The sequence below is a fragment of the Mesorhizobium sp. M0030 genome, assembly GCF_040323695.1.
Lineage (GTDB): Bacteria > Pseudomonadota > Alphaproteobacteria > Rhizobiales > Rhizobiaceae > Mesorhizobium.
Genome location: NZ_JAMYVE010000009.1, coordinates 1 through 54,260, shown reverse-complemented (window position 1 = coordinate 54,260; position 54,260 = coordinate 1). Strand labels below are relative to the sequence as shown.

General features: G+C 62.9%; 61 protein-coding genes and 2 pseudogenes (1 of these 63 running past the window's edge). 35 read left to right on the top strand and 28 right to left on the bottom strand.

All coding sequences use genetic code 11. The features are described from left to right. Positions 1-414, top strand: the 3' portion of a protein-coding gene (locus tag NKJ80_RS18660; RefSeq protein WP_352498112.1) for an MFS transporter. It extends 825 nt beyond the left edge of the window; only the last 414 of its 1,239 coding nucleotides appear in the window; the start codon falls outside the window, past its left edge; it ends in the stop codon at positions 412-414. Positions 415-446: 32 nt separating this feature from the next. Beyond that, positions 447-710, top strand: coding sequence for an ArsR/SmtB family transcription factor (locus tag NKJ80_RS18655; RefSeq protein ID WP_023670147.1), 264 nt, complete (start codon positions 447-449; stop codon positions 708-710). A gap of 29 nt (positions 711-739) precedes the next feature. Here the strand turns inward: NKJ80_RS18655 and NKJ80_RS18650 are convergent, their stop codons facing one another. The 5 genes from NKJ80_RS18650 to NKJ80_RS18630 form a co-directional block, all read right to left on the bottom strand. Further along, entirely contained in the window at positions 740-1,204 is a 465-nt protein-coding gene (locus NKJ80_RS18650; protein WP_023715031.1) for an SRPBCC family protein, read from the bottom strand. A 15-nt stretch (positions 1,205-1,219) separates the two neighbouring features. Continuing rightward, the gene (locus NKJ80_RS18645; protein WP_352498111.1) at positions 1,220-1,594 is read right to left on the bottom strand and encodes a nuclear transport factor 2 family protein; all 375 of its coding nucleotides are present in this window, start codon (positions 1,592-1,594) and stop codon (positions 1,220-1,222) included. A gap of 23 nt (positions 1,595-1,617) precedes the next feature. Further along, positions 1,618-1,944: an ArsR/SmtB family transcription factor gene (locus NKJ80_RS18640; RefSeq protein WP_031198036.1), complete on the bottom strand. Its 327-nt coding sequence runs from the start codon at positions 1,942-1,944 to the stop codon at positions 1,618-1,620. 5 nt (positions 1,945-1,949) lie between these two features. Then, the gene (locus NKJ80_RS18635; RefSeq protein WP_023742788.1) at positions 1,950-2,606 is read right to left on the bottom strand and encodes a glutathione S-transferase family protein; all 657 of its coding nucleotides are present in this window, start codon (positions 2,604-2,606) and stop codon (positions 1,950-1,952) included. A gap of 116 nt (positions 2,607-2,722) precedes the next feature. Then, the gene (locus tag NKJ80_RS18630) at positions 2,723-3,556 is read right to left on the bottom strand and encodes an alpha/beta fold hydrolase (RefSeq protein WP_352498110.1); all 834 of its coding nucleotides are present in this window, start codon (positions 3,554-3,556) and stop codon (positions 2,723-2,725) included. A 101-nt stretch (positions 3,557-3,657) separates the two neighbouring features. Here NKJ80_RS18630 and NKJ80_RS18625 point away from each other — a divergent pair, with 101 nt between their 5' ends. The 3 genes from NKJ80_RS18625 (at position 3,658) to NKJ80_RS18615 (ending at position 5,106) form a co-directional block, all read left to right on the top strand. Then, positions 3,658-4,185 (top strand): winged helix-turn-helix transcriptional regulator, encoded by a 528-nt coding sequence (locus tag NKJ80_RS18625; RefSeq protein ID WP_023754138.1) that lies wholly within the window; start codon positions 3,658-3,660, stop codon positions 4,183-4,185. Positions 4,186-4,264: 79 nt separating this feature from the next. Then, complete coding sequence (locus NKJ80_RS18620; protein WP_023684002.1) at positions 4,265-4,498, top strand: hypothetical protein; 234 nt, start codon at positions 4,265-4,267, stop codon at positions 4,496-4,498. A gap of 176 nt (positions 4,499-4,674) precedes the next feature. Beyond that, positions 4,675-5,106, top strand: coding sequence for a GlcG/HbpS family heme-binding protein (locus NKJ80_RS18615; protein WP_023690074.1), 432 nt, complete (start codon positions 4,675-4,677; stop codon positions 5,104-5,106). Positions 5,107-5,353: 247 nt separating this feature from the next. Here NKJ80_RS18615 and NKJ80_RS18610 read toward each other — a convergent pair whose 3' ends face one another. From NKJ80_RS18610 to NKJ80_RS18595, 4 genes are all read right to left on the bottom strand, one after another. Beyond that, a complete protein-coding gene (locus NKJ80_RS18610) occupies positions 5,354-5,755 on the bottom strand; it encodes a hypothetical protein (RefSeq protein WP_023670154.1) in 402 nt (133 codons plus the stop codon). A gap of 193 nt (positions 5,756-5,948) precedes the next feature. Continuing rightward, the gene (locus NKJ80_RS18605) at positions 5,949-6,896 is read right to left on the bottom strand and encodes an agmatinase (protein ID WP_352498109.1); all 948 of its coding nucleotides are present in this window, start codon (positions 6,894-6,896) and stop codon (positions 5,949-5,951) included. A 197-nt stretch (positions 6,897-7,093) separates the two neighbouring features. After that, positions 7,094-7,276 (bottom strand): 50S ribosomal protein L32, encoded by a 183-nt coding sequence (gene rpmF / locus NKJ80_RS18600; RefSeq protein ID WP_008834724.1) that lies wholly within the window; start codon positions 7,274-7,276, stop codon positions 7,094-7,096. Positions 7,277-7,429: 153 nt separating this feature from the next. Then, positions 7,430-8,137 (bottom strand): transglycosylase domain-containing protein, encoded by a 708-nt coding sequence (locus tag NKJ80_RS18595; protein WP_050588540.1) that lies wholly within the window; start codon positions 8,135-8,137, stop codon positions 7,430-7,432. Between the two features lie 131 nt (positions 8,138-8,268). Here NKJ80_RS18595 and NKJ80_RS18590 point away from each other — a divergent pair, with 131 nt between their 5' ends. Beyond that, a complete protein-coding gene (locus NKJ80_RS18590; protein WP_352498108.1) occupies positions 8,269-9,186 on the top strand; it encodes a polyprenyl synthetase family protein in 918 nt (305 codons plus the stop codon). Positions 9,187-9,282: 96 nt separating this feature from the next. On the opposite strand, the gene NKJ80_RS18585 is transcribed toward NKJ80_RS18590, so the two are convergent. Together NKJ80_RS18585 and NKJ80_RS18580 are read right to left on the bottom strand one after the other, a co-directional pair. Beyond that, positions 9,283-10,284, bottom strand: coding sequence for an NADP-dependent oxidoreductase (locus tag NKJ80_RS18585; RefSeq protein WP_352498107.1), 1,002 nt, complete (start codon positions 10,282-10,284; stop codon positions 9,283-9,285). A 67-nt stretch (positions 10,285-10,351) separates the two neighbouring features. After that, a complete protein-coding gene (locus NKJ80_RS18580) occupies positions 10,352-11,167 on the bottom strand; it encodes an oxidoreductase (RefSeq protein ID WP_352498106.1) in 816 nt (271 codons plus the stop codon). 105 nt (positions 11,168-11,272) lie between these two features. Between NKJ80_RS18580 and NKJ80_RS18575 the strand changes: the two genes are divergently transcribed. Continuing rightward, positions 11,273-11,857 carry a TetR/AcrR family transcriptional regulator gene (locus NKJ80_RS18575; protein WP_352498105.1) on the top strand — a complete coding sequence of 195 codons (585 nt, stop codon included), beginning with the start codon at positions 11,273-11,275 and terminating at the stop codon, positions 11,855-11,857. A 113-nt stretch (positions 11,858-11,970) separates the two neighbouring features. Here NKJ80_RS18575 and NKJ80_RS18570 read toward each other — a convergent pair. From NKJ80_RS18570 to NKJ80_RS18545, 6 genes and pseudogenes are all read right to left on the bottom strand, one after another. Then, a pseudogene (locus tag NKJ80_RS18570) lies at positions 11,971-12,828 on the bottom strand (sigma-70 family RNA polymerase sigma factor). Continuing rightward, complete coding sequence (locus NKJ80_RS18565) at positions 12,828-13,301, bottom strand: carboxymuconolactone decarboxylase family protein (RefSeq protein ID WP_023736998.1); 474 nt, start codon at positions 13,299-13,301, stop codon at positions 12,828-12,830. The pseudogene NKJ80_RS18570 and the gene NKJ80_RS18565 overlap by 1 nt, the downstream one beginning before the upstream one ends. Before the next feature lie 98 nt (positions 13,302-13,399). Beyond that, the gene (locus NKJ80_RS18560; protein ID WP_023698487.1) at positions 13,400-14,500 is read right to left on the bottom strand and encodes an ABC transporter ATP-binding protein; all 1,101 of its coding nucleotides are present in this window, start codon (positions 14,498-14,500) and stop codon (positions 13,400-13,402) included. Between the two features lie 14 nt (positions 14,501-14,514). Further along, complete coding sequence (locus NKJ80_RS18555; protein ID WP_023698486.1) at positions 14,515-16,719, bottom strand: ABC transporter permease; 2,205 nt, start codon at positions 16,717-16,719, stop codon at positions 14,515-14,517. A 91-nt stretch (positions 16,720-16,810) separates the two neighbouring features. Continuing rightward, positions 16,811-17,836: an ABC transporter substrate-binding protein gene (locus NKJ80_RS18550; protein ID WP_023706271.1), complete on the bottom strand. Its 1,026-nt coding sequence runs from the start codon at positions 17,834-17,836 to the stop codon at positions 16,811-16,813. A 61-nt stretch (positions 17,837-17,897) separates the two neighbouring features. Then, positions 17,898-18,731 carry an inositol monophosphatase family protein gene (locus tag NKJ80_RS18545; RefSeq protein WP_050587730.1) on the bottom strand — a complete coding sequence of 278 codons (834 nt, stop codon included), beginning with the start codon at positions 18,729-18,731 and terminating at the stop codon, positions 17,898-17,900. A 218-nt stretch (positions 18,732-18,949) separates the two neighbouring features. On the opposite strand from NKJ80_RS18545, the gene NKJ80_RS18540 reads away from it, so the two are divergent. The 3 genes from NKJ80_RS18540 to NKJ80_RS18530 all read left to right on the top strand — a co-directional run bounded on the left by NKJ80_RS18540 (position 18,950) and on the right by NKJ80_RS18530 (position 22,620). Beyond that, complete coding sequence (locus tag NKJ80_RS18540; protein WP_031195645.1) at positions 18,950-19,969, top strand: LacI family DNA-binding transcriptional regulator; 1,020 nt, start codon at positions 18,950-18,952, stop codon at positions 19,967-19,969. Between the two features lie 37 nt (positions 19,970-20,006). Continuing rightward, entirely contained in the window at positions 20,007-20,192 is a 186-nt protein-coding gene (locus tag NKJ80_RS18535) for a hypothetical protein (RefSeq protein ID WP_023684018.1), read from the top strand. 85 nt (positions 20,193-20,277) lie between these two features. After that, on the top strand, positions 20,278-22,620 hold the full coding sequence (locus NKJ80_RS18530; protein ID WP_352498104.1) for a response regulator: 2,343 nt from the start codon (positions 20,278-20,280) through the stop codon (positions 22,618-22,620). Here the strand turns inward: NKJ80_RS18530 and NKJ80_RS18525 are convergent, their stop codons facing one another. The 6 genes from NKJ80_RS18525 to NKJ80_RS18500 form a co-directional block, all read right to left on the bottom strand. Beyond that, complete coding sequence (locus NKJ80_RS18525) at positions 22,621-23,373, bottom strand: Stf0 family sulfotransferase (protein ID WP_023733035.1); 753 nt, start codon at positions 23,371-23,373, stop codon at positions 22,621-22,623. 79 nt (positions 23,374-23,452) lie between these two features. Next, entirely contained in the window at positions 23,453-24,583 is a 1,131-nt protein-coding gene (locus NKJ80_RS18520; RefSeq protein ID WP_023733034.1) for a sterol desaturase family protein, read from the bottom strand. A gap of 176 nt (positions 24,584-24,759) precedes the next feature. Beyond that, positions 24,760-25,311: a chloramphenicol phosphotransferase CPT family protein gene (locus NKJ80_RS18515; protein ID WP_023690061.1), complete on the bottom strand. Its 552-nt coding sequence runs from the start codon at positions 25,309-25,311 to the stop codon at positions 24,760-24,762. Between the two features lie 8 nt (positions 25,312-25,319). Further along, positions 25,320-26,177 carry a lytic transglycosylase domain-containing protein gene (locus tag NKJ80_RS18510; protein ID WP_023826714.1) on the bottom strand — a complete coding sequence of 286 codons (858 nt, stop codon included), beginning with the start codon at positions 26,175-26,177 and terminating at the stop codon, positions 25,320-25,322. Positions 26,178-26,181: 4 nt separating this feature from the next. Then, the gene (ispG, locus tag NKJ80_RS18505) at positions 26,182-27,435 is read right to left on the bottom strand and encodes a flavodoxin-dependent (E)-4-hydroxy-3-methylbut-2-enyl-diphosphate synthase (RefSeq protein WP_023684023.1); all 1,254 of its coding nucleotides are present in this window, start codon (positions 27,433-27,435) and stop codon (positions 26,182-26,184) included. 288 nt (positions 27,436-27,723) lie between these two features. Continuing rightward, a complete protein-coding gene (locus NKJ80_RS18500) occupies positions 27,724-27,903 on the bottom strand; it encodes a YdcH family protein (RefSeq protein ID WP_023684024.1) in 180 nt (59 codons plus the stop codon). A 239-nt stretch (positions 27,904-28,142) separates the two neighbouring features. On the opposite strand from NKJ80_RS18500, the gene NKJ80_RS18495 reads away from it, so the two are divergent. Then, positions 28,143-28,346 (top strand): YdcH family protein, encoded by a 204-nt coding sequence (locus NKJ80_RS18495; protein ID WP_023673103.1) that lies wholly within the window; start codon positions 28,143-28,145, stop codon positions 28,344-28,346. A 24-nt stretch (positions 28,347-28,370) separates the two neighbouring features. On the opposite strand, the gene NKJ80_RS18490 is transcribed toward NKJ80_RS18495, so the two are convergent. Then, on the bottom strand, positions 28,371-29,186 hold the full coding sequence (locus NKJ80_RS18490) for an IclR family transcriptional regulator (protein ID WP_023752881.1): 816 nt from the start codon (positions 29,184-29,186) through the stop codon (positions 28,371-28,373). Positions 29,187-29,342: 156 nt separating this feature from the next. Here NKJ80_RS18490 and NKJ80_RS18485 point away from each other — a divergent pair, with 156 nt between their 5' ends. The 8 genes from NKJ80_RS18485 (at position 29,343) to NKJ80_RS18450 (ending at position 35,809) form a co-directional block, all read left to right on the top strand. Next, positions 29,343-30,173: a transporter substrate-binding protein gene (locus NKJ80_RS18485; protein ID WP_352498165.1), complete on the top strand. Its 831-nt coding sequence runs from the start codon at positions 29,343-29,345 to the stop codon at positions 30,171-30,173. 69 nt (positions 30,174-30,242) lie between these two features. Then, a complete protein-coding gene (locus tag NKJ80_RS18480) occupies positions 30,243-30,908 on the top strand; it encodes an amino acid ABC transporter permease (RefSeq protein ID WP_023673106.1) in 666 nt (221 codons plus the stop codon). A gap of 1 nt (position 30,909) precedes the next feature. Beyond that, a complete protein-coding gene (locus NKJ80_RS18475; RefSeq protein ID WP_023673107.1) occupies positions 30,910-31,560 on the top strand; it encodes an amino acid ABC transporter permease in 651 nt (216 codons plus the stop codon). 4 nt (positions 31,561-31,564) lie between these two features. Next, positions 31,565-32,359 carry an amino acid ABC transporter ATP-binding protein gene (locus tag NKJ80_RS18470; protein WP_023673108.1) on the top strand — a complete coding sequence of 265 codons (795 nt, stop codon included), beginning with the start codon at positions 31,565-31,567 and terminating at the stop codon, positions 32,357-32,359. A gap of 117 nt (positions 32,360-32,476) precedes the next feature. After that, on the top strand, positions 32,477-32,938 hold the full coding sequence (locus NKJ80_RS18465; RefSeq protein WP_023673109.1) for a RidA family protein: 462 nt from the start codon (positions 32,477-32,479) through the stop codon (positions 32,936-32,938). A gap of 20 nt (positions 32,939-32,958) precedes the next feature. Then, positions 32,959-34,164, top strand: coding sequence for an aminotransferase class V-fold PLP-dependent enzyme (locus NKJ80_RS18460; RefSeq protein WP_352498103.1), 1,206 nt, complete (start codon positions 32,959-32,961; stop codon positions 34,162-34,164). Between the two features lie 74 nt (positions 34,165-34,238). Next, complete coding sequence (purE, locus tag NKJ80_RS18455) at positions 34,239-34,736, top strand: 5-(carboxyamino)imidazole ribonucleotide mutase (RefSeq protein WP_023708578.1); 498 nt, start codon at positions 34,239-34,241, stop codon at positions 34,734-34,736. Next, on the top strand, positions 34,733-35,809 hold the full coding sequence (locus NKJ80_RS18450) for a 5-(carboxyamino)imidazole ribonucleotide synthase (protein ID WP_023702776.1): 1,077 nt from the start codon (positions 34,733-34,735) through the stop codon (positions 35,807-35,809). Before purE ends, NKJ80_RS18450 begins: the two co-directional genes overlap by 4 nt. Positions 35,810-35,847: 38 nt before the next feature. Here NKJ80_RS18450 and NKJ80_RS18445 read toward each other — a convergent pair whose 3' ends face one another. Continuing rightward, positions 35,848-36,276 (bottom strand): lysozyme inhibitor LprI family protein, encoded by a 429-nt coding sequence (locus NKJ80_RS18445; protein WP_031251619.1) that lies wholly within the window; start codon positions 36,274-36,276, stop codon positions 35,848-35,850. A gap of 241 nt (positions 36,277-36,517) precedes the next feature. Here NKJ80_RS18445 and ykgO point away from each other — a divergent pair, with 241 nt between their 5' ends. The 4 genes and pseudogenes from ykgO (at position 36,518) to NKJ80_RS18425 (ending at position 39,149) form a co-directional block, all read left to right on the top strand. After that, complete coding sequence (ykgO, locus tag NKJ80_RS18440) at positions 36,518-36,643, top strand: type B 50S ribosomal protein L36 (RefSeq protein ID WP_006327841.1); 126 nt, start codon at positions 36,518-36,520, stop codon at positions 36,641-36,643. 113 nt (positions 36,644-36,756) lie between these two features. Continuing rightward, the gene (locus tag NKJ80_RS18435; RefSeq protein ID WP_023684032.1) at positions 36,757-37,338 is read left to right on the top strand and encodes a tetratricopeptide repeat protein; all 582 of its coding nucleotides are present in this window, start codon (positions 36,757-36,759) and stop codon (positions 37,336-37,338) included. 235 nt (positions 37,339-37,573) lie between these two features. Beyond that, a complete protein-coding gene (locus NKJ80_RS18430; RefSeq protein ID WP_023673115.1) occupies positions 37,574-38,638 on the top strand; it encodes an alpha/beta fold hydrolase in 1,065 nt (354 codons plus the stop codon). 5 nt (positions 38,639-38,643) lie between these two features. Further along, positions 38,644-39,149 (top strand): annotated as a pseudogene (locus NKJ80_RS18425) (hypothetical protein). Here the strand turns inward: NKJ80_RS18425 and pyk are convergent. After that, positions 39,107-40,552 carry a pyruvate kinase gene (pyk, locus tag NKJ80_RS18420; protein ID WP_023690053.1) on the bottom strand — a complete coding sequence of 482 codons (1,446 nt, stop codon included), beginning with the start codon at positions 40,550-40,552 and terminating at the stop codon, positions 39,107-39,109. The pseudogene NKJ80_RS18425 and the gene pyk sit on opposite strands and share 43 nt — an antisense overlap. Beyond that, complete coding sequence (locus NKJ80_RS18415; RefSeq protein ID WP_023673118.1) at positions 40,549-41,037, bottom strand: DUF1036 domain-containing protein; 489 nt, start codon at positions 41,035-41,037, stop codon at positions 40,549-40,551. Before NKJ80_RS18415 ends, pyk begins: the two co-directional genes overlap by 4 nt. Before the next feature lie 246 nt (positions 41,038-41,283). Between NKJ80_RS18415 and NKJ80_RS18410 the strand changes: the two genes are divergently transcribed. From NKJ80_RS18410 to NKJ80_RS18400, 3 genes are all read left to right on the top strand, one after another. Then, positions 41,284-42,081, top strand: coding sequence for an N-formylglutamate amidohydrolase (locus tag NKJ80_RS18410; protein WP_352498102.1), 798 nt, complete (start codon positions 41,284-41,286; stop codon positions 42,079-42,081). A 12-nt stretch (positions 42,082-42,093) separates the two neighbouring features. After that, positions 42,094-42,402: a DUF1244 domain-containing protein gene (locus tag NKJ80_RS18405; protein WP_023690051.1), complete on the top strand. Its 309-nt coding sequence runs from the start codon at positions 42,094-42,096 to the stop codon at positions 42,400-42,402. Positions 42,403-42,577: 175 nt separating this feature from the next. Beyond that, the gene (locus NKJ80_RS18400) at positions 42,578-43,753 is read left to right on the top strand and encodes an MFS transporter (RefSeq protein WP_352498101.1); all 1,176 of its coding nucleotides are present in this window, start codon (positions 42,578-42,580) and stop codon (positions 43,751-43,753) included. Here the strand turns inward: NKJ80_RS18400 and NKJ80_RS18395 are convergent. Then, a complete protein-coding gene (locus NKJ80_RS18395; RefSeq protein ID WP_352498100.1) occupies positions 43,717-44,625 on the bottom strand; it encodes a LysR family transcriptional regulator in 909 nt (302 codons plus the stop codon). The genes NKJ80_RS18400 and NKJ80_RS18395 overlap by 37 nt on opposite strands. A gap of 95 nt (positions 44,626-44,720) precedes the next feature. Between NKJ80_RS18395 and NKJ80_RS18390 the strand changes: the two genes are divergently transcribed. From NKJ80_RS18390 to NKJ80_RS18350, 9 genes are all read left to right on the top strand, one after another. Beyond that, the gene (locus NKJ80_RS18390) at positions 44,721-45,677 is read left to right on the top strand and encodes an SDR family oxidoreductase (protein ID WP_023684037.1); all 957 of its coding nucleotides are present in this window, start codon (positions 44,721-44,723) and stop codon (positions 45,675-45,677) included. Between the two features lie 178 nt (positions 45,678-45,855). Then, positions 45,856-46,716, top strand: a complete 861-nt coding sequence (locus NKJ80_RS18385) for an FAD binding domain-containing protein (RefSeq protein ID WP_023693632.1) — start codon at positions 45,856-45,858, stop codon at positions 46,714-46,716. Next, positions 46,716-47,198 carry a (2Fe-2S)-binding protein gene (locus tag NKJ80_RS18380; RefSeq protein WP_023684040.1) on the top strand — a complete coding sequence of 161 codons (483 nt, stop codon included), beginning with the start codon at positions 46,716-46,718 and terminating at the stop codon, positions 47,196-47,198. Before NKJ80_RS18385 ends, NKJ80_RS18380 begins: the two co-directional genes overlap by 1 nt. Continuing rightward, a complete protein-coding gene (locus NKJ80_RS18375) occupies positions 47,195-49,459 on the top strand; it encodes a xanthine dehydrogenase family protein molybdopterin-binding subunit (RefSeq protein ID WP_352498099.1) in 2,265 nt (754 codons plus the stop codon). The genes NKJ80_RS18380 and NKJ80_RS18375 overlap by 4 nt, the downstream gene beginning before the upstream one ends. Before the next feature lie 24 nt (positions 49,460-49,483). After that, a complete protein-coding gene (locus NKJ80_RS18370) occupies positions 49,484-49,729 on the top strand; it encodes a MoaD/ThiS family protein (protein ID WP_352498098.1) in 246 nt (81 codons plus the stop codon). A gap of 320 nt (positions 49,730-50,049) precedes the next feature. Further along, positions 50,050-50,250, top strand: a complete 201-nt coding sequence (locus tag NKJ80_RS18365) for a hypothetical protein (RefSeq protein WP_352498097.1) — start codon at positions 50,050-50,052, stop codon at positions 50,248-50,250. 655 nt (positions 50,251-50,905) lie between these two features. Beyond that, positions 50,906-53,257: a hypothetical protein gene (locus tag NKJ80_RS18360; RefSeq protein ID WP_352498096.1), complete on the top strand. Its 2,352-nt coding sequence runs from the start codon at positions 50,906-50,908 to the stop codon at positions 53,255-53,257. A 20-nt stretch (positions 53,258-53,277) separates the two neighbouring features. Next, complete coding sequence (locus NKJ80_RS18355; protein WP_352498095.1) at positions 53,278-53,898, top strand: glycoside hydrolase family 19 protein; 621 nt, start codon at positions 53,278-53,280, stop codon at positions 53,896-53,898. A 120-nt stretch (positions 53,899-54,018) separates the two neighbouring features. After that, on the top strand, positions 54,019-54,260 hold a 242-nt coding region (locus tag NKJ80_RS18350; protein WP_352498094.1), incomplete at its 3' end, for a helix-turn-helix domain-containing protein.

Genomic DNA, 54,260 nt, shown 5'->3' with positions numbered 1-54,260 from the left:
TTCGCCATCCTGATCTTCCTGTTCGAACCGCGTTCCGCCGTCCTCGTCATTGTCTTCGCCGCCGCCTACGGCGCCTTTGCCTACACGCTCTATTCGATCGCCGTGGCGCATGCCAACGACCACGCCCGATCGGAGGATTTCGTCAAGGTCTCGGGCGGCCTGCTGCTTCTGTATGGCTTCGGAACCATGATCGGGCCCTTGCTGGCTGCCGCCCTGATGGGCTGGCTCCGCCCCGAAGGCCTGTTCCTGGCCACCGCGCTGTCGCATCTCAGCCTCGCCGCCTACACGCTGCTGCGCATCAGCCGCCGCGCGCCGGTGCCTATCGAAGACCGCGACGCCTTCAAGACCCAGCCGGCCGATCGCTCGGTCACCCCTGAAGCACTGCGGCTCAGAAAAGCGGAAGCCGACGGTTGAGATTTGAAAAGCTTTGCCCCACAAGTATAGGCATGATCTTTTCTGACGCCTTCATGGCGATTGCCGACCCCAACCGGCGCTATCTTCTGGAAGAGCTCCGGCGTGGCCCGAAAACCGTCAACGAACTGGCTTCGGGCCTGCCAGTCTCCCGCCCGGCCGTGTCCCAGCATTTGAAAGTGTTGCTGGACGCCGGTCTGGTTCAAGCCAAGGCCGAGGGCACGAGGCGGGTCTATACAGTCAGCAGTGGCGGCTTCCTCAAGCTCAATATTTGGCTTGATCAGTTCTGGGAAGCATAGGCCGCGATTCCAGCTCGCCTCCCTGGCTTTCAAGTGTCCGTTGCCAGCGCCTTGCCCAGCGCATCGAGCAGGAATCCGGTACCATGCTCGCGCGATGACGGTGTGTCGTGCCCATCAAGAAACGCGCCCTGCTCGGTCAGCACCAGACGCGTGCCCGTGCCTTCCGGGCGAAGCTCAATTGTCGCCAGCGAAACCGAGATTCTGACATCACCGAACAGCATGTCGTAGCTGTAGACGATGCGCTGGTTGGGCACGATGTCCTGATAGGTGGCGGTATAGGTGTGGATCGGCCCGTCCTTCGGCCCGCCGGCATTGACCTCCTGGCCGCCAACGCGAAAATCCATTTCGTGCCTGTGGGTCATCGGGTTGTCGGGGTCGGCGAACCAGCGCCGCTTGGCGGCCGGATCGCTGAGCGCGAAATAGACTTTCGCCGGTGCAACTGGATAGAGGCGCTCGAGGACGAAGGTGGAGTGGACGACGGAACGTTCGGCCATGTCAGGTCCTCTTGGTCAGCTTGATGGTTTCTGCGCGACGAAGACGCCGTTGCGATAGGACGCGCCGAAATAGACTTCGACGGCGCGCAACTTGTCGTCATGGAACAGATGCAGTTCGGTGTTGCGGAAGGTCTTTCCGTCCGCCGTCTCGCAGCGATAGAGGACAAAGGCGGCGTCCTCGTCCTCGCATATCCGCTCGATGACGATCGAGCTGAAGGCCGGGCTGTCCGGCCAGCAGCGCTCGAAATAGGTCGCACGGTCGATGGCGTCGTCATAGGGGCTGGTGAAGGTGAAATCGTCGGCGAGCACCGCCGCGACGGCAGCCTTGTTATTCGCCTGGTAGGCGGAAAAATAGCCGCGGATCAACTCCGCTCTGCTTTTGCCGGGCATGGTCATTTCTCCTCTGCTTCAGGTCATTCGGTCTCGGCGAGAAAATCGCCGAGCCGGTCGAGCCGACGCTCCCATGTCAGCCGCCGTTCGTTGATCCAGTGTTCTGCACTGCGCAGCGCCTGCGGCGCGATCTGGCAGGTGCGCACGCGGCCGAGCTTTTCCGAGCGCACCAGCCCGCTTGCTTCGAGCACGTTGAGATGCTGGACGACGGCCGACAGCGACATCGCCAGCGGTTCGGCCAACTGGCTGACCGAGGCCGGCCCACGCGACAGCCGCTCGACCATGCTGCGCCTGGCCGGGTCCGCGAGCGCCTGGAACATCAGGTCGAGCTGGGCGGGATCGTGCAGCATCGCGATCAGCCGTTATTGTAGGGAAAGAACTTGAAGTAGGGCTGCGCCTCCTCGATCACCCGGGCGAAAGACGGCCGCTTGAGCAGGCGGTCGTGGTAGCGTTTCACGGCCGGATAGCTGTCGCCGAACGGCTCGACCTTGTTGGCGTAGAACAGCGCCGGCGAGGCCGCGCAGTCGGCCATGGTGAAGGTGGGGCCGGCCGCCCAGAGTTTCGAACGCATCTCCTCCCCGATGATCGCATAGGCGTTGCGCAATTGCGCGCGCGCCTCGTCGACCCCGAACGGATCGGTCTTGTCCTGCGGGCGCAACCTGTCGCCGACGATCTTCTGCATCGGCGCCTGCACGTAGAAATCGTAGAAACGGTCGGCCTGGCGGACCTGGAGAGCAAGGTCGGCCTCGGCCGGGATGAGCTCGACCGGCCCGGGATAATGCGCGGCCAGATATTCGATGACGATGGTCGATTCCAGCACCGTGCGGTTGCGTGCATCGTCACGCAGCGCCGGCATCTTGCCGGTCGGCGACACCTTCAGGAACGCTGCCCGCGACTGCTCATCGCCGAGGTCGACGATAACCGGCGTGAAGGGCGTATCGTTCTCGTAAAACGCTATCAGCGGTTTCCAGCAGAACGATGCCAGCGGATGGAAATGGAACGTCAGGGACATTTTTTGCTCGTCTGTTTGCGGTTCGTCGATGCTGGAGCGGTGCCAGCCAGCGCCAACACTGAAGCATTTACTTAACTATTTCCGTGAGGCGAATGTGTCAAGGTTCCAGACTGCCTTCAGGGTTTGGTATGCGTGACGATGGCGGCGACGATCGTGCCCCAGTCGTCGGGATGCAGTTCGTGGCCACCGCCTTCGATGCGGACAAGCCGCCCGCCGGCAACAGCGTCGGCAAGGGCTGCGCCATGCTCGACCGGAAAGATCGGATCCGATGTCCCGTGAATGACGAGCAGCGGAACCTTGATCTCGCGCAGGCGTCCTTTCAGATCCTCGCCGCCCTTCAGCATGAAATGGTTGGTCGCGCTCAGGAAGCCGCCGGATCGGTCGTAGTCCCGTTCGACGAACGCCCGCATCGCCTTCTCGTCGAACGGATGCGCGGTGCTGGCGATCGCACGCGCGTCCTTGACGACGAAGCCGATCACCTGGTCGCGGTTCGACCAGTCGACCTTGGCGCCACCGGCCGAGTGCTCCATATAGGCTTCGGTCGCCCCCGGCAGCTGCGATGTGTCCATCCCCACCGGTGAACTGCTGATCACCGTCAGCGAGGTGACACGCGAGGGATGTCTCAACGCCAGTCGTTGCGCGATCATGCCGCCCATCGACATCCCGACCACATGCGCCTTTCCTATGCCATAGCTGTCGAGGGCGCGCACCGCATCGTCCGCCATGTCGTCGACCGTATACGGCGGCTCGCCCGGCGCATATCTGGTCGAGAGGCCGGTATCGCGGTTGTCGTAGCGGATCACGAAACGGCCTTCGCCGGCGAGTTTTTTGCAGAGCGCCTCCGGCCACCACAGCATCGAGGCCATGGCGCCCATGATCAGCAGAACGGCTGGATCGCCGGGATCGCCGAACGTCTGGGAGACGATTTCGGGTGCTTCGGCGTTTGTCATGGAACTCTCCTCGCTCCGGCCATCAAACTGATTGCGTTTTGCAATCGGTTGCACGATAATAAAACTGATACGATAATGCAACTGGTTTTGAGGAGAGTCGGATGAAAACCGAACACCGCTCGGGATGCCCTATCAATCTGTCGCTGGAAGTGTTCGGCGATCGCTGGAGCCTGATCATCCTGCGCGACATGATTTTTGGCGGCAAACGCCACTTTCGCGAACTGCTCAACGGCTCGATCGAGGGCATCGCTTCCAATATCCTGGCCGACCGGCTGAAGCGGCTGATGGAACTCGGCATGCTGACCAAGGCCGACGACCCCTCGCACAAGCAGAAGGCGATCTACAGCCTGACCGAGATGGCCATCACGCTGGTGCCGATCATGGCGCATCTCGGCGCTTGGGGCCGCGTCTGGCTGCCGGTGAGCGAGGAGCTTTCGATCCGGGCCGAGCTGCTGGAGAAAGGCGGACCGCCAATGTGGGAGCAGTTCATGGACGAGTTGCGCCACGACCATCTGGGCACGCCTGTCGCCACACCCGCGCGGCCTTCCGTCCGCGCTACATTGCAGGCCGGATATGAGGCGGTGGTCGCTCGCAAGGCGTCGAGCGGCATCGAGGCCCCCGCCGCTTGACCAACTTATTTCCCCATTATCAGGCCGGCTCTGCTATCAAGGGACTGAAAAACATAATTTACGGGATTGGATAACGCTCTTGGTCGAGAACTCTAAGGATACTGCCCGCGCCCGGGCGGATATGCGTTTCAAGAAGCAGGAAGAGGCCGCGACGGTGCGGCAAAAGGCGATGGCGGAGTATGTCGCCGAGGCCGACGCCCGCCAGGCCAAGACCAACAAGCTCCGGGCATTGCGCCTTGCCAAGGAAGCGGAAGACCTCGCCAACGCCCCTGCCGTTCCGGTCAAGAAAGCGCCCCGAGCCAAGAAAAAATAGCGCGGCCTTCTTCATCGACGCCCGATCTGGATGCCGGCGGATCGTATCCGCCATGTGCCACGATCAGCAATGCCCGCCATTTCCGCTTTCCCACGCGAAGCAATTTCAACCGCAACCGGGATTTCGCATCCCGCATGTCAGGTCGATGATTGACGCGTTTTGATCAGGAGACAGCCATGACCGCACTGACCCTCGAAAAAGCCAAGCACATCATCGACGCCGCCTTCGCCAAGGGCGCCGAGCTGAAGCTCAAGCCGCTCGGCGTTTCCGTGCTGGACGCCGGCGCGCATCTCGTCGCCTTCCAGCGTCAGGACGGAGCCTCGTTCCTGCGCCCGCAAATGTCGGCCGGCAAGGCCTATGGCGCGCTCGCCATCGGCATGGGCTCGCGCCGTGTCGAGGCTTTCGCCAAGGAGCGGCCGCATCTCGTCGCCGGCATTTCGGACGTTTCGGGTGGACGCGTGTTGCCGGTCGTCGGCGGCGTGCTGATCCGCGACAAGGCAGGCGCCGTCATCGGCGCCGTCGGAATTTCGGGCGATACGTCGGACAATGACGAGGCCGCCGCCATCGCCGGCATCGAAGCGGCGGGCTTCACCGCCGATCCGGGCTGAGGGGGAGCTTCGTCATCCCAGGGCGAAGCAGGAACGAAACTCCGTCGCGAAGACCCCGGGATCCATGCCGCGACCTTTGCCGCAAGTGTAAGCGGAGCAGAATTCTAACCGTTGCAACGCCTTAGCTTCACGGAATGGATCCCAGGGTCTGCGCCGCGTCGCTTCGCTCCTTGCTTCGCCCCAGGATGACGACCAGAAAGAGCAGCCACGCCATTCGCGAACGGATGCGACCATCCAACGAAGGCGGCTAGTTCAAATTTATGTCTCTACTCGCCGACCGCATCGACACCGAAAACCCGGCCAGCACATCGAACAGGGCGATCACCATCAGCGTGAAGAAGACCGAGTGCGCCGCGCCCTTCACCAGCAGGAATTCGACCAGGAACGCCACGAAGACCAGCGTCGACAACAGATGGTCCATGATCGAGGCGTTCGTGGTGCGCACCGACTTCACCATTTCGAGGAACAGGAAGATCAGCCCGATCACCACCATCAGGTCGCCGAGCGTCATCGAGAACACCCCGCCCGACATCATGCTGAACGAGAAGATCTCGGTCGCCCACGGATCGTCGCCGCTGCCGAATATTCCGAGGAGTCCGAGATTGTAGGCCACGAAGGGCACGATCAGCAGCGGGATGGCACCGAACATCAGGCGTCTCCTCTAGCAATTCCAGGAAAGCGGTTTCCCAAGGAATTGCCTAAACAATGGGGGCACCTTCTGTAGAATGCCCCGCAGGCACGCCGTCAAGATTTTTCGCTAGCGCCCGCAAACACGGAAAAAGACCGCGCGAAACAACCCTGTCAGCCACAGTTGCCCCGGCTGACCACCGACACGCCGGGATTCAGCGCTTGAACTGGCCTGTCCGCACGGCGGCGCCGATAGCGTTGAGGATGAAAAGGCCGGCGGTGATCGAGGTGATCTCGTTGACGTCGCGCGCCGGCGCGATCTCGACGATGTCGATGCCGACGACACGTCCCTTGGCGAACAGCCCCTTGATCAGTTCGATCGTCTGCCGGTAGCTGATGCCGCCAGGCGCCGGCCCTTCGACCGCCGGCATGACAGCGGGATCGAGACCGTCGGCATCGATGGTCAGGTAATAGCGGCCACGGTCCGGGATGCGCTTGAGCAGCGCCGCCGTACCGATATCCTGCCATTCATTGGCGGTGACGATGTTGGAGCCGTAGGCGCGGGCCGCCTCGACCTCCTCGAGCCGGGCGCTGCCCTGGCCGCGGATGCCGAGCTGGAAAATCCCGGCTATATGCGCCATCTCCGAAGCGCGGCGGATGGGGCTGGAATAGCCTTCCCTGACCCCGTTGACATTGTCGCGCCAGTCGAGATGGGCATCGATCTGAACCAGGGTGATCGGCCCTTCGCCGTCAAGCGCCCGCAGGATCGGGATTGGAATGCCGTGATCGCCGCCAATGGTGATCGGCAAGGCGCCGGAGACGCGGATCTTGCGGATCGCCGTTTCGGCCAACCTGTAGTGGCTGCCGGCGGCATCGCCGGGGACATCGCCGACATCGACCACCTTGACGTCCTCCCCGTCGAACAGGGTTCCGCCAATGTCGAAATCATAGCGGTCGAGCCCGAGGCTGATGCGCTGCGAGGCGCGCCGCACCGCGGTCGGCGCGTTGGTCTGGTCGTTGACCAGCTCGTCGATCGTGTAGGGACTGCCGTAAGGCATGCCGATGATGGCGACATCCGCCTTCAGCGCATCGAGGTCCTCGACCAGCGGGAAGTTCATGAAGGTCTGGAAGATATCGCGGGGTGCTGTGGTGAGCTTGGTCATGCGGTCCCTCTGAAGCCGGTCGATCATCGCGCGGAAGCGCCGCGACAAGGCATGCGGACTCAATACAGCACCGCCGCCGCAGCTTGTATCGCCACGGACGCCCGGTCTTTGGCATAGTTGGTGGCGCGGCGCACCAAACGCAAAAAAACCGGCCAATGGCCGGTTCTTTTGGTATTCAAACCCTTCGAAAGCTGGTCTCAGCTTTCCTTGGGCGTCAGCACCTGGCGACCGCGATACATGCCGGTCTTCAGGTCGATATGGTGCGGGCGGCGCATTTCGCCGGAATTCTTGTCCTCGACATAGGTCGGGGCCTTTAGAGCGTCGGCCGAGCGGCGCATGCCGCGCTTGGACGGAGAGGTTTTTCGTTTCGGAACGGCCATGGATATGCTCCACTACATGGTCAAAATGCCCCGATAGCCCTCGTGAAAGGGCCGCGTCAGGGCCATAATCTGAGAAAGTCGGGTGCCTATACACGCCCTGCGCCGTTTTGGCCAGCACCGTGGCGATTTTTTTTGTACTGGCAGCGGTTCTACCTAATCAAGACAACCGACATACGCGCCCGAACGGCCGGCGCGGCGTTCGATCAGCGACGCCAGCCGCCGCAGACCCGGACCGGGCTTGGCCGGATTGCGGGCGATCGGATTGGGCAGCGAGACGGCCAGCAATGCCGCCTGCCGCCGCGACAGCTGCTTGGCCGAAACGCCGAAATGATGCTGGGCCGCCGCCTCGATGCCGTAAACGCCCGGCCCCCATTCGGCGATGTTGAGGTAGATCTCCATGATCCGCCGTTTCGACATCACCGCGTCGAAATAGACGGCCAGCGGCAGTTCGACCACCTTGCGCACCGAGCCCAGCGGCCGCGACCACAGGAAAAGGTTCTTCACCGTCTGCATGGTGATGGTCGAGGCGCCGCGCGTCGCCTCGCCGGCCAGCGCATCGTCGACGACGCCGCGCAATTCGCCGAGATCGATGCCGCGATGGAAGCAGAACTGACCGTCCTCCGACATGATCACCGAATTGGCCAGCACCGGCGACACATCGTCGATCGACACCCAGCGCCGGTCGTAGCCGGAGAAGGTCGCGAGGTCTTTGACCATCAAGGTCGATATCGGATGCACGAAGGACGGCAGATAGAGGAAGGTCAGCCCAACGGGTATCGCCGCCAGCACGGCGGCGACGACCAGGCAACGCCGGGCGAGGCGCTTCAGACCGGCGCGGTTCACGCGCCTCGGTCGCGCCATCTCAAACCCCTCGGTTTCATGATCGACGATCGGTTCCGTCAAGCCGCCCCACCCGCGCCATTCTCCCGCCTCCGGCATAATGGCGCGGGGCTTCTTGCGCAACGTCTGAGTGTCGGCTACCGCTCCCGGCCATGACGAAAGACGAGCAATTGGCCTTTGAGGCCGCACTTCTGGGGCGGGCGGCGGCTATCGAGGCCGGGCTCAGGCTGCTGCTGGACGGCCGCACGCTTGCCGGCGAGATCGCCCGACCGGAGCGTCTGATGGCGGCCATGCGCCATGGCGTGCTGAACGGCGGCAAGCGGCTGCGCCCCTTCCTGGTCATGGAAAGTGCCGCCCTTTTCGGCGCCGATGGCGAGGCGTCGCTTCGCGTGGCGACAGCGCTCGAATGCGTGCATTGCTATTCACTGATCCATGACGATCTGCCTGCCATGGACGACGACGATCTGCGCCGCGGCCAGCCGACCGTGCACAAGGCCTTCGATGAAGCCACCGCCATCCTTGCCGGCGATGCGCTTCTGACGCTTGCCTTCGATGTCCTCGCCGATGAGGCGACGGCGCTGCCGGCGGAGCGCAGGGCGGCACTGGTGCTGGCGCTGGCGCGCGCGGCCGGCACTGGGGGCATGGTCGGCGGGCAGACGCTCGATCTCGAAGCCGAGCGCAGCAGGCCGGACGAAGCCGGCATTATCCGGCTGCAGGCGATGAAAACCGGCGCGCTGATCCGCTACGCCTGCGAAGCCGGCGCGATCATTGCCGGCGCTGCACCGCAGGACCGCGACCGGCTGGCCGAATTCGGCTCGGCGGTCGGGCTTGCCTTCCAGCTTGCCGACGACCTGCTCGACCTGACCGCCGATGCCAGCCAGATGGGCAAGGCGACCGGCAAGGACGCAGCCGCCGGCAAGGCGACGCTGGTCGCGCTGCATGGCGCGAACTGGGCGCGCAGCCAGCTCCATGGGCTGGTCAAGCAGGCCCATGAATTGCTTGAGCCTTACGGTGAACAGGCAGCCTTGCTGAAGGCAGCGGCAAGCTTCGTGGCAATCCGCAACAACTGAGGTTTGGGCAATCGGATGCCGAACCGTTTTCGGAATTTGTCGGCCTTGCGCTGCCTTGCTTGGTGTCTCTCAAATGCCCCAAAGCAACTGGGCGCGCTATCTGACCTTGACGACGACCTTGCCCTTGGCGCGTCCTGTTTCGACGTAAGCCAGCGCCTCATTGGTCGCTTCAAAAGGAAAGACCCTGTCGACGACCGGGCGAATCGCCCCATCTTCGATGAGGGACGTGATTTTGCTCAGTTGCTCACCTTGCGCCGACATGAACAGGAACGAAAATCCCACGCCCCGGCGCTTGGCTTTGGTCCTGATACCACGGCTCAGCAGCCGCAGCAGCAGCCTTAGCACCACGTTCAGTCCCTGTTTCCTGGCAAATTCGGGATCCGGAGGACCGGAAATCGAGATGAGCTTCCCACCCGGTTTCAGCACAGTCAGGGATTTCTCAAGCGTCTTGGCGTCCTGGCTGTTCAGGACGACGTCGTAGCCCGACAGGATTTTCTCGAAGTCGTCCTTCCTGTAGTCGACGACGACATCGGAGCCGAGATCCCTGACCAGATCGGCGCTTGCCGCGCCCGCTGTTGTCGCAACGATCGCGCCGAGATGCTTTGCCAACTGGATGGCGAATGTCCCCACGCCGCCGGAGCCAGCCTGGATGAAGATCTTCTGGCCTGTCTTCAGACCCGCCCTCTCGATGAGAGCCTGCCAGGCGGTCAGACCGACCAGCGGGATCGAGGCCGCCTCTTCCATGCTGAGGTTCGCCGGCTTCAGCGCCACGTCGGCTTCACCGATTGCGATGAATTCGGCGAATGTCCCGATCCGGCCGTCGCGCGGCCGCGCATAGACGGCGTCGCCGGGTTTGAATTTGCGGACTTTCGAGCCCACCCTGACAACCCTTCCAGCCACGTCGTGACCGAGAATGAAGGGCCGGCGATAGGGAAGGATGAGTTTGAATTCACCGGTTCTGATTTTGGAATCCAGCAGGTTCACTCCTGCGGCATGGACCTCGACCAGGACGTCATTGTCCAGCAGTTCCGGCTCCGGCATCTCGGCGAGCCGCAAAATGCCTTTCTTGTTATATTTGTCGACAACGAATGCCTTCATGGCAGTGACTTTCTGAAGTGCCTGTTGGTGTGCCGTTTGTGCGTGAAATTCTCCGTCCCGCCGTTGTTCAGACCGGCAAGCGGAACTGCTTGCGCAAGGTCTTGTCGAACATCTCCGCGGGAGCGAAGCGGCGCAGCAGGCTGACCTGGCGCGCTGCCTTCCCTGCGGTATAGCGCCGTCGCGGACGGGCGTCGGTCGCTGCCTTGACGACCACATCCGCCACCACTTCCGGCCGATCGGCTTTGGGCATCACATCGGCAAGCAGCGCCTTGAGACCGGCGCGCGCCTGATCGTAGTCCTTCAACAGGGAATCCGGCTCGATGCCGTTCTGGTCGAAGACGGTGCGCACGAATGCCGGCTCGATGACCAAGACGCGAATGTTGAAGGCGCGAACCTCATGATCGAGCGATTCCGAATAGCCCTCCAGCGCGTGCTTGACCGCCGAGTAGTGCGCTGAGTATGGCGCGGGCACCAATCCTAGAATCGAGCCGATGTTGACGATGCGCCCTTGGCCGCGGCGCCGCATCGACGGCAACACCGCATTGGTCATGCGCATGACGCCGAACAGATTGACGTCGAACAGAACCTGCACCTGTGCGACCGAAGATTCCTCGGCGCCGCCAAGCAGGCCGACACCGGCATTGTTGACCAAGAGGTCGATGCGGCCGGTCTGGGCCAGCACGGTTGCAACGAGGGCGCTGACGGACTCCCCGTCGGTCACGTCGCAGGTCAGCATGGACACCTTAGCCGGGCCGTTGCCGGCCTTGCTGCGGCTTGTCCCGAAGACGGTATACCCCGCCCGCGCCAAGGCCTCGGCACTGGCGCGGCCGATGCCCGAAGAGGCTCCGGTCACGACTGCGGTCTTTCCAGAGTTCGCATTCATTTTTTATGCTCCAAAGCCACTGGGGCTAGCTTTCGTTCGCTGGTTGAATTATGATCATAATATCAAATTACGACCGTAATGCAATAGCAGAAAGGAATAGCAGCCATGCGCTACGAAAAGGGCCGAAAGGACGCCTCCCGCGATCGCATCGTGGAGGTCGCAGCCCAGCGTTTTCGCGGTGACGGCATCGCCGCGTCCGGACTGGCAGCCATTATGGGCGACGCCGGACTGACGAACGGAGCCTTCTATCCGCATTTCCAGTCCAAGGCGGAGCTCGTGCGTGAAAGCCTTGTAGCGGCACTGGAGAGCCAGGTGCAGCAACTGCAGGAGGTATTGGCCGCCGGTGGTCCGGAGATGGGCATAGCGGCGTATCTGTCAGCTGCGCACCGGGACAATCCGGGAGCCGGCTGCGCGTCGGCCGCCCTGTTGCCGGAACTCGCGCGTCAGCCGCCCGAAACGCGCCAAGTCTATACCGAACGCTTGCTGGTTCTGGTGCGCCAGTTGTCTGCAGTACTTCCGCAGACCAAGGACCCGGAAGCCGCCGCCCTGGGCGTTTTTGCGACCCTCATAGGCACGCTTCAGCTGGCCCGCGCGGCAGCGGGGACGGAATTGTCGGATCGCATCCTTGCGGCAGGAGCAGACGCCGCGCGCAGGCTGATCCAGCCACGTGACGGCGAGAAGGCATCCTAGAGGCCGGTGGCGGCAGCGGCAAAGGGCCCTGACATCGTCCTGCGGGTCGCACACAGGAAGGGCCGGCTTTTGGAGGCGGGCCGAACCGGTATTTCGCTCCGATTCAATCGGGTCTAACGCAGATGCCTGAGCTTGTCGGGATTGCGCATGACATAGACGGCCGCGATCTTCCCGTCCTCGATGTCAAGCGCGGTCGTCTGCAGTTCGCCATCGGCCTCCTGGGTGACGAACCCCGGCAGTCCATTGACGAAGCCGATGCGCACCAGCGTCGAGCGATTGTCGCGCAGCCAGGCCGCGACTTGCGCGTATTGCTTCATGACGGCGTCGAAGCCCAGCACCGGCGCCAAAGCCGCCGGACGCTTGCCGCCGCCATCGGCATGAGCGCTGACATCTGCCGTCAGCAGCGCGCCGAGCGCCTGCATGTCGCCGCTGCGCGATGCCGCGAAAAAGGCTTCGGCGATCTCCAGGCCACGCTGCTTCTCCACCTTGAAGCGGGGCCGCGCCTCGCGGACATGGCCCCGTGCGCGAGCGGCAAGCTGGCGGCAGGCGGCTGAATCGCGCTCGATGGCGGTCGCGACCTCCTCGAATTCCAGCCCGAACACATCGTGCAGCAGAAAGGCCGCCCGCTCGAGCGGCGAAAGCCGCTCCAGCGCCAACATCAGCGGCAAGGTGACATCTTCAAGATCGTCCTCTTCGACGATCGGCTCGGGCAGCCAAGGGCCGATATAAGTCTCGCGCTGGCGCCGCGTGGATTTGAGCTGGTCGAGGCAAAGCCGCGTCACCGTGCGGCGCAGGAACGCTTCTGGCTCGCGAACCTGCTAGCGGTCGGTCCCCATCCAGCGGATGAAGGCATCCTGCACGACATCCTCGGCGTCGCTCACCGAGCCCAGCATGCGATAGGCGACCCGCATCAGCTTCGGACCCAGCGGGCCGAAGCCCGCTGCCGCGTCGTCGGGTGCCGTCGCCGTCATCAGGCCGCCTTGGCGCTGGCGCGTATCGTTGCTGCGTCGGTGTAGAGCCCGAAGCCAACGGCGATGCGGTTCCAGCCATTGATGATGTTGATCAAAACGGTGAGCTTCACCTGCTCCTCCTCGGTGAAATGCGCCTTAAGATCATCATAGGCGCTTTCGCGGTCCTGTCCTTCCGAGAGGCGCGTCAGCGCATCGGTCCAGCCGAGCGCGGCACGCTCGCGGTCGCTGTAGCAGGGCGCTTCGCGCCAGGCCGGCAGCAGATAGATGCGCTGCTCGGTCTCGCCATTCTCGCGCGCTTCGGTGGCATGCAGGTTGATGCACTTGGCGCAGCCATTGATCTGCGACGCCCGAAGCTTCACCAGCTCGTTGAGGCTGTGCTCGAGCCCGGCGGCGACGGAGAGTTCGGTCGATGCGCGCTGCCACTGCTTGATCAGCGCAGGGGCGGCGGCGAAGAGGTCGATTTTGGCGGTCATGATTGCAGTCCTTGTGTTGGGTACGCCATCATGACGAGGCAGGTCCGGCCGGTGTGACATTCAGGCTGGATTTTTTCGAAGGTGCTTTCCCGGCGCGTTCAATCGTCTTTGATCAGCACGATCTTCGCCGGATCGAAATCGATCCCGACCATCGTCCCTTCCGCCACAGCGGGTGTGACATCAGGCGATGTCGCGAACAGTTCGACCGCCGGATCGCTGATCGCGATCCGGTATTCCATGTGGTCGCCGAGATACGAGCTCTTGACCACCTGGCCCTTCATGGTGCCCGCTGGCTGGCCGGGCAAGATGCGCACGGCATTCGGGCGCACAGCGAGGATCGCCGGCCCCGGAGCGTTACCGCGACCCGGCATGTCGAGCAGCAAGGGTCCGACCTTGACCCTTGCACTGGTCGCATTGCTGGAAAGCACCTCGACGTCGAGCAGATTGGCGTCGCCCATGAAGTCGGCGATGAAGCGGTTGGTCGGCTCGTTGTAGAGGTCGCGCGGCGTGCCGTCCTGGGCGACGCGAGCGGCGTTCATGACGATGATGCGGTCGGAGACGGCGAGCGCCTCTTCCTGGTCATGCGTGACATAGACCATGGTCAGCGCCAGATCTTGCTGGAGACCCCGGATTTCGTCGCGCACGCGCCGGCGCAGCTTGGCGTCGAGGTTGGACAGCGGCTCGTCGAACAGCAGCACCTTCGGCTCCAGTACGATGGCTCGCGCCACCGCGACGCGCTGCTGCTGGCCGCCGGACAATTCGCTCGGCTGGCGCTTCTCGTAGCCGGACAGGCCGACAAGCGACAGCTTTTCGGCGGCGCGCTCGGCTGCCTGCGCCTTGCCAAGCCCCATAGCCCGCAAGCCGTAGCTGACATTCTCCATCACGTTCATGTGCGGGAACAGCGCATAGGACTGGAACACCATGGAGACATCTCGCTCGGCGGCGGACAGCAAGGTGACGTCCTTGTCGTCGATCAGGATGCGCCCGGTGCTGGTCTGTTCCAGCCCGGCGATCAGCCTGAGCGTCGTCGTCTTGCCGCAACCCGAGGGCCCGAGCAGCGTCACCAGGCTGGCCGGCGCGATGTCGAAGCTGACATTGTCGACGGCGATCACCGCGCCGTATTTCTTGGTGACGCCCTCGAACCGCACGGCCGGCCTGTCCGTGACAACCGGGACAGCATTCTTCGCCGTCTGATCCACGCCGCTTCTCCCCATCAGATTGCTGCCACCACGGCTTCCGCCCCAGGCCGGCGCCGGCCGAGCCGGCGTTCGCCGACCAGCAGCTGGATGCCGATGAGGATGACCATCATGACAACGATCATCACCGCCGAATAGACAATCGCGATGCCGTATTCGCCGACATCTGCGCGCCCGACAATGTAGACCGTGGCGAGATTGAACCGGCCGCTCGCCAGGAAGATGACGGCGCTGACCGCCGTCACCGCGCGCACGAAACTGTAGATCATCGCGGTCACGATCGCCGGCTTCAGGATCGGCAGGATCACCCGCAGCAAGGTAGCAAAAGACCGCGCCCCAAGCGTCAGCGATGCCTCGTCCAGGCTCTTGTCGATCTGGCCCAGATTGGCGAGCCCGGCACGGATCGCCACCGGCATGTTGCGGAAGATGAAGGAGATGACGATGATCAGCCCGGTGCCGGTCAATTGCACCGGCGGCACGTTGAAGGCAAGGATATAGCTGACGCCGATCACCGTGCCGGGAATGGCAAAGCTCATCATGGCCAGGAATTCGAACATGGTGCGCCCGGCGAAACGCTGCCGGTCGAGCAGATAGGCCGTCAGGATGCCGAGCGCCGCGGTGAACGGCATGGCCACCAGCGCCAGGCCGATGGTCATCAGCAGCGACGGCCAGGCCGAGCCGCTGAAAAACCAGCCATTGACGCCTTTCTCGATCGAAAAGGCGGTGAGGAAATATTCGAGCGTCGGCGTGTTGTCGCGCCCGATCGATTGCACGAAACCGCCGCCCAGGATGATGCCGTAGACCACGATGGTCAGAACCAGCCACGGAACGACGGCGGCGTAGCAGCCGATCCGCAAGGCCTTGGGCAGCGTCGCCGGTACGCCGCCATCGCCCTTGCCTGCGACGGTGACGTAGCTGCGGCTGCCGATCCAGCGACGCTGGATGACGAAGGCTGCCAGCGTGAACATCAACAGCACGATCGCCAGCACCGCCGCGCGGCCCTGGTCGTGCGCCGCACCGACCACTGCAAAGAAGATGTCGGTCGACAGCACGTTGAAGTTTCCGCCCAGCACCAGCGGATTGGCGAAATCGGCCATGCTCTCGATAAACGAAATCAGGAAGGCGCTGGCCAGCCCCGGCCGGATCAACGGCCAGGTGACGGTGCGAAACGTGCGCCAGCGGCTGGCGCGCAGGGTTTGTGATGCTTCCTCCATGCTTGGGCTGACCCCTTGCAGCACGCCGACCAGAACCAGGAACGCGATCGGCGTGAAGGCCAGCACCTGCGCGATGGTGATGCCGGCCATGCCATAGATCCAGCGGCTGCGCGGAATGCCGAGATGCACCGACATGAGGTTGGTGACGATGCCGGCGCGGCCGAACAGCAGGATCAGCGCCAGGCCGATGACGAAGGGCGGCGTGATGATCGGCAGGATGGACAGGCCGCGCAGCAGCCATTTGGCCGGCAGCTTGGTGCGAAGCGCAATCAGCGCCAGAGCCAGCCCAAGCGCCGTGCAGAAAAAGCCGACGAGGACTGCGATCGCCACCGTGTTCCACGCCACGCCGCAGGAGCCCTCGCCATAGAGGCAGCGCAGGCTCCATATGTTGGCGCTGAAGATCTTTTCGACGAACAGCGCCGGCACGACATTGCCGTCATTGTCCTTGATGGCCGAGGTGAGGATCGACAGCAGCGGATAGGCGACGAACAGGATCAGCGAAGCAATCACGATTGAGAGCGAGCCGACGACGAAACGGTCGCCCTTGCACCATCCCCGCGCGGCGAGCGCCTCGGCGATGAACATCAGCATCGCCACGGCATAGAGCGCCGCGCCCCAGCCAAGCCCCGGCTGCATCGGTCCCGGCGTGCCGGCGATCCGGGTAAGCAAGCCAAATCCCCAGCCCGAATGGATGATGGAAAAGCCTTCGATGGCCAGCCACAGCAGGCCCGCCGCGCCTGCAACCGCAAGGCTCTTGGGGTTATTGCGCGCCACCAGCCTGCTCGCCAGCAGAAGCGGCAGGACAAGCGGCAACAGCCAGGGCCGGCCACCGAGCGCCAGGATGATGGCCGGTGTCGCATCCGCCGGCTGTGCCAGCCAGTCGAACGACAGGAAGCCGCCTTCGACCTTGTACCAAGGCAAGAGCACGAAGCTCGCCCACGCGGCCATTACCCAGGCGAGCGCGCTGCGTCCAGGAGCGGAACTGACCATGGAACCGGCCGCGGCCATTCAATGTCTTTCTGTTGCCAACGGAGGGTGCGCCGGCGGCCGCGAAGGGCAGCCGGCGATCAGATGCTAGAGTGAGCGCAAAAGAACGCGCTCAGCCGCCATTGCGGACCTCGTCGGTGAACTTCTTCAACAGTCGCTTGCGTTCGGCCGACGAGCCGTATTTGGCGAAGTCGTAGTCGATCAGCTTGATCTTCGAGAGGTCCGGCGCCTCGGGCGGCACCGGCGTGGCGGTGTTCGACGGGATCTGGAAGCTGCCGTTCGGCGCCGCGAGCTTCTGCGCATCCGGGCTCAGCGCCCAGTCGTAGAATTTCTGCGCCTCTTCGACATGCTTGGCGCCCGTCACGATGCTCATCGAGCCGATCTCGAAGCCGGTGCCCTCGCAAGGCGAAACCACCTTCACCGCCGGGTTCTGCTTGGCCGCGTTGATGACGTCGTGCTGGAAGGAGATGCCGATCAGCGTCTCGCCCTTGCCGACGGCGAGTGCCGGCGCGGCCCCTGCCTTGGTGTATTCGGCGATGTTCTTGTTGAGCTGCTTGAGATAGTCGAATGCCTTGTCCTCGCCCATCAGCTGGACGATCGTGGCAAGCATGGTCCAGGCCGTGCCCGATGAATTCGGGTCGGCCATCTCGATCTCGCCCTGGAATTCCGGCTTGACCAGATCGGCCCAGCACGCCGGCGCGGTCAGCCCGCGCTGCTTCAGATCTTCCTCATTATAGCCGTAACCGAGCGCACCGAGATAAATGCCGACCGTGCGGTTCTTCGACCTGTCGGCCTGCTTCAGCGCCCAGTCGCGCAGGTTTGCCAGTTGCGGCGACTTGTATTCCTGGGTGAGGCCCTCTTCCGCCGCCTGCAGATGCGGGTCGCCGGTGCCGCCCCACCAGATATCGGCTTGCGGATTGTCCTTCTCGGCCCGGAGGCGGGCGTAGATTTCGCCGGCGCTCATGCGGGTCATGTCGACGCTGACGCCCGTCTCCTTCTGGTAGGTGGTCGCCATCGCCCGGCACCAGGCCTCGTCGACGGCGCAATACATTGTGAGGCTGCGGTCGGCCGCCTGGGCGGCACTCGCCAATCCGAACATGGCCAGCGCCGCGCCAAGGCCAAGCCAGGCGGCGCGCAAGCCTTGCTTACTGTCAAATGTCTTCATCGATATTCCTCCCTGTCTTCTCACTGGAAACGATCTACCCGTCGTCGAGCGGCACTCCGATCACCTGGGACAATGTCGCCGCAACGCCGGGTGCTGCCGCTAGCACGGGATTGCCCTTCGCCATGCCGTCGCCGTCGAGGAACCGGTTCACACGGCCGCCGGCCTCCTCCACCAGCAGCAATCCGGCCAGGCAGTCCCACGAATTGATGTGCAGCTCGGCATAGGCATCCGAGCGGCCGTCGGCCACATAGGCCAGCCCAAGCGCTCCGGAGCCGGAGCGCCGCACATTGGCGCCGAGTGCCCAGACAAGGCTCACCTTGTCCAGATAGTCGCGATTGGGAATCCTGGGCGACCAGCCGAACTCGACAAAGGCGCGGTCGAACGCTTGCGTCGGCGACACATGGATCGGCGCGCCATTGCGCGTCGCGCCCTGCCCGCGACGGGCAAAGTACGTTTCGCCGATGGCCGGATTGGCAATGCCGCCGATCTCGCTGCGGCCGTTCTCGACGAAAGCTATCGAAATGCAGAAATGCGGAATACCGCGCATGAAATTGGCGGTGCCGTCGATGGGGTCGACGACCCACATGCGGGCAGAGCCCATGCCACCGCCTTCCTCGCCCAAAAACCCGTCCTGCGGAAAAGCCTCTGCCAGCGTCGCGCGGATGTGCTCCTCGACCTTGCCGTCGGTTTCAGTGAGAAAATCCTGCGGGCCTTTCATCGCCACCGGCTGGACGGCGCCCTGCCGGGCATAGCCTTCCATCGCCAGTTGCCCGGCCGTGACAAGCAGTTTCCGGCAGACCTCGGCACGCCTGTCCATCTCGGCCTTGGACAGCCGGTCCGCCTTCGGATGCGCCGCCGCCCTGCTCATGCAGCCGGTCCGGACAATCGCGCCCTCAAAGCCGTCTTCGGCGAAATGGACAGGGTATTCCTCCGATGCCACTCTTGAGCCGGCTTGTATTGCACGGCTGTGCAAAGCTGTTGCATTCGGCCATGCCTGTCAAGTGCGGTGGGTGGCAATGGCAGGAGAGTTGCATTACATTGCACTGGCGTGCAAAGAATCACGAAAACAGCAGCGAGAGCGTTCGCTTGACGGTTCCGAGAATCCGCACCGGTTTTTCCAGCGCCCAGCAGGTTGCCGACCTCGCCGGGGTTTCACGCTCGGCCGTGTCACGTACCTTCACGCCCGGCGCTTCCGTTTCCGGGGAAACCCGCGAGCGGGTGATGCTGGCGGCCGAGCAACTCGGCTATCACGTCAACCATCTGGCTCGCGGCCTGATGCGGGCTTCGACCGGCATCGTCTGCCTCATCGTTGCCGATGGCGACACGCCCTATCATGCCCGCCTGCAGAAGGCGCTGACCCAACATCTGCGGGACGCCGGCAAAATGGCCATGGTGTTCAACACCTCCGGCCCCAGCCACCATGTCGACCAGGCGCTGCGCAACACGCTGAACTATCGCGCCGATGCGAGCATCGTTCTGTCCGGCTCGCCGCCGCAGTTGCTGATCCGCACCTGTCTTGAGAACGGCCAGCGGCTGGTGCTGATCAATCGCGATGACCGCTTCGACGGCCCGCACAATATCGGTGTCGACAACGCTGCAGCCGCAGAGGCAGCGCTGCATGCCTTCATCCGGGCCGGCTGTACCCGCCCCGCTTTGGTGACCTCGGCTGCCGGCACGCCCAGCCTGCTCTCCCGCGAAACCGCCTTCCTTACCGCCGCGCAGAAGGAAGGGCTGGAGGTGACCGTGTGGCGCGAGGGCCGCACCGGCTATGCCACCGGAGCCGATGGCGCTAGGCGACTCTTTTCCGGCCGGCAGCGGCCGGATGCGGCGTTCTGCGTGACCGACCTGATTGCGTGCGGCTTTCTCGATGCGGCCCGCCACGAGTTCGGCATCAACGTACCCCGCGATCTCTGCGTCATCGGCTTTGACGACATTGAACAGGCCGACTGGGCCTCTTACCGGCTGACGACGTTCTCGCCGCCGATCGAGGAGATCGCCAGGCGCGCCGTGCGGCTCGCGACCGGCGCGCGGGAGGAGGCTGGCAGCCGCCTGATCTGCCATGCGCCCATGGTCTGGCGCAGCACGGTGAGGCCGGGCCAGGGCTGATGCGAAACATGTGTCGGTCAAAACGGGAAACGTACTGATGTCCAAGAAAAAGGCCAGGAAGACCCGCCAGGCGGCAAGACCGGTGGAGATAGCTGTAGGCCCCGAAATCCGGAGCATGATGCGCAAGTTCGGCCTGACCGAGGAAGAAGCACTGCGCATGATGCGCGAATGCGATGCCACCCTCTATGGCGCCAACTCCGGGCACGTGCAGCCAGGATCTTGACGGCCCGCCAGGCGCGAACGGAATTTTAATGTAAATCAAGCGTAATCCCGACCGTTAAAATGATGCGTATGTGTTGGGGTTGCGCATGCCGGAATATTCTTTCTTCATCCGCTCGATCCGGATCCGCTACATCTCGGGATTGCTCATCTTTGCGCTGGCTTCCACCGCGGTGATGTTTGCGCTCAATCGCGTCAATTCCTTCCGCCACGACATCGACGCGCTGAGCAGCAATCTCGTCGTCTTCACCCGCGACCTGCGCAACGCCTCCAGCTTTGCCGAAACCGCCAGCACGACCTGGCGCACCGAAACCCGTGACGGCCTTGCCGCCGCCGCGCGCGGCCATTCGCAACGCCTGACCAGCGAGATCGAAACACTGTCCGCGGAGTTGGCCGCGATCAAGCCGAGCCTATCGGCCAAAACGCTGGACGAACTCTCGTCGGCCGCCGTCAACGGCGACCTGTTCTGGTCGTCGCGCGACATCGTGCGCAACTTCAACCTGATGTCGGCGGCGCAACAGACCGACGAATGGAGTTCGCGCGAAATCCTCAACCAGAACGACCTGTTCGTCCAGCCGATGCTGGTGCGTGTGCGTACCGCCATGGATGGCGAACGCCATCTGGCCGACGCCTCCAGCGACAGGCTGCTGTTGTGGGCAAGCGGCCTTCTGTTCGCGGTTCTTGCCATCGTCGCCCTCTGGATCTTCCGGCCGATGGAAAAGGCAATCCGCCGCGCCTTCACCGAATCCGCCGCATCCTTGTTCAAGGCCGAAGCGGCCGACCGCGCCAAATCGGAATTCCTGGCCAATATGAGCCATGAGATCCGCACGCCGATGAATGGCGTGCTGGGCATGGCCGAACTGCTTGCCAAGACCGAGCTTAACGCACGCCAGAAGACCTTCACCGAAGTGATCGTCAAGTCCGGCAATGCGCTGCTCACCATCATCAACGACATCCTCGATTTCTCCAAGATCAATGCCGGTCAGCTGACGCTCGATCCTGCACCCTTCCGGCTTGCCGAAGCGGTCGAGGACGTGGCCACACTGGTGTCGGCGCGCGTCGCCGAAAAGAACCTCGAGCTGATCGTGCGCGTCGACCCGCGCCTGCCTGCCCATGTCGTCGGCGATGCCGGACGGTTCCGTCAGATCGTCACCAATCTGCTCGGCAATGCGGTGAAGTTCACCGAGAAGGGCCATGTGCTGATCGATGTCGGCGGCGAGGTGGTCGACGGCATGGTCCAGCTCAAGGTCCGCGTCGAGGACACAGGCATCGGCATTCCTGCCGAGAAGCTCGAGAACGTGTTCGAGAAATTCGCGCAGGTCGACGGCTCGTCGACGCGCCGCCATGAAGGCACCGGCCTCGGCCTTGCCATCGCCGCCCGCCTCATCGATCTGATGGGCGGCAAGATCGGCGTCGAAAGCGAGATCGGCCGCGGCTCGGTGTTCTGGTTCGCCGTGCCGCTGCCGGCGCATCAGCAGGACACGCGCAACGAGATCGTGCCGGTCGACGTCACCGGCGCCCGCGTGCTGGTCATCGACGACAACCCGGTCAACCGCGAGATCTTGCTGGAGCAGCTCAGAAGCTGGAGCTTCGACTGCGCGGCCGCCGAAAGCGGCGCCGTCGGCCTCGCCTTCCTAGACCGGGCCAGCCAACTCGCTGCTGCGGTCGACTGCATCATCCTCGACTACCAAATGCCCGGCATGAACGGCGCCGATGTCGCCAAGGCGATTTCCGCCGACAGCCGTCTCTCCGCTATCCCGGTGGTGCTGCTGACCTCCGTCGACCAGGTCGATTTCGGCAAGATGGTCATCGATTTCGGCATCGCCGCGCATCTCACCAAGCCGGCGCGCTCGGCCGTCCTGCTCGGCACCGTCATCTCGGCAATCCAGAAAGCGCGGGCCCAGATCGGCAAGGCCCAGTTCGTTCGCGAGCCTGTTGTTCCGCAGGCGGCACCTGTGGCGCCACCCGCCTTCACCGTCATTCGCGGCCCGGCAATTCCGGCGGCCACAGTGCCTGAATCGATCGCCACGCCAAACGGCCCGATCGATATTCTGATCGCCGAGGACAATGACGTGAACCAGCTGGTGTTCGGCCAGATCCTCAATGGGCTTGGCCTCAGCTACCGCATCGCCAGCAATGGCCGCACGGCCGTCGAGATGTACCGGGCGCTGCGACCGAAGCTGATCCTCATGGACGTCTCCATGCCGGAGATGAACGGCTACGAGGCGACCCGCGCCATCCGGGCGGCGGAGGCAGCGAGTGGCAATCACACACCAATCATCGGCGTCACCGCGCACGCACTGAAGGGCGACCGCGACAAATGTATCGAGTCCGGCATGGACGACTATCTACCCAAGCCGGTGTCGCCCGACCGTCTCGGCAGCAAGATCGGCACATGGCTCAGCGAAACGGTGGCGGTAAAGAGGGCTTGATCAAATCGCCGCGTCCAGACGATAGCGGCGCATCCAGTCCAGACTAATCTCGTCCGAGAGCTTGGCGACGCCCGGCTTTACGTCGGCGGCATTCGGCGCCGGAACGCCCAAGGCCTCGCAGATGGATGCCAATGCCGCTGCCGGATCGGCTGACAGGCGCTCATAGCCGATACGCAGCGGGACGATCCCCTGCTCAGCGAACCAGACGTTCCAGGCCGCGTCAAAGGCTTCGAGTTCGGCAAGCTCGCGCTGGATCCGCTTGAAGTCGTAGCGGGGTTCCTGCGGCGGTGCGGCCCGTTCGATCTCCGTTCCGTCGGGCGCGATGTGCCAAAGCCCGGTCTGCTCGGCCTTGATCAGCGACACCGCCTGCGCCAGCTTGTTTTCGCGCGAAAGATGGATGTAGAGGACCCGCCCGAAGGCCTTTTCAAAGCGTGCTTTGTCCGATGGCAGGTCTGGGTAGATCCGGTCGAGGATGGCCGAGAGTTCACCCAGGTTCTCCCGCATCAGGCGCAAGCCGAAGACGGCTGTTCCGCCCTTTCCCGCGCTGATTGCCGCCTTGAGGTAGGCGACATCGAAGTCATGCGCGCTCATCGTATCGGGATGCGGCAATTTCCACTCTTCTGCCCATTCCGCCTTGTCCTGCCGCCGGCAGAACGAGTGCGGATCGCCGGCTGTTTTCGTCGAGGCCAGAAGGCCGCACAGCAAGGTGCTTCCGGTTCTCGGCGTGCCGCAGATTATGTAGCCGTCACGCATCTCGGGGCTCTGTCGCTTGTCATGGATTGGGCTAACCTCGCCAGGCGCGGTGACACGCGCGCTTCGGAAGGACTCCAGTCTAGCCGCGCCGGAAGGGATAGAGGAATTGCTGCCAATATCCGTTCGGAACGGGATGTCCGTGAATGCCGTAGCCGTTCGGCCAGCGCCCTTCGGGCATATGGTGGGTACCGAACAGCCGGTCGAGCAGCGGGAAATGGATGGCGAAATTTACGTCGATCGCTTCTTTCTCGAGGCCGTGATGCCAGTGGTGGTAACGCGGCGACACCAGCATCTTTTCGACTGGACCGAAACTGGTCCCGATGTTGGAATGGATGAAAGACGAATAGACGTAGACGATCAAAATATACGTCTGGATAGCCGATTCATCGAACCCCAGCACGAACATCGGGGTTGCCGTCAGGCTGCGCAGCATGATGATTTCCAGGAAATGCATGCGCGCACCGGCAATCCAGTCCATCGACTTGGCGGAATGGTGCACGGCATGGAACTTCCACAGCCAGGGAATGCGATGAAAGGCCCGATGCACCCAATACTGGGCAAAGTCGGTCAGGAACATTACCGCCAGCAGTTGCACCAGCCACGGCAAGCCGTGGACCCAGGCGCGCACCGAACCAAGGGCGCCCTGTGCATTGACGAAGTTGGACGGCGCCAAGGTCAGGTAGGTCAAAATCTGCACCAGCAGCGACGAGACCAGATAGTAGAACAGGTCCTCGCGCCATTCGTCGCGGAACACGGTCTGATCCTTGTTGCGCGCGAAAAGACGTTCGAGCGGGACGAACAGCACACCCATGAACAAGGCGTTCAGGATGAAGAAATCGAGCCCGAAGAACACCCCGTCGATGTGCAGTTGATGGCGCACCGGAAGCATGCCGACCAGCGACGCCAGCAGCACAGTGAACATCGCTGCCGCGCCGAGCGTCTTTTGCCTGCGCAGCGTCATGCTGAGGATCGCCAGGATATAGCCGGAGATGAGGACGAAATAGAGCACCGGCTTGAAGAACAGCATCTGGTGGATGGGGGCCAGATCCGGCATCGATGTAAGCGACGGGTAGCGCAGCACGATGACCATCAGCAGGGCGGTGACCCCGGCAAGCAAGCCAATCGAGCCGGACAGCCAGCCAGAACCGAACGGCCGTTTGGCGCGCGGCGTTTCAAGTTCACTTACAACGCGTCTAAGGAAATTTGCCACCGCCCCCTATGCCCGGCCTTTTTGACGATCGCAAAAAAGCTCTCGTCGGAGATATCGACCTCTTTTGCTACAGCAGGGCTCATTAATATTTAATCGCCACGACCCTGCACATGACGGGTGACTATCGCTTTTGGGCGATTGGAAGAGCCATGATTGCAACAAAAGAACACCGGCCACTATAGTCGGAATCTTTCCTGGATGCGACGGGCGCATTCAAGCGGCGTCAGCCGGCTGGTGTCGACTTCGAGGTCGTAGTCCATGCCCTTGTGGACGCGTCCATATTGCCAGCGCGCCAGGCCAGGCAGCCTGTCGGCGCGCGCGGCCTCGCGCGCTTCCAGCACCTCCAGCGGCGCCATGACGCCGACCAGATGCAGGTCAAAGCTCGACAGCAACTTGCGGTGCTCCGCTATCTCGTCATTGAAGATCACGTCGTCGACAATGAGATTGTTGCCTTGCCCGGCCATGGCGGCGATGGCATGGCGCATGCCGCGCATGGCTCGCGCGCCGACCGGCCCGCTCCTGATCACCACCGACGGCTTGCCGTCTTCCAGCACGGTCTCAAAGGAAAACCCGTCGGCATGATCCTGCAGCGCCGGCGGCAGCATGTCGATGAAAGCATCCATCTGGACATGCAGGAAGGGCTCGGTGGCGATTGTTTGCAGCGCCCTGGCGATCGAGCTTTTGCCGGCGCTGCCGACGCCATTAAGCAGGACGATTTTGGCCGTCATGTCGCCCCCTATCGGTTGCGCACGACGATACAGGCGCCGCCGACGCTTTGCAGTTTCTGGCAGATGACGTTGGCGGCGGCACGGTCGTCGACGCCGATCCTGACGGCGTAGATGCCGCGTCGGCCGATCGGCGTGCGCACCCGGCTGACCACCGGGTCACGACCGGAAAGCAGCGCCGGAAACCGGCTCCTGACCCGCAGCCACTGATTGATCGCCGCGCCCCTGCGGAAATTGCCGGCCACCTGGACGCCCCATGGCTTCACATTGATCGACGCCATGGCCACGGTTCTCGACATGATCACCGGCAGCTTGCGGCAGGCGACGGCAAAGCTGGTTTTCGCGTCGAGCGGCTCGATCGTTCCGGCGTAGGCGCTGTCGGAGAACTTGTCGGCCGGTTCGCCCATGATGTCGAAGACGTAGCTCTCGGTCTCCATCGGCAGGAAACCGCCGGAATCCAGCCAGCGCGAAACGCGGCTCTCGCCGGCATTGTAGGCAGCCGCCGCCAGGCCGAGATTGCCGAAGCCGGTCTTCATTTCGGCGAGATATTTCGCCGAAGCCGGGATCGCCTGGTCGATGTCGAAAGGATCGGCCAGCCCGCGCATCTTGGCGGTGCCCGGCATGAACTGGGCGATGCCTTCGGCACCGACAGGGCTCACCGCATTGGGGTCGAAGCGGCTTTCCTTCCAGATCAGCCGGGCGAAGTAATCCTTCGGCAGGCCGTTCCGCTCGGCATGCGTCTCGATCAGGTCACAGACACGGCCGATCAATCGTTTCGCCGCCGAGCGCGATTGCGGTGGATCGGCGAGCGCCTGTCCGGCACTCAGCGCGCAGAGCAGGAACAAACCGGCTTTGAGCAGCCCCCGCATGGGCTCATTCGGCCGCGGCTTTGCCGTGCTGTCCAAACCGCTGCTCGATATAGTCGGCAACCATTTTTTCGAAATCGGCGGCGATCGACGGACCGCGCAGCGTCGCTGACTTCTTGCCGTCGACGAAGACCGGCGCGGTCGGCGTCTCGCCGGTGCCGGGCAGCGAGATGCCGATATCGGCGTGCTTGGATTCGCCGGGGCCGTTGACAATGCAGCCCATCACCGCGACCTTGAGGTTCTCGACGCCGGGATATTTCTCCCGCCAGACCGGCATGTTCTTGCGCAAATCGGCCTGGATGTTCTGGGCGAGTTCCTGGAACACGGTGGATGTCGTGCGGCCGCAGCCGGGGCAAGCGGCGACGATCGGCACGAACTGACGGAAGCCCATGGTCTGCAGCAGTTCCTGCGAGACCTGCACCTCGCGGGTGCGATCGCCATTCGGCTCCGGCGTCAGCGAGATGCGGATGGTGTCGCCAATGCCTTGCTGCAAGAGGATGCCCATGGCAGCCGACGAGGCGACGATGCCCTTGGAGCCCATGCCGGCTTCGGTGAGGCCAAGATGCAGCGCATGGTTGGAACGCGTGGCAAGCTCGGTATAGACGGCGATCAAATCCTGCACGCCGCTGACCTTGGCCGACAGGATGATCTTTTCGCGGGCGAGGCCGATCTCTTCGGCCATTTCGGCCGACAGGATCGCCGACTGCACGATCGCCTCGCGGGTTACTTCCTGCGCCGTCAGCGGGAAGCCTTGGCGCTGGTTCTCGTCCATCAGCCGGGTGAGCAGTTCCTGATCGAGCGACCCCCAATTGACGCCGATGCGCACCGGCTTGTCATGCCTGATCGCCATTTCGACGATCGCCGCGAACTGGCGGTCTCTCTTGTCCTTGAAGCCGACATTGCCGGGATTGATGCGGTATTTGGCCAGCGCCTCGGCGCAGTCCGGATGGTCGGCCAGCAGCTTGTGGCCGATATAGTGGAAGTCGCCGACCAGCGGCACATTGATGCCGAGCCGCTCGAGCCGTTCGCGGATGCGCGGCACGGCGGCAGCGCTCTCGTCACGATCGACGGTGATGCGCACGATCTCGGAGCCGGCGCGATGCAAAGCCGCAACCTGCGCGACGGTCTGGTCGATATCGGCCGTGTCGGTGTTGGTCATCGACTGCACGACGACCGGCGCGCCGCCGCCGACGACCACGCCGCCGACATCGACGCCGACCGATGTCCGGCGCGCAAAGGGGGAGGAAAAATACCCGGTCATGCCGGCAGCCTCTTGATCACCCGAGCGACATACGTCCACGTCGACGCACGCTCAAACAGCTATCAGCGCATAGCGCTGAGGTTCGGGCATGAGGTGGAGGAGCAAAGATGGCTTGTCAATGGCGACAGACAAGCAGAGCCGCCAAATCGCAGCAGCGCGGCGACCCCACAGACGGGTTTCGCCGGCCAACAGTATCGGAATCAAGTAGCAAAAACAGGCCTCCGGCGGCATGTCGCCACCGGAGCGATAGTCACGCGCCAAGGCGGCGCGTCTAATCCTGGAAGGGCGTCAGTGTCTCGTCGGTTTCGCCTTCAGTTTTTCAATCTCGTCCTTGAGTGCCAGCTTGCGTCGCTTCAGATTCACGATTTCGAGGTCGTCGACCGATGGATGGTTCATCGCATCGTCGATCTCGCGTTCGATATCACCGTGTTTCCGCTGCAACTCATCAAGATGGGATGCAAGAGACATGATTGGTTCTCCCTTTCATGGTTTCCTCGATTGCAGCCGTCAAAGGCACGTCCACCGCAGGTCGCATCTGTGACGGCACCATGACAGTCTGCCACCATCCGGCTGCGATGTCGAATGCTGCGTGGTAGCATTCCACGACAATGTGATATGTGATATTGGCTGCGCGCCGGCGGCAATTGATGCCGCCCCCGCCCAATCATGCCCATTGCCGGGCGCCGCAGACATGCAGACGGTAGAGAATGTCCGACCAGGAAAAGGCCGATGTCCGCCTCGAATTTTCCCGCCTGAAGCAGGAGCATGCCGATTTCGACGCGGCCATCAATGCGATGATCGCCATGGGCTGCGACCCCTTGCAGATCCAGCGCATGAAGAAGAAGAAGCTTTTCCTCAAGGACCGGCTGATGGCGCTGGAAGACAAGATCATTCCGGACATCATCGCTTAGCCGACGGCCTCGGGGCCTAACTGCTCACCCCGCTATCGACAGCCGCGCCGCGCGATGGCGCAGCAACGTCAGCAATTCGTCGGTCTTCTCCGCTGAAGTGTCGATCGGCACCACCAGGCACAGCGTCGCCTCGACCTTGCCGGCGGCCGCGAAGACAGGGGCGGCCAGGCATTTGGTGTAGGCGTCGACCAGCCCCGAAGTGATGCAATAGCCGGTCGTTCTGGCCGTCGCGATATCGGCAATGAAGTCGTCGAACTGCAGCCTGCGGCCGTCGGGCAGCAAAAGGTCGTCTTCCGAGACCATGTCCTGGATGGCGGCCCTTTCCAATCCGGCCAGAAGCAGCCGCCCCGATGCCGTCCATGGCAGCGGGATCTGTAAGCCAGTGGCCGAGCTGATGCGGAACGGCCTGGTGCCGGGGCTGGAATGGACGATGGTATAGCGCCCGCTTTGCAGCATGCACAATTCGGAGGTCTCGCCGGTCTCGCGCGACAGATTGTCGACCTCCTGCCGGCCCCGCCTAAGCAGGTCGTTGCCCCTGACATAGTCCATCCCATAGAGGTAGAGCTTCTTGCCGAAATAGACCCGGTTGCCGTCGCCCTCCATCTCCAGGAGACCCGCATCGACCAGCGAACGCACCAGCGTATAGGTGGTGGAGCGCGGCGCATTCACCCCCTTGGCGAGATCGCCAATGCCGATGGCGCGCTGCGTGACATGCAGGAATTCCAGGATCTCCAGCACCCGGTTGAGGCCCTTCTCGCGCGAGCCGGAGGTCTTGTCGGGCGTCGGGCTCTCGGCTGGACCAAGCTCCGCCCGATCCGTGAGTCCATTGCTGTCTTGCATAACTGATTCCTGATGTTAGTATCTGTCTTGTATAGGATACATGTGTCTATTGTAAGAGACAATTCAAGTCGGCGACACGTGTGTCTGTAAGGGGAACTCAAACAACAGGAGGTCGCAGTGAACGACGCATCCAAGCGAGATTTTCTGAAACTGGGCATGGCCGGGCTTGCAACGGCGGGCGTGATGACCGCTGTCAGCGCCGAAAAGGCGGCGGCACAAGCCGCATCCGACAGCGTTCTGCGCACCGCGCTTGACCGCGGCAAGCTGATCGTCGGCACCGGCAGCACCAACGCGCCATGGCATTTCGAAAACGATGCCGGCGAGCTGGTCGGCATGGACATCACCATGGGCCGCATCCTGGCCAAGGGTCTGTTCGACGATCCGAGCAAGGTCGAGTTCGTCATGCAAGATCCGGCGCAGCGCATCCCCAATGTCACCACCAACAAGGTCGACATTACCATCCAGTTCATGACCATGACCGCGCAGCGCTCGCAGCTGATCCACTTCTCCAGGCCATACTATGTCGAGGGCGTCGCCCTGCTGACGCTGCCGACCGCGGATAACAAGACCTTCGACAAGCTGCTCGCCGGCGGTTCGGCGACGCGCATCTCGATCCTGCAGAATGTCGACGCCGAAAGCTCGGTCCATTACGCCCTGCCGGAGGCGCAGGTGCTGCAGATCGACACCCAGGCCAATGTGCTGCAGGCACTGGAATCGAAACGCGCCGATGCCGCCGCTGTCGATCTTTCAACCGTGCGCTGGCTGGCCTCGCGCAACCCCGACAAATATTTCGATGCCGGCAAGAGCTGGTACTCGATGCTCTACGGCGCGGCGGTCAGGCAGGGCGACCTGGACTGGCTGACCTTCGTCAACCAGACCTTCACCATCGCCATGTTCGGCCATGAGACCGCACTCTACGACGCCGCCTTCAAGGACTATTTCGGCCAGGAGCCGCCGGCCCGCCATCCGGGTTTCCCGGTTGTCTGACAAGTGCTGGCGGAAGGGTTAGCCCTTCTGCCTTCTAGTTCGCATCCCCTTGGTTATTGCGGGAGACGCATGGGCTATACGCTCAACTTCAACCTGATCTGGCGGCATTTCGACAAGCTGTGGGGCGGCCTTCTGCTCAGCCTCGAGCTTGCCGTGATTTCGATTGCCATCGGCGTCGTCATCGGCCTGATGCTGGCGGTCTGGTATGTCTCGGCCGGACGCGTGGTGCGCGCCATCATTGCGGCTTACGTCGAATTCATCCGCAACGTGCCGCTGATCCTGCTCGTCTATCTCGTCTTCTACGGCCTGCCGACGGTGATCGACGTCGCCTACGACGCGCCGACCTCGTTCGTGCTGACGCTGTCGGTCTATAGCGGCGCCTATCTGGTCGAGGTGTTCCGCTCCGGCCTGGAAGCCGTGCCGCGCGGCCAGCTCGATGCCGGCAAAGCCATCGGCCTGACGCCCTGGCAGCGGCTGGTTCATGTGCGCCTGCCGACCATGCTGCGCATCACGCTGCCGGCGCTGTCCAACACCTTCATCTCGCTGTTCAAGGACACGTCGATCGCCTCGGTGATCTCGGTGCCCGAGCTCACCTTCGGCGCCCAGTGGATCAACTTCAACACCTTCCGCATCGTCGAGGTCTATCTGGTGACGACGGCGATGTATCTGGTGACCGGTTACACCCTGCTGTTCGGACTGCGGCTGGTCGAACGCCGGTTCAGGGCTGCGCGCTGACATGCTGAGCCAGATCCTCTACGCCGTACCGTTCCTCGCCCAGGGCTTCGCCATCACTTTGTGGGTGTCGCTGCTGGTCGTGGTGCTGTCGCTGATTGCCGGCGTCGCGCTCGGCGTCAGCCTGGTCTACGGCCCGGCGCCGCTGCGCTGGGCCGTGCGCATCTTCTCCGACACCATCCGCGGCATCCCGATCCTGGTGCTGATGTTCTTCGTCTATTACGGCCTGCCGGCCATCGGCCTGCATCTGCAATCCTTCTCGGCGGCGGTGCTGGCGCTGACCTTGTTCAAGACGGCGCAGGTCATTGAGTATCTCCGGGGCGCCGTCGGCTCTATTCCCAAGGGCCAGTCAGAAGCGGCGATGGCCATTGGGCTGACTTTTCGCCAGCGGCTCACCTACGTCATCTTTCCGCAGGCCTTCCGGCGCTTCCTGCCGCCCTGGATCAACGGCGTCACCGATGCGGTCAAGGGCAGCGCCCTGGTCTCGCTGCTCGGCATCACCGACCTGATGCAGGCGATCAACCAGGTCATCGGCCGCACCTATGAGGCGATGCCGCTCTACATCCTCGGCGCCTTGATCTATTTCGCCGTCAACTATGCGCTTTCCTACGCCAGCCGGCGGCTGGAACGGCGCTTTGCCTTCATCCGGGACTAGCACGATGGCCACAAGCTCGAACGACAATGCTGCCCTTCTCGACATTGCCGGGGTCTCGAAAGCCTTTGGTTCGGTCGAGGTGCTTCGCTCGGTCAGCCTCAAGGTGGACAGGGGCGAGGTGGTCACCGTCATCGGCCCTTCCGGCAGTGGCAAGACCACCCTGCTGCGCTGCGTCAACTTTCTCGAAAGCTACGACTCAGGCTCGATCCGCATCGACGGCAAGGAGGTCGGTTTTCGTGAGGCCGGCGCGCGCCAGCGGCGCAGCGAGCGCGACCTTGCCAATATGCGCGCCGAAACCGGCATGGTGTTCCAGAGCTTCAACCTGTTTCCGCACCTCACCGCCGCCGGCAACATCATGCTCGGCCTCACCAAGGTGCGCGGCAAGAGCAAGGCCGAGGCGCGCCAGATCGCCGAGCATTGGCTGAGCCGCGTCGGCCTCGCCCACAAGGCCGACAGCCTGCCGGCGGAACTCTCCGGGGGCCAGCAGCAGCGCGTCGGCATAGCGCGGGCAGTCGCCATGGAGCCAAAGATCCTGCTGCTCGACGAGATCACCTCCGCGCTCGATCCCGAATTGGTCGGCGAGGTGCTGGCCGTTGTGCGCAGTCTGGCCGAAGACGGCATGACAATGGTGATGGTCACGCACGAGATGGCCTTTGCCCGCGACGCTTCGAGCCGCATTGTCTTCATGGCCGATGGCGGTGTCAGCGCTGTTGGCCCGCCGAAGGAGATCCTTGCCGAAGAGACCACCAATGAGCGCCTGCGCTCTTTCCTGGCGCGGTTCCGCGCCTCGCATTTCTGACATGGGCGGCCCAAAGCAATTCCAGGAAAAGTGTAAGCGGTTTTCCCGGGAAAAGCGCGAAGCGCTTTCCCTTGGGAATTGCGTAAAACAACAGGCCGGCCCAAGGAGAATTCTTCCATGACGCCTTACATCCGGCTCGCCGAGCTCGGCCTGACGCTGCCCGAGCCGCCGACGCCGATCGCCAATTTCGTCACCCATGCGGAAAGCGGCCGGCTGATCTTTCTTTCGGGTCAAGGGCCGCTGCGCGCCGACGGCACGCTGTGCACCGGCAAGGTCGGCGAGGACGTCACCGTCGAGCAGGCCTATGAGCATGCCCGCCTCACCGGCCTCAACCTGCTCGCCGTCATGCACGCCGCCGCCGGCGATCTCGGCCGCATCGTGCGCGTCGTCAAATTGCTCGGCTTCGTCAATGCGACGCCGACCTTCAGCGACCACCCGAAAGTGGTCAATGGCTGCTCGGACCTGTTCGCCAGCGTCTTCGACAAGATCGGCGGCCATGCACGCTCGGCGATCGGGGTCGGCTCGCTGCCTGGAAACATCACCGTCGAAATCGAAGCGGTCGTCGAGATCGCCGCCTGACCGTCAAGGGATCGCTGAACATGAAAACCTATTCCGATACCGGCTCCAACACCACGATCCGCGAACGGCTGGGACTGCGGCCGATCATCAACGTCTCCGGCACGATGACGACGCTCGGCGCCTCGATCATCGTTCCCGAGGCGATCAGCGCCATGGCCGAGATCGCCTCGCAATGGGTGGAGATGGACGATCTGCAGCGCGCCGCAAGCGTGATCACCGCCCGCCTCACCGGCGGCGAGGCCGGCTTCATCACCGCCTGCTGCGCCTCAGGCATCACAATGGCGATCGCCGGGGCGATGACCGGCACCAATTTGCTGGCGATCGAACGGCTGCCCGACGATACCGAAGGGCTGAAGTCCGAAGTCGTCATCCAGCTCGGCCATATCGTCAATTACGGCGCACCGATCGACCAGTCGATCCGCGTCGCCGGCGCCAAGGTCATTCCGGCCGGCACGGTCAGCGTCACGCAGGATTATCATGTGCGCGAGGCTATCAACGAGCGCACGGCGGCGGCGCTCTACGTCGTGGCGCACCACACCGTGCAATACGGCATGCTTTCCCTTGAGGAATTCTGCGATATCTGCCACGCCAGGGGCGTGCCGGTGATCGTCGACGCGGCTTCCGAATATGACCTGCGCAGCTTCCTGGCGCGCGGCGCCGACATCGTCGTCTACAGCGGCCACAAATTCCTTTCGGGGCCGACCAGCGGCATCGTCGCCGGCCGCAAGGATCTCGTCCGCGCCGCCTATCTGCAAAACCGTGGCGTCGCCCGCGCCATGAAGGTCGGCAAGGAAAGCATCGCCGGCACCATGGCGGCGCTGGAAGCCTGGGAAAAGCGCGACCATGCCGGCATCCGCCGACGCGAGGAAGCGGCGCTTCATCTGTGGGAGGACGCACTGCAGGGCCTGCCCGGCATCGTCGCAAACATCATTCCCGACCCGACCGCCAATCCACTTGACCGGCTGCAGATCTTCGTCTCCCCCGAAAGCCGCTTCAGTGCCGCCGGCCTCGCCTGGGCATTGGCGGCCGGATCGCCGCCCATCATCGTGCGCAACCACGAGGTCGAGCGTGGCCATTTCTTCCTCGACCCGTGCAACCTGCACCCAGGCGAGGCCGAGATCGTCGCCGAACGCCTCCGCGCCGTGCTCACCGCGGCCGACAGGCCGGCGGATGCGATGAGACAGCCGCGAAAGGATTCATCCGGCGCCCTGCGCTGGCCGGACTAGGCTGCGGCGGCCGCCATCCTTGCGGGCCAGCCCGAATTCCGCTAAGGCGCGCCTTTACCGCCGGGAGCATGCGCTTGACCGACCACCGCGCCGACGTCGCCATCATCATGGGCAGCCAGTCCGACTGGGCGACGATGCGCCACGCCGCCGAAACGCTGGAGGCGCTGGGCATTCCGCACAAGCGGCTGATCGTCTCCGCCCACCGCACCCCGGACCGCCTCTATGATTTCGCCAAAGGCGCCAAGGCGGCCGGCTACAAGGTGATCATCGCCGGCGCCGGCGGCGCCGCCCACCTGCCCGGCATGACGGCGGCGATGACGCCGCTGCCGGTGTTCGGCGTGCCGGTCGAATCGAAGGCGCTGTCCGGCCAGGATTCGCTGCTCTCCATCGTCCAGATGCCGGCCGGCATTCCGGTCGGCACGCTTGCCATCGGCAAGGCGGGTGCGGCCAACGCGGCCCTTCTGGCGGCCGCCGTGCTGGCGCTGCACGACGAAAAACTTGCCGCCCGCCTGGATGCCTGGCGCACCGCCCAAACCGCCAGGGTCGCCACCGAACCGACGGACGCGCCGTGAGCCTGCCCGCCGGATCGAGCATCGGCATCATCGGCGGCGGCCAGCTCGGCCGCATGCTGGCTGTTGCCGCAGCGCGCCTCGGCTACCGCACAATTATCCTCGAACCGCAGGCCGATTGCCCGGCGGCTCAGGTCGCCAACCGCCAGATCACCGCCGCCTATGACGATGCGGACGCCCTTGCCGAACTGGCGGCAGTCAGCGCCGTCGTCACCTACGAATTCGAGAATGTGCCGGTAGCGGCTGCCGGCGCGCTCGCCGCCAAGGTCCCGGTCTATCCGCCGCCCAGGGCGCTGGAAGTCGCCCAGGACCGGGTGGCGGAGAAGCTATTCCTGAACGGCATCGGCATCAGGACAGCGGATTTCCGCTCCGTCGACAATGACGACGAGCTGACGGCGGCGCTGAGAGAGTTCGGTGGCAGCGGCATCTTGAAAACCCGCCGCATGGGCTATGACGGCAAGGGCCAGCGCGTCTTCCGCAACATGGAGACGGGCGGCTTTGCCGGCACATGCGAGACCATGGGCAATGTGCCGCTGATCCTCGAATCCTTCGTCGCTTTCGAGCGCGAAATCTCGGTCATCGCCGCGCGCGGGTTGGACGGCGCGGTCGCCGCCTACGATCCGGCTGAGAACGTCCACCGCGACGGCATCCTGCATACCTCGACCCTGCCGGCCCAGATCAGGCTGGAGACGGCGGCGACGGCACAGGGGTCGGCAGCGAAAATCCTGGCGGCCCTCGACTATGTCGGCGTCATCGGCGTCGAGTTCTTCGTTCTTGCCGATGGCACGCTGCTGGCCAACGAAATGGCGCCGCGCGTGCACAATTCCGGCCACTGGACGGAAGCCGCCTGCATCGTTTCGCAATTCGAGCAGCATATCCGCGCCATTGCCGGCCTGCCGCTGGGCAACCCTGGCCGGCATTCAAACTGCATCATGGAAAACCTGATCGGCGACGATGTGCTGCGCGTACCCGCTTTGCTCGCCGAGCCCGATCTGATGCTGCATCTCTACGGCAAGGCGGAAGCGCGCCCAGGCCGCAAGATGGGCCATTTCACGCGCATCAGCCGCCGTAGCTAAGCCATTCCGGCACTTTGCGCGAGGGCGTGGATCGAGCCCTATTGCAGCTCGTCGTTCAGATCCCCGTCCTCGTCGGGGCTGGCGCAACTCGCATCGCCTTCCCTACAATTGGCGCCCGCGGTGAGCTGTTTGATGCGCTGGTCAGTCAGTTCGGTCAGGCATTGTGAAACCTCCATCGGATGGATGGAGCCGCCCTCGCTGTCTGTCGTCGTATAGGCGCATTCGGCGTCGCGGAAGGCGATCCAGGCGCGTTGCGCGACCTGCAGCAGCTTCCTGCTCTTGTCGTCGTTGCGACCGACGAGATCCTTGTAGGCCTGGTTGAGCTTGGCATCGGCCGCCTGATAGTCCTCGCCGGCGCAGATGTTCATCATCTGCTGGCTGTCGTCGTTGCGGTCGCATTCCTGCGCCTGCGCGGTGGATGCCGCTGCCACAACGGCAAGGCAGGCGGACACAAACAACAGGCGCATGGAGGTCTCCAAATCGGCTTGCGGGTGCCGCACCATTCCAGCCCGTCTTCGGCTGCGCAATGGCGTGGAGCCGAGATGGCGGATATTTGATGGCCAAAGCCATTCTCGGCCTCTATCCAGCACGCTTGCGGTTGACACGGGCAAGGCTCCTCGTTTATGAGCCACCGCAAGTTCAAGGCGCGCTTTTCAGGCGCGCCTTAATAATTCGGCCCGGATAGGGCCCAGACTGACGGGCAAGACCATGAAGATCAAGAATTCGCTCAAGGCGCTGAAGGCGCGTCACCGCGACAACCAGCTGGTTCGCCGCAAGGGCCGCGTCTACATCATCAACAAGACCGCTCCACGCTACAAGGCGCGCCAGGGCTGAGTGTTCGGCCGGAGGCTCGTTGTCTCCGTCCATACGATGGTAATTGCCTGGTTCCAGGCACTTTCACGCTAATTTCAGTTTGACGATCCGCCGTCCGGGGTTAGATTCCGGTGATGCGGATTCTTTTTGCATTTTTGGCGACCCTGTTTCTTTTCGGCGTCGCTCCGGCGTCGGCGGACGATCCGCCGGCAAAGCCGCCGGTTGCCCTGACCAGGGAAGCCAGGCTCGACCAACTGTTTGCCGAGCTGAAGCGCGAGCGCAACGAAAAGGCGGCCGAGCGCATCGCCGGGCGCATCTGGGGCGAATGGTTCCAGTCCGGCAGCGCCTCGATCGACCTGATGATGCAATGGTCGCAAAAGGCGATGGACGACCAGAAGTTCGACGTCGCCCTCGACTTCCTCGACCAGGTCGTCATCCTGCAGCCAAAATATGCCGAAGGCTGGAACCGGCGCGCCACCGTGCACTACATGATGAAGAATTTCGGGAAATCGATGTCCGACATCGACCAGACGCTGCAGCTGGAACCGCGCCATTTCGGCGCGCTTTCCGGCCTGGCCCAGATCATGGCCGCCACCGGCCACAAGCAATCGGCGCTCGAAGCCTGGCAGAAGGTGCTTACCATCTATCCGATGATGCGCAGCGCCCAGGACCAGGTCGCGGCAATTTCGGAAGAGCTTGCCGGCGAAGGAATTTGATTAGGCAGTAGGAATTAGGGATTAGCGAGTAGTCAGTAGAGAAGATTGGTCGAGACGCCACCTCCCTACTCCCTACTCCCTACTCCCTACTCCCTACTCCCTACTCCCTACTCCCTACTCCCTACTCCCTACTCCCTACTCCCTACTCCCTACTCACTACTCCCTACTCACTACTCCCTACTCACTACTCCCTGCTCCCTAGAACTTATCCCTCTCCACCGCCGTATCTCCGCGCATGAACCTCATCTACGCCGCCTGTGCCTTCCTCCTCGCGCTCGTCTTTGCCCTGGCCGGTGTCACCCGCGCCGGCGCGTGGCTGATCGAGTGGCGCAACCCGCCGGCCGGCGAATTTGCCGACATCGACGGCACCCGCATCCACTATGTCCACGTGCCGGCTCCGCAAAATGCAGAGCTGCCGGCCATCGTCTTCATCCACGGCGCCAGCGCCAACCTCAGGGATCAGATGCTGCCGATCAGGCCTTTGCTCGAAGGCCGCGCGGAGATGGTCTTCCTCGACCGGCCGGGCTTTGGCTGGTCGGCACGCGGCCCCGGCAATGAGAGCCCGTCGGCGCAGGCCGACACCATCGCCAGGCTGATGGACCGTCTCGGCATCCACAATGCGATCATGGTCGGCCATTCCTTTGGCGGCGTGATCACCGCCGCCTTTGGCCGCGAACACCCGGAGAAGACGCTCGGGCTGGTCTTTCTGTCGCCGGTCAGCCACCCCTGGCCGGGCGGCGCGACCGCCTGGTACTACAAGCTGACCGCCACCCCCATCATCGGCTGGCTGTTCTCGGAGACATTGACCTATCCGGCAGGCACGCTGCAGATGGACAGCGCCACGGCCTGCGTGTTTTCTCCCAACAAGGTGCCGGAAGGCTATGTCGGCAATGCCTCGATTCCGCTGGTGCTGCGTCCCGGCGCTTTCCGCGCCAACGCCATCGATGTCGCCGGCCTCTACGACTATACGCTGAAGGCCGCGCCGCATTACCGCGACATCACAGCGCCGACGATTGTCATCTCGGGCGACCGCGACAAGGTGGTCTATGCCTCGATCCATTCGGTCGGCCTGGTCAGGGACATCCCCGGCGCCGAACTGATCTGGGTCCACAATCTCGGCCACAAGCCGGATTGGATCGCCTCCGACCTCGTCGTCGGCGCGATCAAGAAAGTCGCCGGCAAGGTCGTCGACCTGCAGGCAATGGCAAAAACCGTGGAAGCACGCATCGCCGGCGACGCCTACAATGAGGGGCGATGCCCTGACATCACCGTGCCCGACGCGGAACTGGCCCCGACCTGATCGCAATGTATGTCCTGAAACACGGCATCAAAGAAACCCGGAGAAGCGATGGGCGTTGCCGGACCGCATCTTCTTCGGCTATGGCGCGTGCGCCATTCTTGCTGGCGCCTTTCTCGAGCATGCTCCTCTGGAAGGATTTTACGGCGAACGGATCATTCCCGGCGAGGGCTTTTCCGGGAACCATATTTACGCGACGAACGGCGTGATCGCGTTCGACTATCACGGCTATTCCGCCCGCGAGCAGCTTTTGGAACACCACAAGAGGGGCTGGGCGTCGCGCAATCCCGGGTGGCACTGCACGATCGCCACGGTCGATTTCGATCTGCTCGACACAGTCGAACTCAACCGGCGAAAGATGCTGGGTCCGGACCAGTACCTGCACGACCCCGTTCGCCGCGCACGCCGATTCCTTCAGCGTATCGATCACGCCGAAGGTGCGGCAAGAGCGCTGCGAACTGTGACGAGGTCTCAGCCTATGTTGCGGGTGGCCTGCACGTCCGATCCGACATAGGCGATGCGCAGCATGTTGGTCGAACCCGGCGTCCTCAGCGGCACGCCCGCCGTGATGATGACGCGGTCGCCCGGCTGGCCGAACCCCTCTTCGAAAGCGATGCGGCAGGCGCGGTCGACCATGTCATCGAGGTCGCTGGCGTCGGGCGAGACGACGCAATGCGTGCCCCACAAAAGCGACAGCCGCCGCGCCGTGTTGAGGATCGGCGACAGGGCGATGATCGGCACTTGCGGCCGCTCGCGCGCGGCGCGCAGGCCGGTGGTGCCCGACGCCGTATAGGTGATGATCGCCGACAGTTTCAGCGTCTCGGCAATCTCGCGGGCGGCGAGCGAAATGGCGTCGGCGCCGGTTGCTTCCGGTTCCGAGCGCTGCGCGTTGATGATGCCGGCATAGGTCGGGTCGGTTTCGACCTTGGTGGCGATGCGGTTCATCATCGCCACCGCCTCGACCGGATAGGCGCCGGCAGCGGATTCGGCTGAAAGCATGATGGCGTCGGCGCCCTCGAACACGGCGATCGACACGTCGGAGACCTCGGCGCGGGTCGGCACCGGCGCGGTGATCATCGATTCCAGCATTTGCGTGGCGACCACCACCGGCTTGCCGGCGCGGCGCGCGGCGCGCGTGATCTGCTTCTGGATGCCGGGCACCGCTTCCAGCGGCATTTCCACACCGAGATCGCCGCGGGCGACCATCAGCGCGTCGGAGAGTTCGATGATTTCGGCCAGCCGGGCTACCGCCTGCGGCTTTTCGATCTTGGCCATGATAAGCGCCCGGCCGCGCGCGATCTTGCGGGCTTCCGCCAAATCCTCCGGCCGCTGCACGAACGACAGCGCCACCCAGTCGACGCTTTCCGCCAGCACCGCATCGAGGTCCTTGCGGTCCTTTTCGGTCAGCGCACCGACCGGCAGGTCGGTGTCGGGCAGGCTGACGCCCTTCTTGTCGGAAATGGTGGTGCCGGCGACGACCGCACAGGTGATCGACTTGCCGTCGCTCTTCACCGCCCTGAGCTCCAGCTTGCCATCGTCGATCAACAGACGGTGGCCGGCCTCGACCGAACTCAGGATTTCGGGATGCGGCAGGTAGACGCGGGTCGACGTGCCGGGCTCGGGATTGTTGTCGAGGGTGAAGGTCTGGCCCGGGGTCAGCACCTCCTTGCCGTTGGCGAACTTGCCGACGCGCAGCTTCGGTCCCTGCAAATCGGCCAGGATGCCGATCGGACGGCCGACCTTTTCCTCGACCGCGCGGATGCGGCCGACCAGCGTGCGCATCAGCTCGTGATCGGTGTGGCTCATATTGATGCGGAAGACATCGGCGCCGGCTTCGAACAGCTTCTGCAGCATCTCCTCGGACGAGGAGGCAGGACCGATGGTGGCGAGGATCTTGACCTTGCGGCTACGTCTCATTGACTGTTTGTTCCCGGGGCGGCTGGAGCGCCTCCCGTTGTGGACTCATCGGTCAGCTGGACCATCCAGCTTGCCTGCTCGCCCGTGTCATATTCCTGGAATCCGGCGCGCTGGAAGCCCCGGGCGACGCAATCGGTAACGCCGGCAATCTTGAATTCTTTTTCGGCCACGCACATGTTGATCGGGCCATCCCAGCGCCCGCCGCGCTCGGCGTCTTCTGCATAAAGATAGTAAAACCTCGATGACAGCGGACCTTCGATCAGCGTCTTGCAGCTCGATCCTTCGATGTGCCACCACCCCTCGGTGATCCAGCCTGCCTTGGCGCGGTAGCCGATGCCGACGCCGACCAGGTTCTGCGTGGCGTTGCAGACGCGGAAATCGGCGCGGGCGGGCGAAGCCGCGACCAGCGCGGTGAGCCCTAGCGTCAGGGTCAGGAGCGGCACGGCAAAGGCGGTGCGCGCACGCGGCCTGCCGGCGGAACCCATCCCGAAACCCCTCAATAACGTCATCTGCATCTCTCAACGCCCCTTTTCGGAAAAGTCCGGGCGCATGTCAACGCGCCGTTCTGTCCAATTCCAATCGATTTAGAAAGGCCCCCGACACGCGATACGCCGCGCGTCACAGGATTTTCGCAGAAACCGTGGCCAAACAACGGCATTGCGCAACAGTCCTCTTCGTGGGAATGACGATACCACCCTCCCCGGAAGCCAGCGAACAGACCTTTCCAGCCAATGACCCGATCCACAGTTTTCGCGCCTTTCGATATCGTCGAAGGCGACCGCAAGCGAGGCATCGTGCTTGTCGCCGACCATGCCCGCCGCGACCTGCCAGAGGAGTATGGCAGTCTAGGCCTGCCGGCGGCGGAACTCGATCGCCATATCGCCTACGACATTGGTGTCGAGACGGTGACGCGCGAACTGGCCGCAGCGCTCGACGTGCCGGCGGTGATCGCCAATTTTTCGCGGCTGCTGATCGATCCCAATCGCGGCGAGGACGACCCGACGCTGATCCGCCAGCTCTATGACGGCACCGTCGTGCCGGGAAACTATCCCATGGCACCGGCCGAACGCGAAAGGCGGCTCGACGGCTTCTACCGGCCTTATCAGGACGCGGTCGGCGCCATGATCGCGTCGGTGGCGCACGCCTCAGGCAAAGCGCCGTTCATCTTCTCCGTACACTCCTTCACCCCTGTCATGCAGGGCTTCATCCGCCCTTGGCATGTCGGCATATTGTGGGACCTCGACGACCGCGTGGCGCGGCCGCTGATCGACATGCTGGCGCAGGATAAAAACCTCGTCGTCGGCGACAATGAACCCTATGACGGCGCGTTGCGCGGCGACACCATGTTCAAGCACGCCATCGTCAACGGCTTTGCCCATGCGCTGATCGAGATCCGGCAGGACCTGATATCAGACAGCAAGGGGGCGCTGGCCTGGGCGGAACGGCTGGCGCCGATCGTTGACGCCATCGACCGCCGTCCCGATATACATCAGGTGAAGATGTTCGGCTCGCGCACCGGGCCGCTGTGAGGATCCAAGGCAATGACCGAACTCAGCGATGACCAGAAACGCGATTTCGAGGCCGCGGCCTTCCGCCGGCTGGTCGAGCATCTGCGCGAGCGCAGCGACGTGCAAAACATCGACCTGATGAACCTCGCCGGCTTCTGCCGCAACTGCCTGTCGAACTGGTACCGCGAAGCGGCCGAGGCTGAGGGCGTCGATCTCGGCAAGGACCAGTCGCGCGAAATCGTCTACGGCATGCCCTATGCGCAATGGCAGGCGCTGAACCAGACCGAGGCTTCGGACGCCAAGAAGGCGGAATTCGAGGCGAGGCGGCCGAGGGATCATTGAAGTAGCGCGCGGTTCACAGGATTGACGTCGGCAGGACAGAGGGGGGCGCGAAGGAACGCTGCCTAACGGTTTCCCCTTAGATGTGGCCCACAAGCTTTTCGCAGCCCAGCGCTTGACGAGAAATTGAATCGATCTAATTTGCCGCGCAAAGCCATTCTTTGACCGGATTCAGGCCATGAACGCGCAAAACACCATGCAGAGCGCCATTCGCGGGCGATGGGCCGTAGCAGCGATCTTCCTCGCCAACGGCTTCCTGACCGGCAGCTGGGCGCCGCAGATTCCGGTGTTCCTGACCCGGCTCGACATCTCGAAATTCACCCTCGGCCTGCTGATCCTTCTGTTCGGCGTCGGCGCGGTCGCGGCCATGAGCTGGTGCGGCCATCTGATCTCCAGGCATGGCTCGCGCACCGTGTTGCGCTGGTTCGGCCTGTGCGGCAGCCTCGGCCTGCTGATCGTGGCGCTGGCGCCCAACGTCCCGCTGGCGGCGATCGCCATGATCATCTTCGGCGGCTCGATCGGCGGCATGGATGTCGCGATGAACGCCAATGCGGTGGTGGTCGAGCGCCGGCTGTCCCGCGCCATCATGTCGTCCTCGCACGGCTTCTGGAGCCTCGGCGGTTTCGCCGGTGGCGGTCTGGGCGGTTACGCCATCCAGACTTACGGCCAACTCGCCCATGCGGCTGTAGTCACGGTCATTGCTTTTGCCGTCATCGCCGTGGCGGTCGGCTACCTCATCGCAGAGGACAAGCCGCAGGCCGCCGAGCATCACAGATTTACGCTGCCGGCCAACCCGCTGGTCTATCTTGTCGGGCTGATGGCGCTGCTGACGATGATTTCCGAGGGCGCCGTGCTCGACTGGGCAGCGCTTTATCTCCGGCAGGAGCTCGGCGCCGACCTCTCCATCGCCGGCCTTGCCTACGCCGCCTTCTCCGGGGTCATGGCTGTCATGCGCTTTTTCGGCGACGGCGTGCGCAACCGCTTCGGCGCGGTGGCCACGCTGCGCGGCTCTGCCGTCGTCGCCGCCGCCGGCATGCTGGTCGCCGGCCTGTCGCCATCGCCCTGGATCGCCATCGCGGCTTTTGCCCTCTGCGGCTTCGGCATCGCCAATATGGTGCCGATCATCTTCTCGGCCGGCGGCAACCAGGAAGGCATGTCGTCGGGCACCGGCATGAGCGTGGTCACCACCATGGGCTATTCCGGTATATTGGTGGCGCCGTCGGCGATCGGCTTCGTCGCCGAGCATTCGAGCTTCGGCCCGATCTTCGTCGCCATGTCGGCGCTGCTGATCGTCGTGCTGTTGATGGCCGGGCTCGCTCACCGCGCCGAATTCGCGGCCGCACCCGCCGAATAGCGCTTCAGCTCCTCATAGAGGAAATCCGCGACGCGGCGGATGCGCACGCTGGTGCGCACGTCACGATGCATGGCAAGCCACACCGGCAGGCTGGGCAGTGGCAGGCCGGGCAGGAGTTTCTCCAGCAACGGGTCGCTGTCGGCCAGCGGCTCCTGGCCGAGACCGACGCCGTTTCCCGCCCGCAGCGCTTCCCACAGAACGATCTGGTTGTCGGCCCTGAAGCGGAAGCTGCTTCGGGTGACGGGGATGCCGGCCTGGGTAAAGCCCCGGATCATCTCGTCGCTGCGGTCGAAGCCGATCAGCGGATGGTCGAGAAGGTCGGCGGGCTTGAGCGGGCGGCCGTACGTGTCGAGATAGGATTTAGCCGCGCAGCAGCAGAGCTTGATATCGCAGACCTTGCGCGCCGTCAGCTCGTTCTGCGCCGGCTTGACCATGCGGATGGCGATGTCGGCATCCCTTCGCAGCAGGTTCTCGACCTGGTTCGAGGCGACGATCTCGACCTCGATGCCGGGCTCCTCGATGCCGAGCCGCGCCGTCATCTTCGGCAGCACATAGGCCGCCACCACCTCGCTGGCGGCAATGCGCACCGTGCCTTCGATCGCCTCGACCGAGCCCAATGCCAATAGTGAGAACGCGCTCGCCTGCTCGCTCACGGCCTTGCCGCGTTCGAACAGCGTGGCGCCTGCTTCCGTCAGCGCATAGCCGCGCCGCCCGCGCCGGAACAAGGTGACGCCCAACGCCTGTTCGAGCTCACCGATGTGACGCCCGAGCGTCGGTTGGCTGGCCGACAGTTTGCGCGCTGCGGCCGACAGGCTGCCGGTCTCCGCCACGGTGACGAAACTCTTGATCAGGTTCCAGTCGATGTCTTCCATTCATTTATGAATAACAAATCTGCATCCATAGTCAATTTTCATTCGCGTATGAACGCATCATATTCGCCGTGCAAACACAGACACGGAGAAGAAAAATGACCAAGATCGCAATTCTAGGCGCCAATGGCCGGCTCGGCCGCGTGGTTGGGAAAGCCTTCATCGACGCCGGTTTCGACGTCCGCGCCGTCACCCGCAGCGGCAAGGTCCCAGCCGAACTCAAGGGCGCCACCGCCGTCGCCGGCGATGCGCTCGACCGCGAGGCGCTGATCCGCGCCACGCAGGGTGTCGACATCGTCTTCAACGGTCTCAACCCGATCTACACCGACTGGAGCAAATGCCTGCCGATGGCGGAGAACGTCATGGCCGCCTGCCATGCCAACGGCGCGCTGCATCTTTTCCCCGGCACTGTCTACAATTACGGCTCGCCGATGCCTGAGGTGGTCACCGAAGACGCGCCATTTCGTCCGACGACCGAGAAGGGCCGCATCCGCTGCGCCATGGAAGCGCTGTTTCGCCGCGAGGCGGATGCCGGCCGCGTCCGCACCATCATCCTGCGCGCCGGCGATTTCTTCGGCGGCACGGGCAGCGGTTCATGGTTCGACCTCGTCGTCGCCGCCAAGATGAACAAGGGCGTCTACACAGCGCCTGGCCCTGCCAACCTCGTGCACGAATGGGCCTATTTGCCGGACTTCGCCATCGGCTTCGTCGGCCTGGCGCGCAATCAGGGCAAGCTCGGCTTCTTTGAGGCGCTCAACTTCCCCGGCCACGCCGTCACCGACATGGACATAAAGGCCGCCGCCGAGAAGGCGCTGGGCCGTCCGCTGAAACTGACCTTCATGCCTTGGTGGGTGCTGCGCGCCGGCAGCCCGTTCGTGGCGATGTGGCGCGAGATCGTCTCGATGTCCTATCTGCGCTTCGAACCGCACCGGCTCGTGTCCGACCGGCTGGCAAGCATCATCGGCGAAGTCCCGCACACGCCGCTGGACGAGGCCGTGGCCGAGGCATTGAAGGACATCGGCATCAGCCTCGACAATGCAAAAGACGCCGCTTAAATGCATGTCGCCCAGAAGTGTGCGCGGTTCTGGGACAACGACATGCATCAAAACAAAGACTTTAGACAAAAATCTCTCTCGCGGTGCTGGCCCAATCGCTGGAAATCAGCAACCGGATGGTCATTATGAGGAGACTGTTTATAACGGTCGGCGAGATCACCATCACCAAGGGGAGACGATGCGTTACATACGTCCGCTTTCAATCGAAGACGCCGTTGGCCTGCTGGCCGACGCTTCCGGCACATCAGCCATTCTCGCTGGAGGCAGTGACCTCCTCGTTCGGATGAAGGGCGGGTTTGTCGATCCCGACCTGATCGTCGACATCAAGGCGATCGAGGGCTTGAGCGAGATCAGGGAGACGGCCGACGGCTTCAGCATCGGCGCCACCGTCCCCTGCGCCGTCCTGGGCGAGAGCTCGGTTCTGAAGAAGGCCTGGCCCGGTGTCGTCGAAGCGTCGAAGCTGATCGGCTCGAAACAGGTCCAGGGCCGCTGCACCATCGTTGGCAATCTGTGCAACGCATCGCCGGCCGCCGACAGCGTCCCGGCCTTGGTGGCCGCCGCCGCAAAGGCCGTGGTTGCCGGTCCGTCGGGCAAGCGCACCATTCCGGTCGAGGCTGTGCCGATCGGGCCTGGCAAGACCTCGCTCACCAAGGGTGAGATCGTCGAGGCGATCCTGCTCGACAAGCGCGCGCCGCGTTCGGGCGACGCCTACCTCAGATTCATCCCGCGCACCGAGATGGACATCGCGGTGGTCAGCGCCGGCGTGAACCTGACGCTCGACGAGCATGGCGTCATAACAGCCGCCCGCGTCGCGCTGGGCGCCGCGGCCCCGACCGTGCTTCTGGTGGAAGAAGCAGCCGAGGCTCTCATCGGCAGGAAGCTGGATGAGGCGGCACTTGAGCGGCTCGCCAAGATCTGCGCTGGGGCCTGCCGCCCCATCGACGACAAGCGCGGTACCATCGAGTTCAGACGAAAAGTTGCGGGCGTGCTGGCCGGACGGGCCGCGACGACCGCCTACGCACGCGCAGGAGGCAAATGATGGCCGGTGTAGCAGTTTCAACGACAATCAACGGCGATCACGTCGAATACCTTTGCCAGCCCGACGAGACGTTGCTCGACGTCCTGCGCGACCGACTCGGGCTGACCGGCGCCAAGGAAGGCTGCGGCACGGGCGACTGCGGCGCCTGCTCGATCATTCTCGACAATCGGCTGGTCTGCTCCTGCCTTGTGCTTGGCGCTGAAGCCGAAGGCCGGCATATCGAGACCGTCGAAGGCATGGCGCATGGCGATCAGTTGCATCCGCTGCAGCAGAAATTCCTCGAGCATGCAGCCTTGCAATGCGGCATCTGCACGCCGGGCTTCCTGATCGCGGCGAAGGACCTTTTGGCCAAGAACCCCGATCCGACCGAGGAAGAAATCCGCTTCGGCCTCGCCGGAAACCTCTGCCGCTGCACCGGCTACGACAAGATCGTGCGCGCGGTGCAGGATGCGGCCAACGTGATGAAGGGAGCACACGCATGAACTTCGATCCACGCTTTTCGGGCCGCAAATTCTCATCCGTCGGCACGCGGCCTATCCGTCCCGACGGCGTCGACAAGGTGACCGGACGCGCCCGCTACGGCGCCGACTTCAACATGGCTGGACAGCTGGTCGGGCGTGTTCTGCGCAGCCCGCACGCGCATGCCAGGATCCTCAAGATCGACACTTCGAAAGCGGAAAAGCTCGCCGGCGTGAAAGCGGTGATCACCGCCGCCGACCTGCCCGATCTCACCGATGGCGATGCCGCCATGTTTGACGTCCTCGACAATTGCATGGCGCGCGGCAAGGCGCTCTATGACGGCCACGCGGTGGCCGCGGTCGCCGCCGTCGATGCCCGCACGGCAAGGCAGGCGCTGAAGCTGATCGAGGTCGAGTACGAGCTGTTGCCGCATGTGACCGATGTCGACGAGGCGATGAAGCACACCGCGCCGTTGATCAACGACACGATCTTCACCGAGGGTCTCGAGGAAAAGCCGGCAAAGCCGTCCAACGTCACCAAGCGCAGCCAGTTTGGCCATGGCGATGTCCATCAGGGCTTTGGCCACGCCGATGTCATTGTCGAGCGCTCCTTCAAGACCGAGCAGACGCATCAGGGCTATATCGAGCCGCATGCCTGCGTGGCGAGCGTCTCGTCCGACGGCACCGCCGACCTCTGGGTCTGCACGCAGGGCCATTTCGTCTACCGCCAGCATTGCGCGCAACTGCTCGGGCTGGAAGCCTCGAAGCTGCGCGTCACCTCGTCTGAAATCGGCGGCGGCTTTGGCGGCAAGACCCACGTCTGGGCCGAACCGGTGGCGCTGGCGCTGTCGCGCAAGGCCGGTCGGCCGGTGAAGCTCGTCATGACTCGCGACGAGGTGTTCCGCGCCTCGGGCCCGACCAGCGCCACCTCGATCGACGTCAAGATCGGCGCCCGCAAGGACGGCACCATCACCGCCGCCGAAGCGACGCTGCGCTACACCAGCGGCCCCTATGCCGGCACATGGGCCGAGATCGGCGCCATGACGGCATTCGCCTGCTACAAGCTCGACAACGTCAAGACGGTCGGCTTCGAAGTGCTGGTCAACCGGCCGAAGACCGCGGCCTATCGCGCACCCTCCGCCCCGATGGCGGCGTTCGCGGTGGAAAGTGCCGTCGACGAGTTGGCCAAGGAACTTGGAATGGATCCGGTCGAGTTCCGCATCAAGAACGCCGCGCAGGAAGGCACCCGCTCCTCCTACGGTCCGGTCTACGGCCCGATCGGCATCGGCCCGACGCTGGAGGCGGCCAAGCACCATCCGCACATGAAGGCGCCGCTGGGCAAGAACCAGGGCCGCGGCATGGCCTGTGGCTTCTGGTTCAACTTCGGCGGCCAGACCTGCGTGGACCTGAACATCGGCATGGACGGCTCGGTGTCGCTGGCTGTCGGGACGGTGGACGTTGGCGGTTCGCGCGCGTCGCTGTCGCTGGTGGCGGCGGAGGAGCTCGGCATCGACTATGCCCAGCTCAAGGCGGTGGTCGCCGACACCTCCTCGCTCGGCTACAACGACATGACCGACGGCAGCCGCGGCACCTTCTCGTCGTCGATGGCGACCATCTCGGCCGCCCGCAACGCGATCAAGATCCTGCGTGAGCGCGCCGCCCAGACGTGGGACATCCCCGTCGACGACGTGGTCTGGGAAAACGGCCACGCCATCGCCAAGGGCGAGAAGTACGGCAATCTTGCAGCCCTGTCGCTGAAGGAGATCGCCGCCGCTTCCGGCAAGACCGGCGGGCCGATCGCCGGCCACAGCGAACTCGTCGCCGACGGCGCCGGCGTCTCCTTCGCCACCCATATATGCGACATCGAGGTCGACCCCGAGACCGGCTCGACCAGGGTGATCCGCTACACGGTGATCCAGGATGCCGGCAAGGCGGTGCACCCGACCTATGTCGAGGGCCAGTACCAGGGCGGTGCGGCGCAAGGCATCGGCTGGGCGCTCAACGAGGAGTATATCTACGGCAAGGACGGGCGCCTCCAGAACGCCGGCTTCCTCGACTACCGCATCCCGGTCTGCTCCGACCTGCCGATGATCGACACCCAGATCCTCGAGATCCCCAACCCCAACCACCCCTATGGCGTGCGCGGCGTCGGCGAAACCTCGATCGTGCCGCCGCTGGCGGCGATCGCCAACGCCGTCTCCAACGCCGCCGGCGTGCGCATGACCCACATCCCGATGTCGCCGCCAAGGGTGCTCGCCGCGATCGAGGCGGAACGGGGAGGCTAAGGCCGAAATGAGGTTCTTGCCCTAATGGTCGAAGTCACGCTCTGGGGCGCGCTGGGCCAGCTCGCCGGCGGCCAGAGCAAGGTCGAGGTCGAGGCCAAGGACATAAGGGAGCTGTTCAGGAAACTGGCTGAACAGTATCCCGGCCTCGAGCCCTGGATCGAGAAGGGCATCGCGGTGGCCATCGACGGCACGATCTATCGCGATACGTGGTCGAAGGAATTGCCAAAGGGGGCGGAGATTTTTCTGTTGCCGAGGCTGGCTGGGGGGTAATTGGGGAGGCGCCACAGCTTAACGTCAAGGTCTCGAACGTCAAGGATGGGCCGGTAGCTGACTATCCTCTTCAGGGCAAATGATCCCGAAAGCTGACCTTGGTTCAGGCGGCAAGCATCCTGTCGGTTGGCGATCCGTCGTCTGGCTACGCCGAGGCCTCCAGACTGATTCTCAGCCAACACCGCGCCTGCAGCGTGCTTATCTCGCTAAGGCGCTCACACAACCGGTCGTTACAGACGCGCGCTGCATGGCTGACTGTTAACTGCCGGAAGAATCTCATCACAACGACTGATCATCAATTCTGAATAGGAACCATGCCCATGAACCTGAGGAAACGCGCCAGCGATGGCCCGTACATTTCGCCGAACTGTGAGCTGGCCATTGTGATGAAAGCTCGCAGCGGCGTCGAAGACGGCAACACATGGCTTGAATTCAAAATTGGCTTCAACGCTGATCTTGACCGACTCGATTGGCCGACCGCAGCTGGATATGTGGTCGCGACAAGCAAGCTGCGGACCTGATTTCGGAACCATCCGGAAACCCGCCCAAAGGGATCGGGGAGTAGCTCAGACAGCAGAATTTCAAAGATTTATGATTTATATTGACTCCTAAATAAAAGAGGTAAATCTTCTCGATTAGATACCTAGTTGACAAATCCATCCGCAAGCAGAGGTGTGAAGTGGATATGTATCGTCTTTTGGTGCTCAGCCTTTTTGCGTTGTCGTCGGCAGAATGGTCCGGAGAACTTCAGCTGAATATGGGCTCTGGCTCAAACGTCAGAACTGCGCAGGTATTGGGAAACCGATGCGCGACTCCTTTTGGAATTTGCTACATAAATCCCCAGCCTATCGGCACTCCTTGTACTTGTGGCGGAAATGCATGGGGATCGGTCATTCTTTAATTTGCAGGATTACGAACATGGGTCGCTATCTCGCGATTGGCGGAACGTTTCCCGCATGGCAAAGCCTGTTGCTTATTTCTGTTTTCTCGCTGGCCGTTCTTCTGTCGGGGAGTCAGTTCAGTACGGCTTGGGCAGAGACCGAAAAGGCAGGGATAGTATCCGATTCAAACTGTTCGAGCGGAAGTCGGGAGGTGACATATGTCTATGATGACCAAGGTAATTATCTGAAAACAGTCCCGGGGGGTTGCGTTCCGAGAAGTTAATGGGGATCGCAGATGTCGAACGCTGGACCTCATAATCCCGCCGCAAAGGGCAAGAAGGGCAATTTAAAGCTCGATCTCTCAAAACTTGCCAGCATATTGTCTTATGTTTGGAAAATTAATCGATTTATACCGTTGATTTTGCTTGTTATATTGGTTTGGGTATTTCTGGATAATACTGCGATAAGTAGGGTTTACTCTTGGTTTGTCGGCCCCTCTGGCGCAATTTATGTCAGCAGCCCAAGCGTCTATACACGAGAGCGATTAGTCAACGATCGTAACGACCAGGACTATTGGCTACGCCAGCAACTGGAATTGCTCGACAAGGCGACCATCGGATTCTCCGGCGTCACGACCGATAAGGGCGGGGTTTATAACAATAAAGACGAATCGGCCGCCGGTGGCCATGCTCCTGCCAGACCCGATCCAGCCGCGCCAACGCCGCCGCCGGCCGATCTTGGCGTGCCGCAACCGGCCAGTCCCATTCCGGGCAACACCCCGCCGACGTATCCGCAGACTCAGGGCCAGAACGCAGGGGCAGGAGCCAGTGCGCCTGCGAGCGGGAACAACGCCGACGAGGAAACTCGCCAACAAGCGAATCTGAACTTCATCGATGCCTTCGCAGTCCGTTCGTATGCGCGCGATTTTCTGCGCCAGGGAATTCTGGAAAATCTGCTAGACGACAGGCACGACCTGACAGGAAACTCGGTATATGGTCTGCGCTTCGATACTTCGGTCTTTCCGGGCACTTCTTCGCTGGGACGCGCCTTCGTACGCATCTCGATCACGGCGGGAAACGAAGGCCTCACCAGCAGAGACGAAAGAGTAGATAATGATTTTGCCGATCTCCCGTCGCACGTCCTGTCTTATTATGCCTCATCTATCAATAAGATAAGCTACGATACAGCTGACCCGAGCTATTATAGATACAAACTGTATAAGCAGTGGATGGACAATGTTAAGTGGAGGCTGAATTCACAGATTTTGCAAGAAGCGGAGCAGCAATGCCAATCATCCGGTTCAGCTAAGATTGACTGGAAAAAACAGGCTATTCTTTCAATAAATACTGTTCTCGCTCTTTCAAGTGCAGAAATACAAGAGAACGGAGCATTTACTCCCTCTCTAATTACCGGGGGAACGCAGGTAGTTTTGTTACCGAAGCCGTGGTCTTATTTTTTGAACGTAGACGTCAAGATGCCAACTTCGACCGATTGCTCGGAGATTCCGATCTTCGGGGTTGAGGCGGTCACCGATACCATCTTCGTTCTCAAGAACAGCTCGATGACGCCGGAGCTCAACGCCAGGTTTTCTCCTATCGACACGGTAGGCGAAGAATACTTCGCTTTCACGTACAGTCCAGCTAATTTATACAGTTCAAAATATCGAAACGCAGCGCGGATTAGCCTTTATCTTCTCCAGAATCAGATAAAAAATCCAGCTGGTGGATATAATGCGCCGGGTGCGTTAATCGATGCATGCCGTATAGCTGGAAATAAATCCGCGGGTTGTGGCGCCTTTTATTTTCAGGTCCCTTCCGGGTACTTTAATTTCGTCGAGCGCGTCATACGGCCCGATATGTATGCCTATTCGCTGTTTCCACGCTCGCAGGTCGTCGCTATCTTCAACGATCGGGGGAGGGCTGGCAATGTAGCGATTCCTGGCACTGGCCTCGGCAGTGATGAGGAGCTCAGGCTTGAACTCCAACGGGAGGACCAGCACGCCGGCGTTGAGGCAAGCCTGGTCGGCTTCGCCGATTCTCGGTTCTCGGATTCTGTCCAGTTCGGCTGGGTCATCGATGCCACCCACAGCAGCAACGCGCTGCAAAAGTCGCAATTTGCGTTGATTTCAGTACCTGCCTGGACCAGTGGGCTGGACGTCACTGTCAATACGGGCTGGCTCGACTCATCGTCCAGGGAAGTCTCCGTCGGCGAGCCCGCCAAATACCGGGTACCGATCCCGCCGGACTACGAAGCCTTCGATGGTTTCATCGGCGGGCAACAATCGACAAGACGTCCGAAGATAAGCACCGAATTGATGGACAACAAAAGGGCCATCGAGCTGATGGCATGCAGAGACGTTTCGGTGGTCATTCCGGGCCTGCGCCTGTGGCGCAGCGCCGTGGTAACGATCGGCAGTCAAAGGGCGACCCGCATAACCGTCCTGCCGAACATGCGCGGTATCATTGCGGATTTTCGTAACCTTCCCATCCCGTCGAACGACGCTGCCCAATCTCTAACGGTCTGGACCAGCGAGGGTTTCGACAGCGTCCGCGACGCCGTGATCGTAAAGGCGCCGAAGGATAGCGCGGGTTGCGAGGACGCGCCGGCGGACCAACCGCCGACGCAGGAACCGCCTCCGGTCGAATGAAATTCAAAAGGGGGGAAGCTATGGGTAAACTCAATGAGAAATTCTTTTTTGACTACACAAGGACCTATTTGTTCGACGGCCACATGTCGCAGTCGCAGTTCGACGGAATTTCTGGAATCCTGAAACTGTGGAACGATACGTTGGCAACGAAGGACGACCGGTGGCTGGCTTATATGCTTGCGACTGCTCATCACGAGACGGGCAGGACCATGCAGCCTGTCCGGGAAACATTCGCTGCGACCGACGAAAAGGCGATATCGATCCTGGAGAAGGCGTGGAATGCCGGGAAATTACCCTGGGTGACGAATCCGTACTGGCGTTGGGATCAGAACCATCAGTCCTGGCTGGGGCGAGGTCTGGTCCAGCTTACTCACCAAGCCAACTACAAACGCATCGGCGACGCAGTCGGCGTAAACTTGGTCGCCGATCCAGCCGCCGCCATGAATCCGGATGTCGCCAGGCAGGTGATGGTGCAAGGCATGATCAAAGGGGTTTTCACCGGCTACACTCTTGCCCAGTTCTTCAACCCGAAAAAGGCGGATTGGAAGAACGCCAGACGCATAATCAACGGTATCGAGCGGGCCGACCTGGTCGCGTCCTACGGGCTCAGATACTACGCCGCAATAAGCTATACGATCTAAAATAGAACGCGCGCGCGTCCAATGCGAGTCACTGATTGGTAGCCTGGCAACGCCGTTATCTAAATGTTTGATCCCAGGCTTTGATGGCGCATACTTTTCGTCCGAATCAAAGGATGCGCTATGGGCCAGGTTCTTCATGGGAGCGCCACGACGACAGAGGCGATCCGTCGAGCGATACAGCATAGTCAAGAGAGTCTGAGGGCGCTGGCGAAGCGCTACGGCATCAATCAGAAGACGGTTAGGAAGTGGAGGAACCGGACGTCGGCCGCCGATCTTTCGACTGGCCCCAGAGATCCGAAGTCGACAGTGCTATCGACTGAGGAAGAGGCGGTCATCGTCGCCTTTCGGCGTTATACGCTGCT

Bases quoted from the DNA above. Each gene is read 5' to 3' on its own strand.
- NKJ80_RS18535 (WP_023684018.1), top strand. From the start codon at position 20,007: ATGTCCAAGAAAAAGGCCAGGAAGACCCGCCAGGCGGCAAGACCGGTG.
- NKJ80_RS18495 (WP_023673103.1), top strand. From the start codon at position 28,143: ATGTCCGACCAGGAAAAGGCCGATGTCCGCCTCGAATTTTCCCGCCTG.
- NKJ80_RS18595 (WP_050588540.1), bottom strand. From the start codon at position 8,137: ATGGCGCGACCGAGGCGCGTGAACCGCGCCGGTCTGAAGCGCCTCGCC.
- NKJ80_RS18470 (WP_023673108.1), top strand. From the start codon at position 31,565: ATGGCCACAAGCTCGAACGACAATGCTGCCCTTCTCGACATTGCCGGG.
- NKJ80_RS18460 (WP_352498103.1), top strand. From the start codon at position 32,959: ATGAAAACCTATTCCGATACCGGCTCCAACACCACGATCCGCGAACGG.
- NKJ80_RS18585 (WP_352498107.1), bottom strand. From the start codon at position 10,284: ATGAAGGCATTCGTTGTCGACAAATATAACAAGAAAGGCATTTTGCGG.
- pyk (WP_023690053.1), bottom strand. From the start codon at position 40,552: ATGAGACGTAGCCGCAAGGTCAAGATCCTCGCCACCATCGGTCCTGCC.
- NKJ80_RS18415 (WP_023673118.1), bottom strand. From the start codon at position 41,037: ATGGGTTCCGCCGGCAGGCCGCGTGCGCGCACCGCCTTTGCCGTGCCG.
- NKJ80_RS18610 (WP_023670154.1), bottom strand. From the start codon at position 5,755: ATGTTCGGTGCCATCCCGCTGCTGATCGTGCCCTTCGTGGCCTACAAT.
- NKJ80_RS18480 (WP_023673106.1), top strand. From the start codon at position 30,243: ATGGGCTATACGCTCAACTTCAACCTGATCTGGCGGCATTTCGACAAG.
- NKJ80_RS18385 (WP_023693632.1), top strand. From the start codon at position 45,856: ATGCGTTACATACGTCCGCTTTCAATCGAAGACGCCGTTGGCCTGCTG.
- NKJ80_RS18375 (WP_352498099.1), top strand. From the start codon at position 47,195: ATGAACTTCGATCCACGCTTTTCGGGCCGCAAATTCTCATCCGTCGGC.
- NKJ80_RS18525 (WP_023733035.1), bottom strand. From the start codon at position 23,373: ATGCGTGACGGCTACATAATCTGCGGCACGCCGAGAACCGGAAGCACC.
- NKJ80_RS18615 (WP_023690074.1), top strand. From the start codon at position 4,675: ATGACCGCACTGACCCTCGAAAAAGCCAAGCACATCATCGACGCCGCC.
- NKJ80_RS18640 (WP_031198036.1), bottom strand. From the start codon at position 1,944: ATGCTGCACGATCCCGCCCAGCTCGACCTGATGTTCCAGGCGCTCGCG.
- NKJ80_RS18405 (WP_023690051.1), top strand. From the start codon at position 42,094: ATGACCGAACTCAGCGATGACCAGAAACGCGATTTCGAGGCCGCGGCC.
- NKJ80_RS18545 (WP_050587730.1), bottom strand. From the start codon at position 18,731: ATGAGCAGGGCGGCGGCGCATCCGAAGGCGGACCGGCTGTCCAAGGCC.
- NKJ80_RS18590 (WP_352498108.1), top strand. From the start codon at position 8,269: ATGACGAAAGACGAGCAATTGGCCTTTGAGGCCGCACTTCTGGGGCGG.
- NKJ80_RS18410 (WP_352498102.1), top strand. From the start codon at position 41,284: ATGACCCGATCCACAGTTTTCGCGCCTTTCGATATCGTCGAAGGCGAC.
- NKJ80_RS18485 (WP_352498165.1), top strand. From the start codon at position 29,343: ATGGCCGGGCTTGCAACGGCGGGCGTGATGACCGCTGTCAGCGCCGAA.
- NKJ80_RS18355 (WP_352498095.1), top strand. From the start codon at position 53,278: ATGGGTAAACTCAATGAGAAATTCTTTTTTGACTACACAAGGACCTAT.
- NKJ80_RS18580 (WP_352498106.1), bottom strand. From the start codon at position 11,167: ATGAATGCGAACTCTGGAAAGACCGCAGTCGTGACCGGAGCCTCTTCG.
- NKJ80_RS18430 (WP_023673115.1), top strand. From the start codon at position 37,574: ATGAACCTCATCTACGCCGCCTGTGCCTTCCTCCTCGCGCTCGTCTTT.
- NKJ80_RS18605 (WP_352498109.1), bottom strand. From the start codon at position 6,896: ATGACCAAGCTCACCACAGCACCCCGCGATATCTTCCAGACCTTCATG.
- NKJ80_RS18635 (WP_023742788.1), bottom strand. From the start codon at position 2,606: ATGTCCCTGACGTTCCATTTCCATCCGCTGGCATCGTTCTGCTGGAAA.
- NKJ80_RS18490 (WP_023752881.1), bottom strand. From the start codon at position 29,186: ATGCAAGACAGCAATGGACTCACGGATCGGGCGGAGCTTGGTCCAGCC.
- NKJ80_RS18445 (WP_031251619.1), bottom strand. From the start codon at position 36,276: ATGCGCCTGTTGTTTGTGTCCGCCTGCCTTGCCGTTGTGGCAGCGGCA.
- NKJ80_RS18370 (WP_352498098.1), top strand. From the start codon at position 49,484: ATGGTCGAAGTCACGCTCTGGGGCGCGCTGGGCCAGCTCGCCGGCGGC.
- NKJ80_RS18630 (WP_352498110.1), bottom strand. From the start codon at position 3,556: ATGACAAACGCCGAAGCACCCGAAATCGTCTCCCAGACGTTCGGCGAT.
- NKJ80_RS18625 (WP_023754138.1), top strand. From the start codon at position 3,658: ATGAAAACCGAACACCGCTCGGGATGCCCTATCAATCTGTCGCTGGAA.
- NKJ80_RS18400 (WP_352498101.1), top strand. From the start codon at position 42,578: ATGAACGCGCAAAACACCATGCAGAGCGCCATTCGCGGGCGATGGGCC.
- NKJ80_RS18390 (WP_023684037.1), top strand. From the start codon at position 44,721: ATGACCAAGATCGCAATTCTAGGCGCCAATGGCCGGCTCGGCCGCGTG.
- NKJ80_RS18510 (WP_023826714.1), bottom strand. From the start codon at position 26,177: ATGCGGGGGCTGCTCAAAGCCGGTTTGTTCCTGCTCTGCGCGCTGAGT.
- NKJ80_RS18360 (WP_352498096.1), top strand. From the start codon at position 50,906: ATGTCGAACGCTGGACCTCATAATCCCGCCGCAAAGGGCAAGAAGGGC.
- NKJ80_RS18500 (WP_023684024.1), bottom strand. From the start codon at position 27,903: ATGTCTCTTGCATCCCATCTTGATGAGTTGCAGCGGAAACACGGTGAT.
- ykgO (WP_006327841.1), top strand. From the start codon at position 36,518: ATGAAGATCAAGAATTCGCTCAAGGCGCTGAAGGCGCGTCACCGCGAC.
- NKJ80_RS18555 (WP_023698486.1), bottom strand. From the start codon at position 16,719: ATGGCCGCGGCCGGTTCCATGGTCAGTTCCGCTCCTGGACGCAGCGCG.
- NKJ80_RS18475 (WP_023673107.1), top strand. From the start codon at position 30,910: ATGCTGAGCCAGATCCTCTACGCCGTACCGTTCCTCGCCCAGGGCTTC.
- rpmF (WP_008834724.1), bottom strand. From the start codon at position 7,276: ATGGCCGTTCCGAAACGAAAAACCTCTCCGTCCAAGCGCGGCATGCGC.
- NKJ80_RS18380 (WP_023684040.1), top strand. From the start codon at position 46,716: ATGGCCGGTGTAGCAGTTTCAACGACAATCAACGGCGATCACGTCGAA.
- NKJ80_RS18395 (WP_352498100.1), bottom strand. From the start codon at position 44,625: ATGGAAGACATCGACTGGAACCTGATCAAGAGTTTCGTCACCGTGGCG.
- NKJ80_RS18645 (WP_352498111.1), bottom strand. From the start codon at position 1,594: ATGCCCGGCAAAAGCAGAGCGGAGTTGATCCGCGGCTATTTTTCCGCC.
- NKJ80_RS18515 (WP_023690061.1), bottom strand. From the start codon at position 25,311: ATGACGGCCAAAATCGTCCTGCTTAATGGCGTCGGCAGCGCCGGCAAA.
- NKJ80_RS18435 (WP_023684032.1), top strand. From the start codon at position 36,757: ATGCGGATTCTTTTTGCATTTTTGGCGACCCTGTTTCTTTTCGGCGTC.
- NKJ80_RS18465 (WP_023673109.1), top strand. From the start codon at position 32,477: ATGACGCCTTACATCCGGCTCGCCGAGCTCGGCCTGACGCTGCCCGAG.
- NKJ80_RS18650 (WP_023715031.1), bottom strand. From the start codon at position 1,204: ATGGCCGAACGTTCCGTCGTCCACTCCACCTTCGTCCTCGAGCGCCTC.
- NKJ80_RS18530 (WP_352498104.1), top strand. From the start codon at position 20,278: ATGCCGGAATATTCTTTCTTCATCCGCTCGATCCGGATCCGCTACATC.
- ispG (WP_023684023.1), bottom strand. From the start codon at position 27,435: ATGACCGGGTATTTTTCCTCCCCCTTTGCGCGCCGGACATCGGTCGGC.
- NKJ80_RS18365 (WP_352498097.1), top strand. From the start codon at position 50,050: ATGAACCTGAGGAAACGCGCCAGCGATGGCCCGTACATTTCGCCGAAC.
- NKJ80_RS18575 (WP_352498105.1), top strand. From the start codon at position 11,273: ATGCGCTACGAAAAGGGCCGAAAGGACGCCTCCCGCGATCGCATCGTG.
- NKJ80_RS18565 (WP_023736998.1), bottom strand. From the start codon at position 13,301: ATGACCGCCAAAATCGACCTCTTCGCCGCCGCCCCTGCGCTGATCAAG.
- NKJ80_RS18655 (WP_023670147.1), top strand. From the start codon at position 447: ATGATCTTTTCTGACGCCTTCATGGCGATTGCCGACCCCAACCGGCGC.